The sequence below is a fragment of the Intrasporangium sp. genome, from assembly GCF_035688975.1.
Lineage (GTDB): Bacteria > Actinomycetota > Actinomycetes > Actinomycetales > Dermatophilaceae > CALMNV01.
Map to the genome: position 1 here is coordinate 1 of NZ_DASSMH010000090.1, position 56,526 is coordinate 56,526.

Genomic DNA, 56,526 nt, shown 5'->3' on the forward strand with positions numbered 1-56,526 from the left:
GGGTCGGGCGGGCCGACCTCGTGGGCGCCTGCCGGCCCCCGTAGCGTGAGCAGTCCCGCGCGCGTGGCCGAATCCACTGCGGGCCAGACGTCCTCGACGCCCGCGAGCCGCGCCGCCAGCGCGAGGGAGCGCTCGTCCTCCAGGACGCAGGCGGCCTCCACGAGACGACGGGCATCGGGGGGCAGGCCGGGCAGCCGCTCCGCGACCCGGGCCGCCACCACGGCGGGGGCGGGCAGCTCAGGGTGGGGGTCGGACCACGTGGCGCGCGGGAGCTCCTCAAAGAGGGCCATGGCGGCGCCCGGCAGCCCGCCGGTGTGCCGGTGCAGCGGCTCGACCACCCAGGGCGCCACGGCGATCCCGCGCGCCAAGGCGAGCCGGACCAGCGCGTCACCGTCGAGCGGCTCGAGCACCACCCGCCTGTCGGGCACCCCGGCGAGCAGCTCGAGCACCTCGGGGCTGCCGCCGTGACCCGGGCCCGAGGGCGCGGCGAGCAGCACGCAGACCGGCGCGTCGGAGTGGTGGCGTCGCAGGGTGGCCAGGACCTGGAGCGAGTGCAGGTCGGCGTGGTGGGCGTCGTCCACGACGAGCAGCGTGACCGCCTGGGGGTCGGCGACCCGGCTGCGCAGCTGTGCTGCGGCGTCCAGGGGGTCCGGCGGCAGGCTTGGGGCTCCGGCGAGCTGCGCGAGCACCGCGCCGGCGTGGTGCGTCTCCCACGGCGCGCCCACCGCACGGCATACGGGCCCGGTGTGCTGCTCGCCGACCGCGGTGAGCAGCGTGCTGCGTCCCACGCCCCGCGGACCCGTCACGAGCACGACGACCACGCCGGAGTCGCGCACCCGGTGCAGGGCCTGCACCAGGTGCGCGAGCTCTGTCTCACGACCGAGCGGCACCGTCGCGGTCACACCGCCACAGTAGAGGCGGCTTCCGCCGCGGGCACCGTCGCCGCGGCAGCGGCCTCCTCGTGACGCGACTGCGGCAGGAGCCAGGTCACGAGGGCGCCCAGCAGCGACACCACGGCGAAGACGTAGAAGGCCGTGGTGCCGCCGACGCCGGCACCGACGAGCGCGCCACCGATGACCGGGCCGACGATGCCGCCGAGGCGCCCGAAGCCGGCGCACCACGCCACCCCCGCCGCGCGGGCCCGGGTGGGGTAGTAGTTCGAGACGAGGCCGTAGATGAGCACCTGGGTGCCGATCGTGCCGACGCCCGCCACCGCCACGGCGAGCAGCAGCGCAGCCGCCGGGAGCCGGAATGGCAGGAGCGCCAGGGTGAGCGCCGCCAGCACGAAGGTCGAGGCCACGACCGACTTGGCGCCGACCCGGTCGGCGACGCGGGAGGCCAGCAGGCCACCGACGATGGCACCGAGGTTGAGCACGAGCAGGAACGTCATGGAGTAGCTCTTGCCAAAACCGTTGTCCTGCATGATCTTCGGCAGCCATGTGTTGAGGCCGTAGGTGAGCAGCAGGCCGCCGAAGCTCATCGTGCCGAGCAGCAGGGTGGGCCACGCCAGAGGCGAGCGCGCCAGGGCCCCGAACCCGACGTGCCGCGCGCCAGCCGGCGCCGTGGTCGACAGCGTGGTCGGCAGCGGGGCCGACAGCGTCGGCAGCGGTATGCCGGTCCGCCGCGACTGCGCCTGCGCCTGCTCGAACCGGCCCCGGGCCACCAGCCACTTGGGCGACTCCGGGAGGCGGACGAGCGCCACGGGCAGCAGCAGCACGATCGGCGCCGCCCCGATCCAGAAGAGGGGACGCCACCCGGCCGCGTCCGGCATCACGAGAGCCACGACAGCGGCCAGCACCCCTCCGGCGGGGACGCCGCTGTAGACGACCGCGTTGAGCACGTTGCGCCGTCCGGCCGGGGCGAACTCGGCGACGAGGGCGCCGACGGTCGCGACGAGGGCGCCGACGCCGATGCCCGTGAGCAGGCGGAAGAAGCCGAAGGTCTGGACCGAGGTCGTCAACGCGGTCGCGCCCATCCCGATCGAGAACCACGCGAGGCCGACGAGCATGACCCGCCTGCGCCCGATCCAGTCGCCGACCGCTCCCGCGGTGAGGGCGCCGATGAGCACGCCCACCAGGGCATAGCTGCCGAGCGCTCCCGCCTGGGAGGGGGACAGCCGGCCGAGCTGGTTCGGGTCGGCCAGGAGGGTCGGCACGACGGTGCCGTAGACGACGAGGTCGTAGCCGTCGAACACGAGCGCGAGAGTCGACAGGGCGACGACCCAGGTGATGCTGCGGCGACGTCGAGCGTCGTCGAGGCCGAGCCGGCTGGCGGCGAGGGTGTTTTCGGGCATGGGTGGGCTCCAGGTGAGATGGGTGAAAGGGGTCAGGTGACGGTGGGCTGCGGTGGCGACCGGGGCTCAGCCCAGGTCACCGCCGGCGACCGGCAGCACCGTGCCGGTGATGTAGGACGCCTCCGGAGAGGCGAGGAAGCAGATCGCCGCGGCCTGCTCGTCGAGGGTGCCGTAGCGCTTGAGGAAGGAGGAGTCGACGGTCTGGTCGACGATCGTCTGATACCACTCCTGCTCCTGCTCCGACTCCGGGGCGGGCCCGCGCGGGATCCTCCGCGGAGGCGCCTCGGTCCCTCCGGGGGCGGTGGCGACGACGCGCACCCCGTGGGGTGCCATCTCCATGGCCAGGGTGGTCGTGATGGCGTTCACGCCGCCCTTCGCCGCGGCATACGGCACCCGGTTGAGACCGCGGGTCGCGACGGAGGAGACGTTGACGATCGTGCCGCTCCCCCGCGAGACCATGTGCGGCACGACGGCCCGGCAGGACCAGAGGGTGGGATAGAGCGACCGGGTGATCTCGGCCTCCACCTGCTCCGGCGGATACTGCTCGAACGGCTTGGCCCAGATGGTCCCGCCGACGGTGTGGATGGACACGTCGACGCGCCCGAAGCGGGCCACCGCCGCCTCCACGACCGCGTGGGCGCCCGCCCAGGTCTCCAGGTCGGCCGTGACCGCGAGCACCTCACGGCCCGCGCCGGCGAGCTCGGCCGACACCTCGTGCACGAGCTCGGCACGGTCGGCGAGCACCACGGCGCCCCCTTCGGCACTGACCCGCCTGGCGGTCGCCCCGCCGATGCCCTGGGCGGCCCCCGTGACGAGCACGACCAGCCCGTCGAACCTGCCCGGGCTGATGTGGGGCGGGCGCAGCCTGGCCTGGGCGTCGGCCATCGCCCGCCGCATGGTGAGCTTGGACCGGTCCGCATGCTCGGCGACGAGCCGCCGCACCGTCCCACGCTCGCCGGCCTCGAACGCCTCGACGATCTCCACGTGGTCGCGGGCGCACCGAGGGTGGCACCACGTGGCGTGACGCAGGACCTCCTCCATGTGCCCCTTCACCCCGAGCGCGCGGTAGGCCTGCAGCAGGTGCTCGTTGCCGGTCAGCATGAAGAGGTAGTCGTGGAAGGCGGCGTTGGTCTCCGTGTATGCCGCGGCGTCGGTGAAGCGGTCGCCCTCGACATAGGGCAGCGTGGCCTCCGCCAGCAACCGGTAGCCCGCGAGCTGGGAGGAGGTGAGCCGGCCGAACGTCAGCTCGACCGCCCCGAGCTCCAACGCCTGGCGAGCCTCGAACAGCGCGTCCGACTCGTGCACCGAGGGGTGCTCCTCGCCGATCTCGTAGCCCTGACCCGCAGGCGTCGGGGAAGGCGCCGGCTGGGTCGCCGCGAGCACCTCGGGCGGCGAGGGCTGAAGCGGCGAGGGCGCGTGACGTGGCGCGGCTGCGTGCAGCGGGGTGAGCTCGCGGGGCGCGAAGACCTGCTGTCCCGCAAGGCCCCGGGCTCCACCGGCCGGCAAGAGGTCGGCGCTCTCGGGCAGTGCGGCGGGCGCCCCGTCACCCGGTGCGGCTGTCGCGAAGACGGCCTGGCCGGCGACCCGCCGCGTCGTGGTGTCCGCCGTCGGCTGCTGCGACGCCGCCGGGGGGACCGGCACCGGCTCGGCAGGAACGGCATACGGTGCGGTCTCGGTCGGGGTGCTCTCCGTCGCGGTGGCCACGGTCGGGGTGCTCTCCGTCGCGGTGGTCACGGCGGGGGCCGTCACGTCCGCGCTCTCGGGGGCCGGCGCGGACAGCGCGAACTTCTCGAAGTAGAAGCCGGTGGGGGCGACCCCGGCCTCGGCGAAGTGCCGCCGCACCGCCTCCACCATCGGCGGTGGGCCGCACAGGTAGACCGCGACGTCGCCGCCGTGCAGGTGCTCGGGACCGAGGAGCGACGTGACGTAGCCCTTGTGCGCGGCGGTGCTGGCCGGGTCGGCCACGCAGTGCTGCCAGGTGAACGACGGCAGCTGGTCGGCCAGCTCCTCGAGCGTGTCGAGCTCGACGAGGTCGTCGTCGGTGCTCACGCCGTAGACGAGGTGGACCGGGCGGGTGCTCCCGTCGGCTCGCAGCTTGCGCAGGATGGCCAGGATGGGCGCGAGGCCGGTGCCCCCGGCGAGGAGCAGCACCGGGCGCTCGGTCTCGCGGAGGAAGAAGCTGCCGAGCGGGCCGGTGAAGCTGACCTCGTCCCCGACCGAGGCACGCTCCGTGAGGTGGTCGGACATCAGGCCGCCCGGGGTCAGCTTGACGAGGAAGGTCAGCTCCTTGCCCTCCGGGGCGCTGCTGAAGGAGTAGGAGCGGGTCTGGTCGGTGCCCGGGACCGCGATGTTGACGTACTGGCCGGGCAGGAACGCCAGCTTGTCGCGGTCGCGGATCTCCACGGCGAGCGCCATCGTCGTCGGGGAGAGCCGCTCGAGACGGGTCAGCGTGCCGGTGTAGGTGGCCGCCTGGGTCTTCGCGACCGCGGACGTGCTGGCGATCTGCAGGACGAGGTCGGTGCGCGGCTTCATGCTGCACGGCAGCACGTAGCCGCGAGCGGCCTCGTCGGCGCTCAGCGCGTCGTCGATGTAGCTGCCGCCGTCGTACTCGCCGGACTCGCAGAAGGCCTTGCAGGTGCCGCAGGCACCGTCACGACAGTCGAGCGGGATGTTGATCCGCGCGCGGTACGACGCCTCGGCGACGGTCTGGTCCTCGGCGCACGTGATGAATCGGGTGACACCGTCCTCGAAGGACAAGGCGGCCTGGTGGCTCATGGCTACTCCGCAGATGTGGGCGTCCCCGAGGGACGGTCAGAAGTGGTGGACGTCAGAAGTGGTAGACGTCGACCACGTGGTGGATGTAGTCGTTCTTGAGCACCACGGTCTTGCGCCGGATGAGCGGTGACGGCCCGGAGAAGTCGATCGTGTAGAACGACGTCCCGTAGTAGGGGTCCACCGTCTTGTAGCGGAAGTACATCGTGTGCCAGTTGAAGCGCACGTCGACCAGGTCGCCGCGACGCTCGATCACCTCGACGTTGCTGATGTTGTGGCTCGTGCGCGGCTCGGGGATCGAGGTGGCGCTCGAGCGCTCCGTGCGGATGCGGAAGATCCGGTCCTCGAGGCCGCCCTTGTTCGGGTAGTAGACGAGGGAGATCTCCCGGTGCGGGTCCTCGGTGAGCCGGTCGTCGTCGTCCCACGACGGCATCCAGTACTCGCAGTCGTCCGCGTAGCAGTCCAGCCACCGCTCGAACTCGCGGTCGTCGAGGAAGCGGGCCTCGCGGTAGAGGAACTGCTCGATGTCGTTCTGCGTGAGGTGCCGGGGGCCGGGGGGTTCGGCGAGGGAAACGGCCTGGGGGCTGTTCGCGGTCTGGGTCGTCATGCTGTCCTCCTCAGGACGCGGCGGCGGTGGTCGTGGGCTCGCGGCCGGCCGCCTGCTCCTGGGCGAGCGCCTCCCGCATGACCATGAGCCAGTAGCCGTGCTGAACCGGGTAGAGCCCCTCGTCCTCGTTCTTGAGGCCGGCCGAGACGACGCCGCGCATCCCGAGCGACTCGGCGACCGGGTCCGGCCCGGGCAGCCAGTGCTTGGCACCGCGGCTCATGTCGTTCCACGGGGCGGCCGACGCCTGGAAGGTGAGCTGGCAGGAGCGGAACTCCTCCAGGTCGTCCGGCGTGGCCATGCCCGAGGCGTTGAAGAAGTCCTCGTACTGCCGGATCCGGTGCGCCCGGGCCTGCGCGCTCTCGCCCTTGGGGGCGATGCAGTAGATCGTCACCTCGGTCTTGTTGGGCGCGATCGGACGGAAGTGGCGGATCTGGGTGCTGAACTGGTCCATGAGGTAGACGTTCGGGTAGAGGCACAGGTTGCGGCTGCCCTTGACCATGAACTCGCCCTTGGCGTCGCCGAACTGCTCCTTGAGCTGCTCCATGCGGTCCCACAGCGGTCGGTCCTGGGGGTTGGCCGCCCACGTCCACAGGCACAGATGGCCGTTGGGGTAGGACCAGTACCCGCCCCCGGACTTGCCCCAGCCGCCGGCGTCGAGCGCCTTGGTGTCGTTCTTCGACTCGCCGGTCGAGCGGCGCGAGGTGGTGGCGGCATAGTTCCAGTGCGTGGCCGTGACGTGGTAGCCGTCGGCGCCGTTCTCGGCCTGCACCTTCCAGTTCCCGTCGAAGGTGTAGGTCGACGAGCCGCGAAGCACCTCCAGCCCGTCGGGCGACTGGTCGACGAGCATGTCGATGACCTTGGTCGTGTCACCGAGGTGCTCCTCCAGGGGAAGCACCTCGGGGTTGAGGCTGCCGAAGAGGAAGCCGCGGTAGCTGTCGAACCGCGCGACCTTGGTCAGGTTGTGCGAGCCGCCCGAGTCGAAGGAGTCCGGGTAGCCGGCACCGTCGGGGTCCTTGACCTTGAGCAGGGTGCCGTCGTTGCGGAACGTCCACCCGTGGAAGGGGCAGGTCAGGGTCATCCGGTTGTCGGTCTTGCGACGGCAGATCATCGCGCCGCGGTGGGCGCAGGCGTTGACGAGCAGGTGTAGCTCGCCATCCTTGTCCCGGGTGATGACGACCGGCTGGCGGCCCATGTAGGTGGTGAAGTAGTCGCCCGGCTCCGCCAGCTGGCTCTCGTGGGCGAGGTAGATCCAGTTCCCCTCGAAGATGTGCTTGATCTCGAGCTCGAAGATCTCCTCGTCGGTGAAGATCCGGCGGTTGGCGCGGTAGACGCCTGCCTCGGCGTCCTCCACCACCGCGGTGGCAAGCACGCGCTCCAGGTGCTCCAGCGACTCGCTCATGGTTCCTCCAGGTGCCTCGTTGCACGGGACGGCTGATCGCCCAACGGTGACACCCACGCGGCGCCGCTACACGAGGCAAGTGCCCAGTCCTGACTCAGGCGGCATTAATCGTCAGCAACGATCAATCCATCTGAACTGCGACCTTGTGCTGACTCAATATTCGTACGTACCGTGAATGAGCCGCCGCGGATCGTCCCGCGGCATCCACCCCACGACAGCGCGGACGAGGAGGACCGACATGGAGCTGCGCCATTTCCGGTACTTCGTCGCCGTCGCCGAGACGTGCCACTTCGGCCGCGCCGCCGAGCGCCTGCACATGGCACAGCCGGCGCTCTCCCAGGCGATCCGCCAGCTCGAGGCCGAGCTCGAGGCCCCGCTCTTCACGCGGACGACACGCCAGGTCTCGCTGACGCCGGCCGGGGAGTTCCTGCTCGAGGAGGCCCGGCGCATCCTGCACTCGGTCGACCTGAGCGCGACCGGCGTCCGCCGGGTCGCCGATGGCCGCAGGGGTCTGGCCCGAGTGGGCTTCACCGGCACGGCTTCCTTCAGCCAGCTGCCCTTCATCGCCCGCACGCTGCAGCAGGAGCTGCCCGAAGCGGCCCTCGAGGTCAACGCCGACCTGCTCACCCCGCAGCTCTGCGAGGGCCTGCGCGAAGGCAACCTCGACCTCGCCGTCCTGCGCCCACCCGTGACCGGTGACGGCATCGCCGTGCGCACCATCGAGGCCGAGCCTCTGGTGCTCGCGCTGCCGGCCGACCACCGGCTGGCCGCCGAGCCCGTCATCTCGATGTCCGACCTGCGCACCGAGTCCTTCGTGCTCTACGCCGCGAAGGACTCCGCGGTCAACGAGGCCGTGCTGCGCAGCTGCCACGACGCCGGCTTCTCACCTCGACGCGAGCACCTCGCACCTGGCACGGCGGTGCTGCTCGCCCTCGTGGCCGCGGGGCTGGGCCTCGCACTGGTGCCGGGCTCCGCGCGCGCCCTGCCGCTCGCCGGGGTGGTGTTCCGGGAGGTCGGGGATGCCGGCACCGTCGAGCTTGCCCTCGCCTGGCGTGAGCAACCGACACCACTTGTCCGCTCCATCCTCACCGTCCTGCAGGAGGCGGGTCTGTTCACCGATCACCAGGGCAGCCACGACCACCTGCCCGAGCCCGTCCTCGAGGGGAACCGATGAAGATCACCGCCGTCGAGGCCATCCCGTACACGATCCCCTACGCCAAGCCGCTTCGGTTCGCCAGCGGCGAGGTCTATGCCGCCGAGCACGTCCTCGTGCGCGTGCACACCGACGAGGGCGTCGTCGGCATCGCCGATGCGCCGCCCCGCCCCTTCACGTACGGCGAGACGCAGGCCAGCGTCATCGCTGCGGTGGAGGGCATCTTCGCGCCCCAGGTCGTGGGCGTCCGGCTCGTCGACCGTGAGCTCATCGCCTCCCGGCTGGCGCGCACCGTCGGCAACCCGGTCGCCAAGTCGGCCGTCGACATGGCTGTGTGGGACGCGCTCGGGCGCACCCTCGACCTCACGGTCACGGACCTGCTGGGCGGCTACACCGACCGCATGCGCGTCTCGCACATGCTCGGCTTCGACGAGCCGCAGGCCATGGTCGCCGAGGCCGAGCGCATGCGCGACACCTACGGCATCACGACCTTCAAGGTCAAGGTCGGCCGCACGCCCTACCGCCGGGACACGGCGGTGGTCCGTGCCCTGCGGGAGGGGCTCGGCGAGGACGTGGAGCTCTACGTCGACGGCAACCGCGGGTGGTCCCCCGCCGAGTCCGCGCGCGCGATGCACGAGATGGCCGACGTGGGGCTCCTCTTCGCCGAGGAGCTGTGCCCGGCCGACGACGTCCTCGGCCGGCGGTGGCTCGTGCGGCAGTGCGACGTGCCATTCATCGCCGATGAGTCCGCCGTGACACCCGCCGACGTCACCCGCGAGATCCTCGGGGGCTCGGCAACAGCGGTGAGCATCAAGACGGCCCGCACCGGTTTCACGTATTCCCAGCGCGTGCACCACCTCGCCGAGGGTCTCGGCGTCGAGGTCGTCATGGGCAACCAGATCGACAGCCAGCTCGGGTCGATGTGCACCGTGGCCTTCGGCGCGGCGTTCCGGCTCACCTCGCGGCGCGCGGGCGAGCTGTCGAACTTCCTCGACATGAGCGACGACCTGCTCACAGAGCCACTGCGGATCGTGGACGGCCACCTGGCCGTGCGGCCCGGCGCCGGGCTCGGTGTGGAGGTCGACCCCGACAAGCTGGCGCGCTACCGCACCGACCGCTGACCCACCCCCAGACCCATCCAACACCAACACAGACCCACCAGTAGTCAGGAGACAGACATGACCCAGACCGCCACCGCCGCCGCCTCCGGCGAGTCCGCCACCCAGCGCTTCCGCGCCGACAAGGCCGGGGCAGCCGCCACGACCAGCAAGGAGCGCGTCGACCTGCTGGCCCGCTCGGTGATCGAGGCCGTGCACGCCGCGATCCGCACGCACAAGGTGACCTATGACGAGTACAACGCGCTGAAGGCGTGGCTCATCAGCGTCGGGGAGAACGGCGAGTGGCCGCTCTTCCTCGACGTCTGGGTCGAGCACGTCGTCGAAGAGGTCGCAACGGAGCACCGGAAGGGCAACAAGGGCACCATCGAGGGGCCCTACTACGTGCCGGGGTCACCGGACCAGGGCGCCAAGGGCACCGTTCCCATGCGCGAGGGCGAGACGGGCACTCCGCTCGTCTGGACCGGCAAGGTCACCTCCACCGACGGCTCTGCCCTGCCCGGCGCGAAGGTCGAGGTGTGGCACGCGGACGCAGACGGCTTCTACTCGCAGTTCGCTCCGGGCCTGCCCGAGTGGAACCTGCGCGCCACCTTCACGACCGACGACGACGGCAGCTTCGAGATCACCACGATCAAGCCGGCGCCGTACCAGATCCCGACCGATGGCGCCTGCGGCAGACTCATCGCGGCCGCTGGCTGGCATGCCTGGCGTCCGGCCCACATCCACGTCAAGGTCTCCGCTCCCGGGCACGAGCTGCTCACCGCGCAGCTGTACTTCCCCGGCGACCAGCACAACGAGGACGACATCGCCTCGGCCGTCAAGCCGGAGCTCCTGCTCGACCCGAGGCCGGCCGGGCGGGGGGAGACCGTGGAGTACGGCTTCGTCCTCGACCCGGTCCGCGCCTGAGAGAGCGGAGGTACTCGCCCATGCTGTTCCACGTCCGGATGGACGTCCACCTGCCCCACGACCTGGACCCGGCAGCGCGGGCCGAGCTCGTGGCCCGCGAGAAGGCCTACTCCCAGGACCTTCAGCACGCGGGACGGTGGCTGCACCTGTGGCGCATCGTGGGCGAGTACGCCAACATCTCGGTCTTCGACGTCACCTCGACCGACGAGCTTCACGATCTGCTCTCAGGGCTGCCCCTCTACCCCTACATGCAGCTGAAGGTCACGCCGCTGGCCTCCCACCCCTCCGACATCCACGCCTGAACCCGCGACGCCACACGCTTCAGAGCCGGAGGACGACCAGGGCGATGTCGTCGCGCAGGGCGGAGTCGGGTGGCAGCTCGATGAGCAGCCGGTCGGCCAGCGCCTCGACGTCGAGCTCCCGGTGACGCACGAGCGCCTCCGCGAGCCGGGCAATGCCGCGGTCGAGGGCCTCCTCCCGGCGCTCGACCAGCCCGTCGGTGTAGAGGACCAACGTGTCGCCCTTGACCAGCGTTGCGGTGCCGAGCGGTCGCGTGCTGGCGCGCTCGGTCACCGCCAGCGGTGGTCCCAGAGCCTGGTCGAGGGCGGTGACGCGCCCGTCCGCGCCCAGGACGAGCGGGGGCAGGTGACCAGCGCTGCTGTAGATCGCCAGGTCGAGCTCCGGGTCGATGACCACCTTCACCGCCGTCGACGCCGTGGCGTCCGGGCTGTGCCGCGCCACGCGGTCGAGCGCTCGCATCGCGGCGGCCGGCCCGACGTCGCGACGGTCAGGGCACTCAACGCGCTGCGCAGCTGTCCCATCACCGCCGCAGCGCGCAGCCCGTGCCCGACGACGTCACCAACGGCGACGGCCACGCGGCCCCCGCCCAGGTCCGCGACGTCATACCAGTCCCCGCCGACGCGCAGGGCGTCCGAGGCGGGCCGGTACCGCACGGCCACCTGGACCGCCTCCGTCACGGTCGCGGGAACCTCCGCGGGCAGCATGACCTCCTGGACCGCGATGCCCAGCTGCCGCTCCGTCTCGAGGTCGAAGAGCCGGCTGCGCTCCGCCACTGCTGTCGCCCCGAGGAGCGCCTCCGTGGCCTGCAGTCGCCCCAGGTGGCGCGACCCGCCCAGCGCGGGGTCCAGGTGCGGCGCAAACGCCGTGACGTCGTGGACGTTGAGGAGCACTTCCGTCACGTGTCCGCCAGCGGTCGATACCGGCACCGCGGTGGTGAGCCAGGAGTGCGGCCCTGCCCCGCCCACCTGCGCTACCGGCACGTCGATGTCGTGCCGCTGCAGACCCACCATCACCGAGCGGCCGTTCTCCCACGCCGTCACGAGCGCGCGACGCAGCGTGTCGGCGACCGAGCCACCTCCCGGCATCGCGGGGAAGGCCGCGAACAGCCCACTGCCGACGAGCTCGGAGCGGGTGCGTCCCACGACCTCGAGGAAGGCGTCGTTGCAGTCGCGCACCACCAGGGCTTCGTCGAGGACCACGCACGGGGTGGGCACCGCGCGAAACAGCGACCGGTAGTCCGGTCCCGCCCCGGACGCTGCGCTGAGCGGGCACGGCGCCACCTGCGAGCGCGGCGGGCCTCCGGTGGGGGTGTCGCGGGTGGGCACGCGACCACGCTATGCGGGCGCGCCGCCCTCCGCCCGCCAGACGGCGAAACAGAAAGCGTGACCGCGCCCGCTGCCCTGCTTGTTGACCCGCCCACGGGAACGGGCGAACACTGAGGGCATGTCGACGGAGGCACGCGAACCGGGTCAGGAAGCGCTGCGCAAAGGACGCTGGACGTGTCGGCTGCATCTCTGGCACCGATGGCGGACGCACCGGTATCCCAACAGCACGGAGACGGGCGCCCGGTATCAAGAATGCGTCGACTGCGGCAAGCAGCGTGACGTGCCCATCGGTGTCGGGATGGCGTGACAGGCGAAGGTCGAGCCGGGGCCTCAGGCTGCGCACCGGAAGACCCGTCCACCCTCGCGCTGGGTCTCACCCCAGCTCCACGCTGAGCGCCCGGTGGTCGGAGATGGGAAGGGCATGCGCAGCGCCGTGAGCGGGCACCAGTGAGCCACTGATCAGGATGTGGTCGAGCTGCTCGTTGGGCGCGTCGACCGGAAAGGTCGGCTCAGCTGCCGCCGACCGCATGCCCGTCACGCGGGCTGCCCGCTCCGGACCCATGTTGAGGTCACCGAGCACGACGACGGGGCCTGGCGGCTCGACGAGGCTGCTGAGGATGTGGCGCAGCTGCCGACCGTTCCACGCCCGGATGAAGGACAGGTGCGTGTTGACGAACGTGACCATCCCGTGGGGGGTCTCGACCTTGGCGACGACGGCGACCCGCGGCTCGTCGCGCACGAGCACCGGCCAGCGACGGCCCTTGAACCACATGGGAATTGGCGTGGGCAGGGGGGCCAGACGGATGACCTCCCAGCCGTGCACCGGAAAGCGGGAGAGAAGCGCGATCCCGTATGCCGCCGAGTCGGGCTGCTCCTCGCCCGTCGCCGCGATCCACGTGGCACCCGGGCTGCCGGCCAGAGCCGCGACGAAGCGGTGCTCCGGGGCGTCCATCGCCTCCGCCGCGATGACGGTGAGATCCGCTCCTCCGGACCGGTGCTGGTTGCGGTCGACCTCCTGCAGCGCGAGCACGTCGGCGTCGAGCCGGCGCACCGACTCGGCCAGGCCGTCGAGCGACACGTGCTGGTCGGTCGGTACGCGTCCGTTGAGGATGTTGAAGGTCGCCACTCGCACACGGCCTTTCTACCGGAGTTGCCCGGATCGGGCCTGTTCCGGCGTCGGCGGCACCCCCACGGGGTACGGCCTTGGCATGCGAGACCAGGAGTCGCCGGATCTGCGCGAGGCCCTCAAGGCCGTGGCCGTCGCGCTCAAGCAGTCGGAGCTGCCGTTCGCCCTGATCGGGGGCTACGCGGTCTGGGCGAGGGGCGGGCCGGAGCCCGAGCACGACGTCGACTTCCTCGTGGCCGAGGCGGACGCCCCGGAGGCCGCTCGAGTGCTCAAGGAGAAGGGCTTCGAGGTGATGCAGCCCTCCGAGGACTGGCTCTTCAAGGTCTTCCTCGACGGCGCGATGGTCGACGTCATCTTCCGCCCTTCCGGCGTGGTCGCGGACCGATCGCTCGTCGAGCGGGCGACCACCGAGGAGGTGCTGTCGGTGCAGATGCCGGTGCTCCCGGCCACCGAGCTGCTGGCGCAGAAGCTCAACGCGCTCGACGAGCACTACTGCGACTTCACCAGGGTGATACCCGTGGCGAGAGCCCTGCGCGAGCAGGTCGACTGGGCCCGTGTCGCGCACGAGACGGCCGACAACGACTTCGCGGCAGCCGCGCTCTTCCTGCTCCGGAGGCTCCAGATCGTGTCGCCCGCGCCGCACACGTGAGCCCGGTGCCCCGCGAGGTGCCCTGCCTCGGTGGCGCGAAGCACGGACGAAGGTCCCTGCCCGCCCGGCGGCATACGGGCGGAGACTGGGGATCGGAGCGGGAAGGGAGCGCATCATGAACGACCCGGTTCGCGGAGTCGTCGTCGGGTGGGATGGGTCCAGGGGCGCGCAGCTCGCCCTCGACTGGGCCGCGGAGGCCGCCAAGCGGCAGGGCCTCACGCTCACCGTCATCCACTGCGTGGACCTGTCGATGAGCCCCGGGCTGTCGGCATACAGCCCGGGCGGTTCCTACGTGCCGAGCCTGGAGGACCTCGAGGCCGACGTGCTGGCGGCCGGTGTCGCGCGCGCCGAGAGGATCCTCGATCGGGCACAGATCGTCGGCTACCACACCGTCGGCACCCCGGCCGGCGAGCTCGTCTCCGCCTCGGAGGAGGCCCGGCTCGTCGTGACCGGCAGCCGGGGGCGGGGCCGCCTGCTCGCCGGGCTGCTCGGGTCCACGTCGTATGCCGTGACCGCCCACGCGCGCTGCCCCGCGGTGGTCGTCCCCGCTCGCTCGGGCGGCGAAGACCTTGTCACGCCGCCGCAGCCCGGCCCGGGGCGGCGGGTCGTCGTGGGGGTCGACGGCTCCGAGCCGGCCGGGCGGGCGCTGGAGGCGGCGGCTCAGGTGGCCCACGAGACCGGGGGCGCCCTGCACCTCGTCGGCGTCGGCCGGGTCGTGTCCATGGAGTCGGTGGCCTACGTCGAGGAGAGCACGGCCGGCACCGAGCACACGCATGCACTGCGCGAGGAGCAGGAGCACGTCATCGCCACAGCGGCCGAGCGGATCCGGGCGCAGCACCCGGACGTGACGATCGAGACCGACGTGCTCTTCGGCGAGCCCGGTCACGCGTTGGCTGACCTGGGCGCCAACGCAGGCCTGATCGTCCTCGGCTCCCGGGGCCACGGGGGCTTCACGGGCCTGCTCCTCGGGTCCGTGAGCCACACGGTGATCCACGAGGCCGCGTGTCCCGTCATGGTCGTGCCGTAACCCGTCCCCGCTGAGCCGGTGGCCGGACCGGTGTCCGCCAGGAGTTGAGCCATTCCCGCCCGCGCGCACCGCAGCGTTGGGATACTTGCGGAGGGGAACTGGAGGCGGGGGCCTTGGAATGAACCAGTCCAGCGATTCCACGATGCGCACGAACACCCTCCGGGTGCTCGTGGTGGACGACCACCGGACCGTGGCGGACGCGGTCGCCCTGGCCGTCAGCCGGGAGGCCGGCATGGAGTGCGTCGGCACGGCCGGCACCGCCGCTGAGGCACTGTCCCTGTCTGCCGCCCTGACCCCCGACGCCGTCGTCATGGACGTCCGGTTGGGCGACGAGGACGGCATCGACGTCACGGCCCGGCTCACGGCAGGGTCCGCCCGGGTCCGAGTCGTGATCCTCACGGCCTACGTCGACCACGAGCTGATGACGAGGGCCGCGGAGGCCGATGCGTGCGCGCTGATGCCCAAGGACGGTTCGCTGGCCCACCTGCTCGAGGCGCTGCGCGTCGCCGACCGTGGACGCTTCCTCGTCCACCCAGACCTGCTCGGTCGGCTCATGCGCCGCCCCAGCCACCCCTACGTCGTGCTGACCGCTCGCGAGCACAAGGTGCTCGAGCTGCTGTCGACGGGGCAGGACATCGGCTCGATCTCTACCTCCCTGGGGATCTCGCGACTCACCTGCCGGGGCTACGTCAAGACCCTGCTGAGCAAGCTGGATGCCCACAGCCAGCTCGAGGCTGTCGTCACGGCCATGCGCCTCGGCCTGGTTCACCTGCCCAAGGGCGCCTGACGTGCGCGCACGCCGACGCCTGGCCGCGGGCTCGGAGTCGGTGCTGCAGCGGGCTGTGGGACGGTTCCAGGCATGGAGCCTCGTGATGCTGCTCACGGTCGCCCTGGGCACCGTCCTGCTCGCCCGTCCCGTCGCGTCGGACATCGCCCTGCGCGAGGCCACCGTGCGAGGCGCGGGCTTCGCCAGATCGGTCGTCGCCCCCCTGGTCAACCGACGCGTGCGGGAAGGCGACCCGGAGCAGATCGCCGCGCTCGCCTACCTCATGCGCAGCCGGTTGCGGGACGGATCCATTGCCCACATGAAGATCTGGACCCAAGAAGGCAGGATCCTCTGGTCCGACGAGGCGGACCTCATCGGCCGCACCTTCCCGCTCGAGGCGGCGGAGCAGACGCTCTTCGGGACCGACCAGGTCAAGGCGGCGGTCTCGGACCTGACGAAGACGGAGAACGTCAACGAGCGCCAGGAAGGACAGCTGCTGGAGGTCTACGTCGGCGTGCGCGACGCCGACAACGTCCCGCTCCTCTTCGAGTCCTACTGGACCACGGACCGCATCCGCGACGACGAGACAGCCATCCTGCTGCGGTTCGCCCCCCTCGCCGTGGGCTCGCTGCTGCTCTTCATGCTCATGATGCGCCCACTGGCGGTGTCGCTGGCCCGCCGCGTCGACCGAGGGCGGGCGGAGCGCAGCACCATGCTGCGGCACGCCCTGTCCGCGTCCGACCTGGAGCGGCGACGCATCGCCTCGGACCTGCACGACGGGCTGATCCAGGACCTCGCCGGGCTCCGCTACGCCATTCCGTCGCTGGCGGCCGAGCTGCCCCGCGACGCGACAGACGCACGCGCCGTGCTCGATCGGGTGAGCGAGAGCCTCGAGCGGGACGTCCGCGGCCTGCGAGCCATGCTCACCGACATCTATCCGGCCGACCTGTCCGAGGGCGGCTTGCGCGCCGCCGTGGACGAGCTCGCCGCTCGCGCTCGGGCGGCCGGGGTGCAGGTGGAGCTGACGCTCAGCGACGCTGTGGCGGACGCGCCCGTCGAGGTGGCCCAGCTCACCTACCGCATCCTGCGTGAGGGCCTGCGCAACGTCGTCAAGCACGCCCAGGCGGAGCACGTGTGGGTGCGCGCTGAGGTCGTCGACGGCGAGGTCGTGCTCGAGATCACCGACGACGGGGTGGGGGTGCAGCCGGGCGTGAGCGTGGAGAGCAACCCGGCGTCGGGTCACCTCGGTCTGCGGCTCGTCCGGGACACGGTGCGTGACCTCGGCGGGCGCCTCACCCTCGACAACGGGGCCAACGGCGGAGCGTCCCTCCGGTCCCGCTTTCCGCTCACCTTCGCCACGTCGTGGGCCGGCTGACGGTCCTTTCCGCTGGCCAAGCATCGACCCAAGGTAAGCCCAAGGACCGAAGATTATGGTGTAAGGCAGTCGCACGCCGGCCGGGTGGCGCGCACGAGAATGCCTGGTGACGCATGATCACGGTCCTGATCGCGGACGACTCGCCCGTCATGCGAATCGGTTTGAAGCTCCTGCTCGACAGCCAGCCTGACCTGGAGGTGAGCGCCTGCGTCGCCGACGGCGAGGAGGCCGTCGCCATGTGCCGGTCCACGTCACCCAGGGTGGTCGTCATGGACCTCGCCATGCCGCGGCTCGACGGCCTGGCGGCCACTCGTGCCCTCGCCACCCACGGACAGCCACCGTGGGTCGTCGTCGTGACCGGAACCGCCGACCAGACCAAGTGCCGGGACGCGGCCGAGGCAGGCGCGGCCGGGTTCGTCCTCAAGAGCGAGCCACCCGAGGTGCTCCTCGAGGCCATCCGTGCAGTGACCCGCGGCGAGCGGCGGCTGGGACCGGTCTGCGGCTGACCTCGCCCCGAGCCTCACCCAGCTCGTCCCTGAGCGTCGTCCCTGAGCGTCGTCCCTGAGCGCAACCGCTAGCCGGCCACCGTCGCCACGGAGCGCAGCAGGCCGAGGTACTCCTCGACGGACTGGATCCCAGACAGCGAGGGCCCTCCGTCGGCGACGACGTGAGGGACGGTGGTCACGCCGAGCGAACGGGCGGCCTCCTCGTCGGCGCGCACCTCCGCGGCATACGAGTCGTCGGCGAGGACCGAGGCGACCCGGCGCTCGTCGAGCCCCGCCTCGGCCGAGATGCGCTGGAGGACCTCCGGGTCGTCGAGGGCGAGGCCCTCGCCGAAGTGGGCCGAGAAGAACCGTTCGACAGTCGCCGACTGCAGCGCCGGGCCGCCCATCTCAAGGGCGAGCGCGACGAGTCGGTGGGCGTTGAAGGTGTTGGCGCGCACCGCATGCTCCCAGTCGAAGCGGATCCGGTCGTCCACCGCCGCCTCGCTGACCCGGACGGTCATCATGTGGCCGACGTGCCGGTCACCCTGGCCGTGCTTGCGGCTGAGGTACTCGGTGACCCCCATCCGCTCGCCCACCGGGGCGTCGGGGTCCACCTCGTAGGCGCGGAAGCGCACGGTGACCTCGTGGGGCCGCTCGAAAGCATGGATGGCGGCCTCGATGCGCCGCTTGGCGATGTAGCCCCACGGCGACACGAGATCGCTCCAGACGTCGAGCCGGATCGGGTGGGCGGCGTCCGCGGCCGGTTGGTTCGTCACGGGGTCAGTCTCTTTCAGTGCCGCTCAGACAGCAACATGGCCCCCACCGAGGTGGGAGCCATGTTGGGACACATCAGGGCGGACCGATCAGAAGCGGCCGTATCCGGACGGTGTCGTCCAGATCGAGTGGTTGCCCACGGTGGTGCCCGGCCGCTGGGCGTCGAGCAGACGCCCGGGGCTGACGTAGATCCCCACGTGGTATGCCGGGTAGCCGAAGAAGACGAGGTCACCGGGCTGCGGGTTGGAGACCCGGCGCGCGGCCGCCTGCTGCGCCGACGCGGTGCGCGGGATCGAGATGCCGGCCCGGCGATAGACCCACGACGTGAAGCCGGAGCAGTCGAAGCCGCTCGGGGTCGTCCCGCCCCACACGTAGGGCACTCCGCTCATGGACTGGGCGATCCCGACGATGCCGGACGCCGAGGGAGCAGGCGCGGGGGCCGAGTAGGTGTTGCGCGTGGACTTCACGGCCGACGTCACGGGGACCGCGGTGCGGGTCGTCGAGCGGGACGTCGTGGTGCCCTGCTGGCGGCGGCTGGCGTTCGCCTGCTGCGCCGCGGCGCGCTCCTGGGCGGCGCGCTGCTCGGCGGCGCGGCGGGCCTCGGCCGCGGCCCTCGCCTTGGCCGCGGCCTCGGCGCGGCGCTTCGCCTCGGCGGCGCGCTGCTCCTTGAGGATCACGTCCTCGATGACCCGGGGGGCGAGGGGCTTGGCCGCGGGGGCCTCGGCGGCGGCCGTCTCGGCCACGACGCGGGAGCCCTCGGCTGCGCCGGCCGGCGCCGCGAGCCCGGCGACGAGGCCGCCGGATGCGGCGAGGAGCGCGGCGCCCTTGACGGCGGGCTGAGCGGTGGCCTTGGCGATGAGCGTCAGCTCGGCGAGGGGGTTGTACCGACCGGGGGCGCGGTGGCGACCGGGAGCGTTCTGGGGCACGGGTGACCTCTCCAACGCCTACGAGGTGAGCTGTCGGGTTCGGGCTGGAGATGCGTGCCCGGCCTTCGCTCGGACCCGAAGGTCCGTGGAGGGCTTCACCCCGAGGGCATCGTGCGATACCCGGAGAGAGTGGGTCCCCCGCTCCTGCCGTTGCGGTTCGTTCCCGGCCGCGAGTCGGTGGCAGGACTAGGCGATGTCCGACCCGTGGCACCTGCCCGATGGAGGCAAGCCCGCTCACCGTATCGAACCGCTCGCCCAATGTCACATTGGGGTCACGGCTAGACCAAGAAACCGTCAGTAAATCGGGACACGCACGACGTGCGCGGCCGCCTGGGCCGACGAGAAACCCCACCATTTCCGCCGAAACGGCACGACGCCTGCACGGCTGGCGCGCCGCCGTATGCCGTTCAGGTGTGGGACACCTCACAGAAGACGTGGACGGCGATGTCCCACGGCAACGACACGCCGGTCGCGCGGTCGGCCCCCTCCCGGACGGCGATCACCCGCCCGTCCTCGCGCACGACCTCGATCCGGGACCCGGGGACCACGCCGGCCGAGGTGAGCAGCGCGAGCGCCTCGGGCTCGACCTGGACCGGCTCGCCGATCCGGCGGACGGTGACCGGCGAGGGCTCCTCCCCCGCCACCTGGACCAGCGTGACCAGGCCCCCGCGGAAGTCCTCGCCACCTTCGGCGCCGAGCTCGTCGAGGCCGGGGATCGGGTTGCCGTAGGGCGACTCCTTGCTGTCCTTGAGCAGAGCGAGGATCTTGCGTTCGACCTGCTCGGACATGACGTGCTCCCACCGGCAGGCCTCGTCGTGCGCGTACTCCCACTCGAGACCGATGACGTCGACGAGCAGCCGCTCCGCGAGGCGGTGCTTGCGCATGACCCGGGTGGCCACGAGCCGGCCGTGGTCGGACAGCTCGAGGTGCCGGTCGCCACTGACGGCCACCAGGCCATCGCGCTCCATCCGCGCCACGGTCTGCGAGACGGTGGGCCCGGAGTGACCGAGCCGCTCGGCGATGCGCGCCCGCAGGGGCACGATGCCCTCCTCCTCGAGCTCGAAGATCGTGCGCAGGTACATCTCCGTGGTGTCGATCAGGTCCGTCACATGGTCAGCCTCTCATCCTCGCGCCATCCCTACCCCCACCCAACCCCAACCCCCTCGAGTGGCCACTTGTGCACACCCCCGGCCCGCACCGAACTGGCCACTCGAAGCAAACCCCGGGTCCGGCACCCCACCACCCCACCCCCATCCCGTCGAGTGGCCACTTCCGCACACCCGGCCCGCACCGAACTGGCCACTCGACTTTGCGTTCCCGGCGGCGGCGGAAACCTCTTGCCTCCGGCGTGGGTGGCGACGTATTTTCGGGTGACTAGACACGGAAGGAGGTGGTCCGAGAAGTGATTTCTTCCGGAACGTGTGAGGTGGCCGCGCGATAGTCGCGCCTCCCTCCTCCACACCAGGAACGAAACGGGGCAGTCCGGCATCGGCCGGGCTGCCCTGTTCCCGTCCTCAGGGCTGTCGTCGGCTGCGGATCCACGCCTGCGCGGTGCCGAGGTCGCCCTCCCCCGACCTCGTGAACACGATGCGGTCATGCAGCCGGTTGGCCCGGCCGGCCCAGAACTCGACCTCGTCGCACACGATCCGCCAGCCGCCCCAGAAGTCCGGCACCGGCACGTCGTGGGCGAGGCCCCGGTCCGGGAAGCGGGCGAGGGCCTCCTGCCACCTGGCCTCTATCTCGGCCCGGTCCCGGGCCGGACGCGACTGCTCCGACGCCCAGGCCGAGAGCCGCGAGCCGTAGGGCCGGGTGCTGAAGTAGGCCTCCACCTCGTCCCGGCCCAGCAGCTCGGCGACGCCCCGGAAGCGGACCGCACGGTAGAGCGCCGGCCAGCCGAGGCTGGCGGCGACCCGGGGATTGCCCCGCAGCTCCAGGCTCTTGGCCGACTCGAGGTTGGTGACGAACCCGGGGCCGCGCTCGTCGAAGAACCGCATCAGCACCGTGCGCACGTTCGGAGCACCGTGGGCGTCGACGGTCGCGACGCTGAGGGCGGTCGGCTCCGGCACGTCACTGCCCGTCGCCGCGCAGGCGAGGGCGTCGTCGAGCCAAGCGCGCGCCTGGAGGAAGGGCGAGGGCAGGACGTCGGCCTCGAGCAGCCCGTCGCCCACGTAGTCGGTCCTGGAGATGCGGTTCACGAGCCCAGCCTAGGTTCGTGGGCGCCGCCGCCCCGGATGGCGTCGGGCTAGGGTGGGTGCGACGTCGACGCTGGCCGCCGTGGCGCCCGGCCAGCACCGTGGAACCGAGGAGCGCACATGGCAGGCAGGGCGAAGGCCATCGGCACGGTCATCAAGCTCGGCACGAAGTACGGCCCGCAGGTGTGGGTGGCGACCAAGGCGCTGCGGGAGCCGGCGAAGGAGGCCGCGCGCAAGGTCATGGCGAGCGAACGGGCGCGCAAGCAGGCGCACGACCACGCCTCGTCCCTCTCGGACGGCAGCATCCTCAAGGTCTACTCAGGCGACCAGTCCCTCTGGCTGGTCTTCAGCGGCGACACCGCCGTGACGGTCTATCCCGCGATCGACGTCCCCTTGTCGACGTTGCTGCGGGGAGCCGACCTGACCAAGCGCATCCGTCCCGGCCAGCCCATCGCCGCCAAGGACCGGGTCCGCGATGCCGCCACCTCCGCCCTGCGCCGCGGCGGCCCCGGCTCGATCAACTGAGCTGCGGGGCGTGCGCCGGGCCGCGTGGCCGGCACGGCCGACGGAAGACGGCGACCGAGCCGGCTCAGTCGGCGACGGAGATGCCGAGCTCGAGGGCCAGCTCCTCGGCCAGGCCGAGCAGCTGCCCCCGGCCCAGCGTCGCCCCCCGGAGCGCCGCCAGGCCCTGGGGGGCGCACAGCTCGGCGCCCGATAGGTCGACACCGGCATACCGGCCCCGGCCGAACTCCGGCGCCACGAGCCGGCAGCCCTCGAAGGTCACCCGCTCCAGGGTGGCCTCCTGGGCGTCCAGCTCGGTGATGACGCAGTCGAGGAAGCTGACGTCGCGAAGCGTGGCACCGCGAAGGTTGAGCCAGTCAACCTTGCCTCCTCGCACCGTCACCCCCCGCCAGCTGGACCCCCACGCGCTCACCGCTGCCAGACGGCTGTCCTCGATGCGCGTCTCGACGAGCGTGGCCTGCGCCAGCGAGACCCCGACGCCGTGGACGCGGTCCCAGCCGCATTCGGACCAGCGTGACCCGTCGAGCGCTGCCCCGTCGAGGGCGCAGCCGACCAGGCTGCACTCGAGGAAGGCCAGCCCCTCGGCGTGGGCGCCCGTGAAGTCCGTGCCCTCGAAGTGGTAGCCGTCGAGGTCCAGGTCTCGCCCCTCGAACGCACCCGCGGGAAAGGGGCGCTGGTCTGCAGGCGACGGCATACGGTGAGTCTTGCAGCCAGCCGGACACGCAGGTGCGACCCCGCCGCCCGCTGGCCCAGACCGCGGTGGACGCCACCGCCGAGACGGAGGACGCCCATGACCACGACCTCGCCTGACCCTGACTTCAAGCCCGGCCTCGAGGGCGTCATCGCCTTCGAGTCGACGATCGCCGAGCCCGACAAGGAGGGTGGTGCGCTGCGCTACCGCGGCGTCGACATCGAGGACCTCGTCGGCCACGTCTCGTTCGGGCACGTCTGGGGCCTGCTCGTCGACAACCGGTTCGCCCCCGGCCTGCCGCCGGCCGAGCCCTACCCGCTGCCGGTCCACTCCGGTGACGTGCGGGTCGACGTCCAGTCCGCGCTCGCCATGCTCGCCCCGGCGTGGGGGCTCAAGCCCACCCTTGACATCGAGCCGGCGGAAGTGCGCGACAACCTCGCCCGGGCCGCAGTCATGGCGCTGTCCTTCGTCGGGCAGTCGGCGCGCGGCCTCGACAAGCCGATGGTGCCGCAGGCGGAGGTCGACAAGGCCAGGACGATCACCGAGCGCTTCATGATCCGGTGGCGCGGGGAGCCCGACCCACGGCACGTCGAGGCCGTCGACGCCTACTGGGTCTCGGCCGCCGAGCACGGCATGAACGCCTCGACCTTCACCGCCCGGGTCATCACCTCGACCGGGGCGGACGTGGCCGCGGCGCTCTCCGGGGCGGTCGGGGCGATGTCGGGGCCGCTCCACGGCGGCGCCCCCTCGCGGGTGCTGCACATGCTCGACGGGGTGGAGCAGACGGGGGACGCGACGGCATACGTCCGTCGGGTGCTCGACGAAGGCGGCCGGCTCATGGGCTTCGGGCACCGCGTCTACCGCGCGGAGGACCCGCGCGCGAGGGTCCTGCGCGCGGCCTGCCAGCGGCTCGGCGCGCCGCGCTTCGAGGCCGCCGCGGCGCTGGAGAAGGCCGCCCTCGAGGAGCTGCACGCCCGGCGCCCCGACCGCGTGCTCGCCACCAACGTCGAGTTCTGGGCGGCGGTCATCCTCGACTTCGCCGAGGTGCCCCCCTCGATGTTCACCCCGATGTTCACGTGCGCGCGCACCGCCGGCTGGTCGGCGCACATCCTCGAGCAGAAGCTCACCGGGCGGCTCATCCGCCCGTCGTCGCGCTACGTCGGCCCGGGGCCGCGCCGTCCGGAGGACGTCGACGGCTGGAGCCCCGAGATCGCGTCCTGACACCGACGGGCGCGCGGGCGCGGCACGCGACGGGCGCGCGGGCGCGGCACGCGCGCACCGTATCGGCACCGGCTCATCCTGCGGGATAGCGGCGTGCCGACAAGGTGCGCGCGTGTGCGGTTGTCCACAGGGGCCAGGCGGGCGGGAGGCCGTTCCGGCGACGATGGGTCATGGACATCCGCAGCTGGGCGCGCGGTGACGTCTTCTCCACGGCCGAGGCGCGGGCCGCGGGCATCGACCCCGGGCTGTTGCGCCGCATGGTCGCGCGCCGAGAGCTGCACCCCCTCGACCGCGGCTGGTATGCCGTGCGCCCACCGGTCGACGACCGTGACCACCACCTGCTGCGCACCGAGGCCCTGCGGCGCCAGTTCGCAGGACGGGCCGTGCCGAGCCACCACTCGGCGCTCGCTCTGCTGGGCTCCGCGCTCCTGCGGCCGGACCTGGCGACGGTCCACCTCACTCGGTTGGGCGATCGGCTCTCGCGGCGTCGGCCCGGCCTGGCGCTGCACCAGGCAGTGCCCGGCCTTCCGATCGGTCCGACCGTGCCCCTCGCCGAAGCCATCGTCCAGAGCGGAATGGCCAACTCGCCGCTCGATGCGCTCGTCGCCGCCGACGACGCCCTACACCGGGGACTGCTCCAGCCCCACGACCTCACCCGCGCGACCGCCCGCTTCGCGACCCACGAGTCGATCGGGCCGGTGCGCCAGATCCTCACGGAGGCAGACGCCCGGATCGAGTCGCCGGGCGAGTCGCTCCTCGGCCACGCGCTGCGGCGTCTGGGATACCGGCTGGTGCCGCAGTTCACGGTGACCGTGGACGGGACGGCCTACCGGGCCGACTTCGGCATCGTGGGGACCCGCGTGCTCGCTGAGTTCGACGGCGAGGTGAAGTACGCGGACAGGCGGGCGCTGTTCGCGGAGAAGCGGCGCGAGGACGCCATCAGGGGCCGCGGCTGGGGCTTCGCCCGGTTCGTGTGGGCCGAGCTGCACCGGCTGGACCTCATCGACCGGCGGGTCAAGGAGGCGATCCGACTGACCCGGTGCACCTGAGGGCGGCCTGGGCGGCATACGGGAGCATCTCGGCCGCACGCGAGCACCTGCCGGGCACGGGAGCACGCTGCAGTATGCCGTCGTGCGACGAAGATGCGCGCGTGGGCGGCGGCCAGCGCCGTCCACCACCCGAGCCCTCGTGTCCGGGACGTGGACGGTGGGGTTCAATGGGTCGCGGTGACCAACGTCGCCACCTCTCCGACCGCCCGCCACGCGCACCCCGAGGTGAACCACTCGTGACCGATGCCCCCGCCGTCACCCAGCCCATCACCATCCCGGACGACCTGCTGCCCTCGGACGGCAGGTTCGGCTCGGGGCCCTCGAAGGTCCGCGGTGAGCAGGTGGACTACCTCGCGTCCATCGCGCGCACCGTGCTCGGCACGAGCCACCGCCAGGCTCCGGTGAAGCAGCTCGTCCGCGAGGTCCGCGAGGGGCTGGCGCAGCTGTTCAGCCTGCCCGAGGGCTACGAGATCGTGCTCGGCAACGGCGGCTCGACGGCCTTCTGGGACATCGCCGCCTTCGGGCTCGTGCGTGATCGTGCCCAGCACCTGTCCTTCGGCGAGTTCTCCAGCAAGTTCGCCAGCGTCACCGACAAGGCGCCCTTCCTCGGCGCGTCCTCGATCGTCAAGGCCGACCCGGGCACTCTCGCCACGCCCCACGCGGAGGCCGGCGTCGACGTCTACGCCTGGCCGCACAACGAGACCTCCACGGGCGTCATGGCCCCGGTCCAGCGCGTCGACGGCGCCGACGAGGACGCGCTCGTGCTCATCGACGCCACCTCCGGCGCCGGCGGGCTGCCCGTCGACATCACGCAGACCGACGTCTACTACTTCGCGCCGCAGAAGTGCTTCGCCTCCGACGGCGGCCTGTGGCTCGCGGCCTTCTCGCCCGCAGCCCTCGCCCGCGTCGACGAGGTCGCCGCGACCGGCCGCTGGGTCCCCGACTTCTTCAGCCTGCCGACGGCGATCGACAACAGCCGCAAGGACCAGACCTACAACACGCCGGCGGTTGCCACGCTCGCCCTCCTCGCGGCCCAGCTGCGCTGGCTGAACGGTCAGGGTGGTCTCGACTGGGCCACGGCCCGCACCAAGGACTCGAGCGACCGGCTCTACGCGTGGGCCGAGCAGACGGCATACACCACGCCCTATGTCACCGACCCGGCCGCCCGCTCGCGGGTCGTCGGCACCATCGACCTCGACGACGCCATCGACGCGGCCGCCGTCGCCAAGGTGCTGCGCGCCAACGGGGTCGTCGACGTCGAGCCCTACCGCAAGCTCGGCCGCAACCAGCTGCGGGTGGCGATGTTCCCGGCCGTCGAGCCCGACGACGTCTCGCGGCTGACCGCCTGCGTCGACCACGTGGTGTCCGCTCTCGGCTGAGCCAAGGCGCGAGGATCGACCGAGCGCCAGCGAGGGAGGACCGGAGCGCCGATTCGGCTCAGACGAGAACAGGCGCGGCTGAGCCAAGGCGCGAGGATCGACCGAGCGCCAGCGAAGGAGGACCGGAGCGCCGATTCGGCTCAGACGAGAACAGGCTCGGCTGACCGGGCCGTATGCCGTGCCGCGACGGCCGCCTCCGACGGGCGACGGGCGGCCCCGGCGTGGGCGGCGGCCCGGGCCCGCCGGGCCGGCTCAGCGCCGGACGACCGAGGCGACCACGGCGATGAGGAGCAGCAGGCCGAGCGCCGCGAGCGTCAGGCGGTGGCGGAAGTTGAAGTTCACGTGCTCGCCTCGCGCTCGAGGCGCACGTCCGAGAACAGCGCACGCTCCTCGCCCGCCAGGCTCAGGCGCACTCGCGGGCGGCGGCGCAGGGTGAGGCTCACCCGCACATTGTCGTGCCGGGCGAACCACAGGGCCACCAGCCCCAGGCTGAGGCCCACCATGATGGTGCCGATCGCGATCGTCCACCGGGCGCCGAACGCGTCGCCCACCCACCCGATGAGCGGCGACCCGAGTGGAGCGCCACCCATGAAGATCGCCATGTAGAGCGCCATCACCCGGCCCCGCATGACCGGCTCGACCGACACCTGGACCATGGCGTTGGCGGTCGTCAGGGCGGTCAGGGCCGCGAGCCCGGTGGGGACGAGGAGGACCGCGAAGAGCACGTAGCTGGGCGCCAGCGACAGGACCGCGGTCGAGACCGTGAAGCCGGCCAGGGCGAGGAGCAGCACCCGCAGCCGGGGCCGGGCCCGCCTGGCCGACAAAAGCGCCGCGGTGAGCGAGCCGACCGCCATGATCGAGCCGAGGGCGCCGTACTCCCCCGGGCCCTTGTCGAAGACCGTGGTCGCCATGAGCGCCATCGTCAGCTGGAAGTTCATGCCGAAGGTGCCGAGCACGAAGACGAGGAAGAGGATGAGGACGATGTCGGGGCGGCCCTTGACGTAGCGCAGCCCCTGCCGGATCTGGCCCTTCCCGCGGGCGCGCGGCGCGGGCGTCAGCCTCGTGGCGTCCATCCGGGCGAGCGCGGCGAGCACGAAGAGGAAGCTGGCCGCGTTGACGAACAGGGCCGGCGCCAGCCCGAGCCGCGCGATGACGAGGCCCGCGACCGCCGGGCCGATGACCCGCCCGAGGTTGAAGGACGCGCTGTTCAGGGCGACCGCGTTGGGCAGGTGGTCGCGGTCGACCATCTCGGAGACGAAGGTCTGGCGCGCCGGGTTGTCGAGTGCTGTCGCGACGCCCTGGAGCAGGGCGAGTGCGTAGACGTGCCAGAGCTGCACGGCGCCGTATGCCGTGAGCAGCGCGAGCGCGAGGGCGGTGAGGAGCAGCGCGGTCTGGGTGCCGACGAGGAGGCGACGCTTCGAGTAGCGGTCGACGAGCATGCCGGCCCACGGCGCGAGGAGGAGGAAGGGCAGGAACTGCAGCCCGGTCACCGTGCCCAGGGCGGTCGCGGAGTGGTCGGTGAGGACCGTGAGGACGAGCCAGTCCTGGGCGACGCGGCCCATCCACGTGCCGATGTTGGAGACGAGGCCGCCGGAGGCGTAGATGCGGTAGTTGCGGATGCCGAGGGAGTGGAAGGTCGGGCTCATTCGCTGGCGACCTTCGCGAGCACCTCGCGGGCCCGGGAGAGCACGGCGAGCTCGTCCTCGCTGAGGTGCTCGAAGCGGGTGAGCATCCACTCGTCGCGGTGCCGGCGGATGCGCCCCAGGGCCCGGCGGCCCTCGGGGGTCAGCGACAGGATCACCTGCCGGCGGTCCTTCGGGTCGTCGGACCGCGCGACGTAGCCGTCGGTGACGAGGCCACTGGTGGTGCGGATCATGCTCGGCGCGGAGACGCGCTCGATGTCGGCGAGCTCGCGGTTGGTGAGCGGCGCCTGCTCGAGCCGGGCGAGGACCGAGAACTGGCTCGGGGTGAGCTCGCGGTCGGACTCGAAGCGCACCCGGCGCGAGATCCGCATGCAGGCCAGCCGGAGGTCGCTGGAGAGCCGGACGAGCTCGGTGCGGGTGAGCGGCGTGGTGTCCATGTCGGTCCTCGGAAGAGCGGGGCTGGGACGATTAGCATAACTCATTACCTTGGGTAACGATCGTCAGGCGGCTGGCTGTTCCCCCCAGGCGGCGGCCCCGGCGGCAGCCCGGGCGGCCCCGGCGGCCCCGGCGGCAGCCCGGGGGGCCCTGGACGACGGCCGGCCCGCCCCCTGACGGGAGCGGGCCGGCATACGGCAATGACGACGAACGCGTCAGGTGCGGGACATCAGCGGGTGAGCAGCTGCTCCAGTGGCGCCTTGACGAAGTAGACGACGAAGAGCCCCGAGACCGCCCAGAGCAGCGGGTGGATCCGCGCCGCGTGGCCCTTCGCGATCCGCACGAGGACCCAGGCGATGAAGCCGGCGCCGATGCCGACGGTGATGTTGTACGTGAACGGCATGAGGATGATCGTGAGGAAGGCCGGGATGCCGACCTCGAGGTCGCTCCAGTCGACGTTCGTCACCTGCTGCATCATCAGGAATCCGACGATGACGAGGGCGGGGGCGGCGGCCTCCGACGGCACGATCGCGAAGAGGGGCGCGAGGAAGGTGGCCAGCAGGAAGAGGACACCGGTGACGATCGACGCCAGGCCGGTCCGCGCGCCCTCGCCGACACCCGAGGCCGACTCGATGTAGGACGTGTTGCTGCTCACGCCGCCGGCGCCGCCGGCAACCGCCGCGAGGGAGTCGACGATGAGGATGCGCTCGGTGTTGGGCGGGTTGCCCTCCTGGTCGAGCAGCCCCGCCTCGCCGCCGATCGCCACGATCGTGCCCATCGTGTCGAAGAAGTCGGCGAGCAGGAGCGAGAAGACGAACATGACCGCGGTGACGAGGCCGAGCTTGCCGAAGGAGCCCAGCAGGCTGAACTGGCCGAGGATCCCGAGGTCGGGGGTGTTCGTGATGGAGTCGGGCAGCTTGGGCACGGTGAGGCTCCACGCCTCGGGGTTCTGCAGCCCCTTGTCCGTGTAGACCCGCGGCCCGATCTGGAAGACCGCCTCGAGCACCATCGCGAGGGCCGTCGCGGCGGCGATACCGATGAGGATGGCGCCCTTGACCCGACGGATGAGCAGCACCGCGATGAGGAAGACGCCGACGACGAAGACCAGCGTCGGCCATCCGTTGAGGTTGCCGCCGATCCCGAGCTCGCTCGGCACCGATCCGGGCGAGGACGGGCGCCGGGCGAAGCCGGCGTCGATGACGCCGATGAAGGCGATGAACAGGCCGATGCCCACCGAGATGGCGACCTTGAGCGGCGGCGGGATGGCCCGGAAGACCGCCTTGCGGAAGCCGGTCATGACGAGCACGGTGATGATCAGGCCCTCGATGACGACGAGGCCCATGAGGTCGGCGAAGGTGATCCTCTCCGCCGTCGCGTGCGTGAGCACCATGCTCGCGATGAGGCCGTTGATCCCGAGGCCCGCCGCGAGCGCGATGGGGAAGTTGGCCACGACGCCCATGAGGATCGACATGACGCCGGCGATGACGGCCGTCCCCACGGCGACGAGCAGCTTGCTCTCGTTGAGGTCGGTCACCCCGCCGATGAAGGTGCCGGAGCCGTCCTTGATGCCGGACAGGATGATGGGGTTGAGCACGACGATGTAGACCATCGTGAAGAACGTGACGACGCCACCCCGGACCTCGCGGGCCACCGTGGAGCCACGCTCGGAGATCCTGAAGAAGCGGTCGAGCCCGGTTGACGCCGGTCGCGTGGTGGTGGAGCTGGGGGTGGACATGCGCACGAGGGTAGTGGGCGCCGGGGTCCCCTGGCGCCCGGCCGCCGCGCTGCGGGCAGCTAGGGTGGAGCCGTGGCCCACGAGCAGACGCCTGCGCCGCCGGAGCTGCCGGACGACGTCACGCCCGTGCACGTGCCGATGCTGCGCATCGTCGAGATCGGCATGCTGGCCTGGGCCGCCGCGCTCGTCGTCACGCTGGTCGTCCCACCGCTGCACGAGGGCCCCCGAGACTGGTGGCCGTGGTGCTGCGTGGCCGGCGTCGTCCTCGGCGGCATCGGCTGGCTCTACCTGCGGCGCGGTCGCGGAAACGCCGCAGACGCCTGAGGCCGCCGACCCGGCAGTATGCCGCCGGGCTCAGTCCGCGTCGACGGGCCCGCCGGTGCCGGGCTCGTCGGTGCCGGGCTCGTCGGTGCCAGGCTCGCCGGTGCCGGCCCGGGACTGCTCGTCCTCGGCCGTGCTGCTGGTCGCCGCGGCCACGTCGGGCTCGGCCACCGCCTCCCCGGGGTCCTCGGCGGCCTCGGCATCCCCGGACGGTCCCGGGCCTTCGGCGCTGGCGCTGAGGGCGGGCTCGAGGTCGACGGCGAGCTCGTCCATGACCGGCTGCGGTCCGCCTTGACCGGGAGGCGGGGACACGTCGGTCTCCGAGTGGGCACCGCAGCCATGGTCGAGCGAGACGACGCGGCTGTCGGAGGGCGACCACTCGTTGGCGCACACACCGAAGACGGCGCGCAGCGCGCCGGGCAACGGCAGGAAGTAGCCGCACGTCGAGCACTGCGCGCTCGCCTTGACGGCCACGTCCGAGAGGGGACCGCTCTCACCGGCATACCACCGCGTCGCGGCCGCCTCCCGCCCGAGCGCGGACAGCACGCGGGGCCGGCCGAGCCCCAGCTCGAAGATCGCGAGCTGGTCCACCTCCTCGTCGCCCGTGGCCTCGAAGCCCGCCTCGAGGTAGGGGTCGTCCGCCTTGTAGGGCAGCACGTCGCCGGGGCCGAGGTCCCCCGGAGCCAGCCGCTCGGCATACGGCAGCCACTCGGGCGCCAGCACCGCGTCGGGACCGGGGAGCAGGTTGGTCTCGCAGACCGTCGCGACCTTGCCGCGCGGCACGCGGGCGACGCTTGCGCCCCACCGCCAGCCGACGTAGCCGGGCGAGGTGCACTCGAACCAGTGCATGGCGAGGCGCTCGCCGAGCATGTCCATCCCGAGATGGGCGCCCACGGTGCCGGGCTCCGCGATGCCCGTGAGGACCTCGCGGGCGAGGTCGGCGGCCGCGAGGAGGACGGCGTCGTCCTTGACGGCGGTGGCGGCGGACACGGCTCAGGCCTCCAGGTCGGCGGCTACGGCGCGCAGCACGGTGGCGACCCGGGTCGCGACCTTCTTGTCCGGGTAGTGCCCCTTGCGCAGACCGGAGCTGACCTGGTCGAGCAGCTGCATCACGTCCTCGATGATGACGACCATGTCCTCGGCCGGCTTGCGGTCGCGCTCGCGCCGGTTGGCGGACACGGACGGCGCCGGCTCGAGGAGCTTGACCGACAGGGCCTGGGCGCCGCGGCGTCCCTCGACGATGCCGAACTCGACGCGTGCGCCGTTCTTCAGCGTCTTGACCCCCGCGGGGAGCGCGTTGGCGTGGACGAAGACGTCGCCGCCGTCGTCGTCGGAGAGGAAGCCGAAGCCCTTCTCCTCGTCGTACCACTTGACCTTGCCAGTGGGCACTGTCCACCTCTTGCTCGTTGCCGGGGGGCGGCTCCCCCACCCCGCACGGCCGAGTCCCGACCGCGTCCGCCCAGCCTATCCGGCGGTCGCCAGCCGGTCGTGCGGAGCCGTGCCCGCGCTGACCCCCCACGTGCCGGTCCACTCCTCGCCCGGCTCGAGGATCAGCAGCGAGTCGCCCGAGTTGAACGCGTCGGCGGGACAGGTCATGGGCTCGACGGCCACACCGCCCGTGTCCTTGCCGAGGTGGGCCGCGCCGGTGAACACCTGCAGCCATGGAAACGCCGCGTCGGCCCACAGCGTCGCCCAGTCGCCCCCCGGCAGCACCAGCGTCGTGCGCCACATCCCGTCCTGGTCGCGAAGCACGCCGGTGTATGCCGTGTCGACCACCTGCGCGCCGATGGCGCGCGGGGACCGGAAGTCGTAGGCCGTCCCGTCCACCGGGTGGGTCGCCACCGGGAGGCTGCGCTCGTCGACCTCGACCCACGCGGTGGCCGGGACGGTGAGCTCGGCGTCGTCGACCCGGTGGGCGCCGGTCGAGAGGTAGGGGTGCGCGCCGTAGCCGAAGGGCGCGGTCGTCGCGCCGACGTTGCGGGCAGCCGACGTGACGACGAGGCCGGAGCCGTCGAGGACGTACGTCGTGCGCAGGTCGAGGTGGTGGTCCCAGCCCGGCTGCGGGTGGAGCCGGTAGCCCACCGTGACGGAGGACTCCTCGTGCTCGACGAGCTCCCACAGGGCCCACCGGACGAGCCCGTGGCTCGCGTTGTGCTTGGGGACCTCGGTCACCGGCAGCTGGTGGTCGGCGCCGCCGAAGGTGTAGCGGCCATCCCGGATCCGGTTCGGCCACGGCATGAGCTGCTGCCCGCGCCCGGAGCGGCAGGCGTCGAGGGCCCCGTAGCCGGCCACGACGTCCCGCCCGCCGACGGTGAACGTGCGCAGGCCGCCGCCGACCTCGACGACGGTGGCCTCGGAGTCACCGAGGCCGATCGTCCACTGGGAGCCGGTGGGCGGGATCGGGCCCGGTGGGGGAAGGGACGTCATGGGGCGACGCTATCGCCTCGGCCGCGACCCCCTCGTGGGGCCAACTACGGTGGACGGGTGCGCACCCCGAGCCGCAGCCTGGCCGACGACATCCGCGGCCGCAGCGACGAGGAGCTCGGCCGGCTCGTCCTCGCCCGACCGGACCTCGCGCGCCCGGCGCCGGCCGACCTGACCAGCCTCGCGGCCCGCGCCAGCACCCGGTCGAGCGTGCAGCGCGCGGTCGAGTCGCTGGACCGCGGCCACCTCGAGGTGCTGGAGGCGCTCGTCGTCGCGGGCGAGCAGCCCGACCCGGGCCGGGTGGTCGAGCTGCTCGGCGCGGCCGACGAGGAGGACGTCGTCACGGCATACGTCGAGGACCTGTGGCGCGTGGGGCTGCTCTGGCGCGGCCCCGAGGGTCACCACGTCGTGCGCACGGTCCCCGAGGTGCTCGGCCCGCACGTCGCCGGTCTCGGGCCACCGGCGCGGGAGCTGCGCGGCTCGACCGGTGCGGCGCACGAGGACGCGGCCGCGCTCGGCGACATCATCGAGGCCGCGCCCGAGGCGTCCCGCGCCCTGCTCGCGAAGATGGCCTGGGGGCCTCCGGTGGGCGTGCTGCCCGGCGGCGGCCCGGGGTCGACGACGGCGCGGTGGCTGCTCGACCATCACCTCCTCGTCCCCGTGTCCACCGACCGGGTGGCGCTCCCGCGGGAGGTCGGCCTCGTCCTGCGCGGCGGTCGGGTGCACCGCGAGACCCACCTGCGGCCGCGGGACCTGGCCACCCGCCAGGTCCCGCGCGAGGTGGTCGACGCCGCTGCCGGCGGCCAGGCGAGCGACCTGCTGGGCCGGGTCGACGAGCTGGCCGCCGCGTGGGGGACGGACCCGCCGCGCGTGCTGCGCGCGGGCGGCCTGGCCGTCCGGGACCTGGGGCGCCTCGCGCACCAGCTCGGGCTCGACGGCGACCACGCCGCCTTCGTCGCCGAGGTGGCGTATGCCGCCGGGCTCGTCGGCGACGACGGCGAGGTCGTGCCGGTCTGGGCGCCGACGTCCGAGGTCGACGAGTGGTCGACGTCGGAGGCGGGGCACCGCTGGGCCACGCTCGCCACCGCATGGCTGACGACGACCCGCGCCCCCCACCTCGTGGGCCGGCGCGCGTCAGGGTCCGCAGCCGCCAACGCGCTCGGGCCGGACGTGCAATGGCCCGCGATCCGGGCGATCCGCGGGGAGGTGCTGACCGAGCTCGCCAGCCTGCCCGAGGGGACGGCGGTGGCGGCCGCCGAGCTGGCCGAGCGGCTGCTCTGGCGCCGGCCGCTGCGGTCGGGCTCGGTCCTCGCGACCGCAGCGGAGGCGGTGCTGCGGGAGGCCGAGTGGCTCGGCGTCACGGGGCGGGGGGCGCTGTCCGCCGCGGGGCGGGTGCTCGTCGCGGCGGGGCGAGGGGCGGACCGCGACGCGCTCGCCGCCGCGATGTCGGCCCACCTTCCGACGCCGGTCGACCACATCCTGGTCCAGGCCGACCTCACCGCGGTGGCGCCGGGGCCGCTCGAGGGCAGCCTGTCCTCCTTTCTGCGGCTGGCCGCCGACGTCGAGTCGCGGGGCGGCGCGACGGTCTACCGGTTCACGCCCGAGTCGGTGCGCCGGGCGCTCGACGCCGGCTGGAGCGCGGCGGAGCTCATCGAGACCGTGCGCCGCTCAAGTCGCACGCCGTTGCCGCAGCCGCTGGACTACCTCGTGCGCGACGTCGCGCGGCGACACGGCCAGACCCGGGTCGGCGCGGTCGCGGCATACGTCCGGTCCGACGACGAGGCGGTCCTCGACACGATGCTGGCCTCGCGTGACCTCGCCATGCTCCAACTGCGTCGCATCGCGCCGACCGTGCTCGTGTCGCCGACCGAGCCGGCGGTGCTCGTCGACGTCCTGCGCGAGGGCGGGTTCGCGCCGGTGCACGAGGGTCGGGACGGGTCGGTCGTCGTCGCCGGGCCGCCCCGGCGACGTGCCGGCGGCCGGCGCAGGGTGGCCCCGCCCACCGTGTCGCCGGTGGACGAGACGGTCACCGCGCAGCTCGTCGCCGGGCTGCGCGCGGCCGAGGCGAGCGCCGCCGAACGTCGCGCCGAGGAGGACGCCCGGCCTGGGCCACGCATCCCGGCCAGCGACCCCGTCGTGACGCTCGCCCTGCTCCGCGAGGCCGCGGCGGACCGGCACGGCGTGTGGATCGGGGTGACCGACCACCTGGGCGCGACGACCCGGCACCTCATCCACCCGCGCCGCGTCGAGGCTGGAAGGGTGTGGGCCACCGACGCCGCGGGCCACGAGCGGTCCTACTCGGTCCACCGCATCACCGGCGCCACCCTGGACACGCCCTGACCGCACCGAACTGGCCACTCGACCCGGCGGGCCCCCCTCCCCTCCCGTCGAGTGGCCACGTGTGCGCACCCCCTCCCGTCGAGTGGCCACTTGTGCACACCCGGCCCAACGCTCCCCCACGTCGAGTGGCCACGTGTGCACACCCGGCCCGACGCAGGACGTCAGGCGCCGGTGAGCGCCCGGACGACCCGGGAGGGCGAGGGCCGACCCAGCTGACCGGCCATCCACGCACTCACCGCGACGAGGGCCTCGAGGTCGACGCCGGTCCGGACGCCGGCGCCGTGCAGCGCCCAGAGCAGGTCCTCGGTCGCGAGGTTGCCCGTCGCCGACTTCGCGTAGGGACAGCCGCCCAGGCCCCCGGCCGCCGCGTCGACGACGGTGACGCCGTCGCGCAGCGCCGCCATCGTGTTCGCCAGCGCCTGCCCGTAGGTGTCGTGGAAATGCACGGCCACCCGCTCGGGGCCGATCCCCCGCCTGCCGAGGGTCTCGAGGAGCGCGTGGACGTGGCCGGTCGTCCCGACGCCGATCGTGTCGCCGAGGCTGAGCTCGTCGCAGCCGAGGTCCATCATCCGCTCGGCCACGTCGGCCACCTGCGCGATCGGCACGGGCCCCTCCCAAGGGTCGCCGAAGCACATCGAGACATAGGCCCGCACCCACATCCCCTCCGTCCGCGCCCGCTCGACGACCGGGGCGAACATGTCGAGCGACTCGGCCACGGTGCGGTTGAGGTTGCGCTGCGCGAAGCTCTCGGTGGCCGAGCCGAAGACGGCGATCGCCTGCACGCCCAGGGCGGCGGCCCGGTCGAGCCCCCGCAGGTTCGGCACGAGGACGGGCCGACGTCGGCCGACGCCCGCCGGGCCCAGCGCCCCCAGCACCTCCTCCGCGTCCCCCATCTGGGGCACCCAGGCGGCCGGGACGAAGGACGTCGTCTCGATCGAGCCGAGTCCCGCCGCCTCGAGCCGCCGGATGAACTCCACCTTGGTGGCCGCCGGCACGACCGTCTTCTCGTTCTGCAGGCCGTCACGCGGGCCCACCTCGTAGACCGTCACCTCGCGCGGCAGCCCCCCCGCTGCCTCCACCTGTGGGCTCCGCATCACCCCATCCTGTCAGGTGGGGGCGCGCCTGCCGGGCCGGGCCATTCGATGCCGCGGTTCGAGGTATTCCGCGACGCCATCCGGTCGCGGAATACCTCGACCCAGGCTGGGAGTTGTCATCAGACGATGAACGACGGACCCCTGATCGTCCAGAGCGACAAGACCCTCCTGCTCGAGGTGGACCACGAGCGCGCCGAGGCAGCGCGCCGCGCCATCGCGCCCTTCGCCGAGCTCGAGCGCGCCCCCGAGCACGTGCACACCTACCGGGTCACCCCCCTGGGGCTGTGGAACGCCCGCGCCGCCGGACACGACGCCGAGGCAGTCGTCGACGCCCTCCTCACCTACAGCCGGTATGCCGTGCCGCACGCCCTGCTGGTGGACGTAGCGGACACCATGGACCGCTACGGGCGGCTCACGCTCGAGAAGGAGGGCTTCGCCGACGACCCGACCGGCACGCGGCTCGTGCTGCGCACCACCGACCGGCCGGTGCTCGAGGAGGTGCTGCGCCACAAGAAGGTCAAGCCGCTCACGGGCGAGCGGATCGACGACCTGGCCGTCGTGGTGCACCCCAGCGAGCGCGGCACCCTCAAGCAGGAGCTGCTCAAGCTGGGCTGGCCGGCCGAGGACCTCGCCGGCTACGTCGACGGGGAGGCGCACCCCATCGAGCTCGACCAGCGCGACTGGCACCTGCGCCCCTACCAGCAGCAGGCCGTCGACGGCTTCTGGCACGGCGGATCGGGCGTCGTCGTCCTGCCGTGCGGCGCCGGCAAGACGCTGGTCGGCGCCGCCGCGATGGCCGCGGCCAAGGCCACCACCCTGGTGCTCGTGACCAATACCGTGAGCGCCCGCCAGTGGAAGGACGAGCTGCTGCGCCGCACGTCGCTGACCGAGGACGAGATCGGCGAGTACTCCGGCGCCCGCAAGGAGATCCGGCCGGTCACCATCGCCACCTACCAGGTGCTCACGACGAAGCGAAAGGGCGCCTACGCCCACTTGGACCTGCTCGACGCCCGCGACTGGGGGCTCATCGTCTACGACGAGGTGCACCTGCTGCCCGCGCCCATCTTCCGGATGACGGCCGACCTGCAGGCCCGGCGCCGCCTCGGCCTCACCGCCACGCTCGTGCGCGAGGACGGCCGCGAGGCCGACGTCTTCTCGCTCATCGGGCCGAAGCGCTTCGACGCGCCGTGGAAGGACATCGAGGCCCAGGGCTACATCGCGCCCGCCGACTGTGTCGAGGTCCGGGTCGGCCTGCCCGACGACCAGCGGATGGCGTATGCCGTGAGCGAGCCCGACGAGCGCTACCGGCTCGCCTCGTGCTCCGACGCCAAGCTGTCGGTCATCGACCGGCTCGCGGCCCGGCATACGGGCGAGCCCACCCTCGTCATCGGGCAGTACCTCGACCAGCTCGCCGAGGTCGCCCAGCGGCTCGGGTCCGACGTCATCACGGGTGAGACGCCGGTCCGGGAGCGCCAGCGGCTCTACGACGCCTTCCGGGCCGGGGAGATCAGCACCCTCGTCGTGAGCAAGGTCGCGAACTTCTCGATCGACCTGCCGGAGGCGAGCGTGGCGATCCAGATCTCCGGCACCTTCGGCTCTCGCCAGGAGGAGGCGCAGCGGCTCGGCCGGGTGCTGCGGCCCAAGGGCGACGGGCGCACCGCGCACTTCTACACCATCGTCGCGCGGGACACCCTGGACGCCGACTTCGCGGCCCACCGCCAGCGCTTCCTCGCCGAGCAGGGCTATGCCTACCGCATTATGGACGCCGACGACCTGCCGACCAGCGACCACCGCTGAACGGAACTGGCCACTCGACGGGGATGTGCGCAAGTGGCCACTCGACGGGGATGTGCGCAAGTGGCCACTCGACGGGGGATGTGCGCAAGTGGCCACTCGACGGGGATGGGCGCAAGTGGCCACTCGACGAGGGGCGGGACACACGGGCGGCATACAGCGAACTCCCAGCAAACACCCCGACACTGGGCAGGGTGGACAGCCAGACCGCCGCGCCGGAGGCGCGCCTGCTCATCGTCGAGGACGAGCCCAACATCCGCGAGCTGCTCGCGACGTCCCTGCGCTTCGCCGGCTTCGACGTCACGACCGCGGCCGACGGGGCCACCGCCCTCACCGCCGCCGAGACGGCCTCCCCCGACCTCATCGTGCTCGACGTCATGCTGCCCGACGTCGACGGGTTCGAGGTGACCCGGCGGCTTCGCGGCTCCGGCCGGCAGCAGCCGATCGTCTTCGTCACCGCGCGCGACTCCGTCGGCGACAAGATCCAGGGCCTCACCGTGGGCGGCGACGACTACGTCACCAAACCCTTCAGCCTGGACGAGGTCATCGCCCGGATCCGCGCGGTGCTCCGGCGCACGCGCGGCCCGGCCGACGACGCCGCGATCCTCACCTTCGCCGACCTCGAGCTCAACGAGGACTCCCACGAGGTGCGCCGGGGCGGGCGGGTCATCGACCTGTCCCCCACCGAGTTCAAGCTGCTGCGCTACCTGCTGCTCAACCCCAACCGGGTGCTGTCCAAGGTGCAGATCCTGGACCACGTGTGGGACTACGACTTCCGCGGCGAGTCGGGGATCGTCGAGTCCTACATCTCCTACCTGCGGCGCAAGGTCGACGTGGACTCCCCGCCGCTCATCCACACCAAGCGAGGGGTGGGCTACGTGCTGCGCATGCCGCCCACCCCGTCCGCGTGACGGCGTGCCCGTGTCCCGGGTCAGGGTGCGCTCGCTGCCGCGCCGGCTACGGGCCCTGCCGCTGCGCTGGCGGCTGCTCGCGGTGGCCCTCGCCCTCATCCTCGTCGCGCTGGCCCTCTCGATGGTCGCCACGAGCGCGCTGCTCAACCGCTACCTGCTGGGGCAGGCGGAGCAGGAGCTGCGGCTCTACGGCGCGAGCGTCGCCCGGCTGCAGGTGTCCGAGTTCGAGGAGGGACGGGCGCTGCTGCCGACGGGCTTCACCCTGCGCGTCAACGTCGCCCGCACCGAGCAGCAACTCTCCCTCGGCGAGGCCGTCACCGAGCGCGACCGGGCTGCCATCCCCGTCCTCGCGCCGGGAGACGAGGTCGTCGCCCAGCAGCGGGTCTTCACCGTCGGCTCGGTCGGCGGCGGGACCGACTGGCTGGCGCTCGCCATTGCCAACACCGACCGCTCGGCCACCTTCGTGGTCGCGCTCCCGCTGCGCCAGCTCGACGACACCGTGGACCGCTTCCTCTGGTATGCCGCCGGGATCGGCGCGATCGTCCTGCTCGCCTGCGCCGCGCTCGGCTGGTACCTCGTCCGGCGCGCCTTCCGGCCGCTGACGGAGATAGAGGACACGGCACGCGCGATCGCCGCCGGCGACCTGACGCGGCGCGTCCAGGAGCCTGGCACCGATGACGAGGTCGCCTCCCTGTCCCGCTCCCTCAACGCCATGCTCGCGCGCGTGGAGCAGTCCTTCGCGGTGCGGCAGGCCAACGAGGCGCGGATGCGCCGTTTCATCGCCGACGCCTCGCACGAGCTGCGCACCCCCCTCGCCGCCGTGTCCGGCTATGCCGAGCTCTACCGGCAGGGCGCCCTGCCGTCCCGAGACGCGGTCGGCGGCGCCATGGGCCGCATCGAGGCCGAGAGCCACCGGATGAGCGGACTGGTCGAGGACCTGCTCACCCTGGCCCGCCTCGACGGCGAGCGGCCGGTCGAGCTGCAGCCGGTGGACCTCGCGGTGCTCGCGGCAGACGCCGCCCAGGACGCGCGCACCATCGACCCGTCGCGGGTCTTCACCGTCTCCGGCATCGACGGCCCGATCCAGCCCACCGAGCTCTACGCCGACGAGCGGGGGCTGCGCCAGGTCGTCACCAACCTCGTCACCAACGCCCGCGTGCACACCCCGCCGGGCACGCCCGTCGAGGTCCTCGTCGGGACGGTCGAGCCGGGCATCGTGGCCCTGCATGTCCGTGACCACGGGCCCGGCATACCCGAGCGCGCGAAGCGCGTCGTCTTCGAGCGCTTCTACCGCGCGGACAGCTCCCGCAGCCGCGGGCACGGGGGCGGGAACGGTCTCGGCCTCGCGATCGTCGCCGCCATCGTCGAGGCTCACGACGGCACGGTGGAGGTGGACGAGACGCCCGGCGGCGGGGCGACCTTCGTCGTTCGGCTGCCGACGACGCCGGGGCACCCACCCACAGCGCATTCCTAGACATCCCACAAGATCGGGACAACCGCCCGCCATGAGATGGTCGGGACAGACGGACCGAGGAGGAGCCATGACCCTGGCACCGGACAGCCAGTACCCCGCGACGCAGCCCACCGAGGGCCCATCCGCACCGCCGCCCAGCCACCCGGCCGGGCCGCCCGGGCGGGCGCCTCGCGAGCGTCGTCGCCTCGCGGAGACGACGGGGGTGGCGCTCCTCGCCGCCGTGCTGGCCAGCGGAGGGACGTATGCCGTGACGCAGGGCCAGGGCCGCGGCACGGCCGCGCCGGCGGGCACGACCACCCCGGTGGCGGCCACAACGAGCGCCCCGGGCAACAGCTCACCCGTGGTCGTCCAGGCGACCGGCTCGGCACCCGACTGGTCGGCCGTGGCCAAGGCGGTCACGCCCAGCGTCGTCTCGATCGACATGGAGACAGCGTCGGGCTCCGGCGCCGGATCCGGCGTGATCTTCGACGCCCAGGGGCACGTGCTGACCAACAACCACGTCGTCGCCGGGGCCACCTCCGGCTCGCTCACCGTGACGCTCGCCGACGGCCGGTCGTATGCCGCGTCGATCGTCGGCACGGACCCCTCGACGGACCTGGCGGTGATCAAGCTCAAGGGCGCTCCGGCCGACCTGACGCCCATCACGCTCGGCAGCTCCGACGCCCTCACCGTCGGCGCACCGGTCATGGCGGTGGGCAACCCCCTCGGCCTCTCGGGCACCGTCACGACGGGCATCGTCAGTGCCCTCGACCGGCCGGTGAGCACCAGCACGAGCGAGGAGCGGCAGTCGCCCTTCGGGGGCCAGGCCACCTCCGACACCGTCGTCACCAACGCGATCCAGACCTCGGCCGCGATCAACCCGGGCAACTCCGGTGGGGCCCTCGTCAACGCCAAGGGCGAGCTCATCGGCATCAACAGCTCCATCGCGCAGCTCGGCGGCGGACTGGGCGGCCAGAGCGGCAACATCGGCATCGGCTTCGCCATCCCCGTCACGGAGGCGAAGGCCATCGCGACGCAGCTCATTAGCAAGGGCCACGCCGACCACGCCTTCCTCGGGGTGAGCACGCGGGACGCGACCGTGACCGACGGCAGCGCGAAGCGGGCGGGGGCCCAGGTCAGCGCCGTCTCGTCCGGCACGCCGGCGGCATCCGCGGGGATCAAGGAGGGCGACGTCATCATCGCCGTCGACGGCCAGCGCGTCGACTCCGCGACCGCCCTCGTCGCCCAGGTCCGCGAGCGGACGGCCGGCAGCAAGGTCAAGATCACGCTCGTCCGTGGCGGCACCCGCCAGGACGTCGAGGTGACCCTGGCCGTCAAGCCCACGACGACCGCCACGCCGTGACCGGGGGCCGCGAGTCGGGAGCGGCGGCGTAGCCACCCGCTGCCGCTGCCGACACGACCGCGCCGCGAGGCCTCGGCGGCCGAGGCTTCCCGAGCACGATCGGCCTGATTGGTCGCACGTCGAGCGTCGGTGCGCCAGACTCAGGGCGTGGACGAGAACCGGAACAAGCAGAACACGCTCGCTGCCATCGAGGCGTTCAACGCCGGCGACCTCGAGCGGTATCTCGCGAGCTACGCACCCGACGCCGTCATCCACGGCCTACCGGAGCACCTCGAGCCGACGGTCTCCGGTCACCACGAGTTCCTCGCGTCGATGCGCGAGGCCCTGCCCGACTTCTCCGCCGACGTGCACGCGATCGTCGTGGAGGGCGACACCCTGGCCGCCCGGCTCACCTACACCGGCACGCACCGCGGAATGCTGCACGGCGTGCGGCCGACGGGCAAGGTGCTGCGCTGGGACGCCATGAACTTCCGCCGCTTCAACGACGAGGGGCTCACCGTGGAACGCTGGATCCTGGGGGACAACCTGTCGCTGCTGCGCCAGCTCGGGCTCGTCTGACCCAAGGCGGGAGGATCTACCGAGCCCCAACGGCCCGAGGCCGGTCACGACACCGGGTGGAACCGATGGCGGGACTGCAGCGCTTCCTGCAGCTCCCAGTCGGCGTCGACGAGCGAGCGCCGCACGGCCGGTGTCAGGTCGCTGCGCGCCAGCGCCTCGCGGCTGCGGCGCGCCGTGTCCTCGGTGAAGACCTGCGGGAAGGCAAGCGCGACGACGCGCGACAGGGCGTCCTCCCCGACCCAGCCCGCCATGGCCGGCACGTCGGTGAAGAACCGCTCCACCCACGGCTGCATGAGCTCGTCGTACGGGGCGGCCCAGAAGCCTCGCGCCAGGTGGTTCATCTCGTAGTTCGAGCGCCCGTGCCGCCCCGTCAGCTGCTCCCAGGCCCACTCCTTGGCCTCGGGCCGCGGGATGCCGGCCCGGCAGAGCAGCGCGTTGAGCGAGCCCTGCAGCGTGTCGTCCTGGTCCCGGTAGCCCTCGATGCCCTCCGCGTCGATCAGGCCCCGGGTGGCCAGGTTGCGCACGACGATCCAGCGGAAGTCGCCGTCGTCCTCGAGCCCCGCGGGCAGCCCGCGTCCGGCCGCCCAGTCGCGCAGCAACGCCTCGTCGTCGCTTGTGCCGGCGAGGAGCCGGGCGGCGGCGAGCGACTCCGTGCTGCCCGCGGCGGCGCTCTCGAGCAGTGACCTGGCCGTGGTCGCCAGCCGCCCGCGCACCGCCGGCTGCTCGGCACGGGGCACGAAGAAGGGGATGACGCGGTGCTCCGCGTAGGCGGCCACCCGGGTCAGGATCGAGGAGTTTGTCTCCCGCGGCCACGCTGCGGTGACGACGCCCACGAAGGCGTCCGGCGAGACCTCGGCTGTCGACACGCCGTCGAGCAGGGCGGCCCACACCACCGCCCGGGCCTGCGGGTCGGGCACAAGGGGAAGCTGCTCCGGCAGCAGCGCCACCGTCTCCGCCGAGAGCCGCACCCGGGCCCACGTCAGGTCGGAGGCGTTGGGCAGGACCAGCGCCGGCACGGGGACGCCGGCGAGCGCCGGCAGCGGGGTGGCCGGGCCCGTCACCGTCACCCGCGCGCGGGCCCGCTCCACGCCACCGGTCCAGGCGGCCACGTCCACGGCGTGCGGCCGGTCCGCCGGGAAGTCCCGCGGCGCCTCCCGGACGACTGTGGCTGACCGGACGACCGCGGGCGGCCGGGTGGCCGCACCCGGCGCGTCCCCGCCCGGTCCCCAGTCGTCCCGTCCCGGGTCCGTGTCGAGGTCGACCGACAGCGTGTCCCGGCCGGCGGTGAGGAGCCAGGCCTGGGACCACGCCTCCAGGTCCGTGCCGCTCGCCTTCTCGATGGCGGCGAGGAATTCGGCCAACGTGCCGTTGCCGTATGCCGTGTCGGCGAGATAGGCGCGCACGCCCGCGACGAACGCCGCGTCCCCGACGTAGGCGATGAGCTGACGCAGGGCGGCCGACCCCTTGGCGTAGGAGATGCCGTCGAAGTTCTGCAGGGCGCTCTGCGCGTCGAGGGCGGCCACCCCGGCGACGGGATGCGTCGACGGGCTCCGCTCGGCGGCATACCCCCACACCTTGCGCGCGATGGTCCCGTCGACCCACGCGTCGGTGTAGCCGGTCGCGTCAACGAGGCAGCGGTGGGACATGTACTCCGCGAACGACTCGTTAAGCCACAGGTCGTCCCACCACCGCATGGTGACGAGGTCGCCGAACCACATGTGCGAGAGCTCGTGTGAGACGGTGTTGGCGCGGCCGAGCAGCTCGTCCCGGGTGGCGGCGCCGCGGAAGAGGTACTGGTCGCGCACCGTGACGCAGCCCGGGTTCTCCATGGCGCCGGCGTTGAACTCCGGCACGAAGACCTGGTGGTACTCCCCGAACGGGTAGCGAATGCCGAACAAGTCGTGGAAGTAGTCGAACGACCGTCGGGTGGTGTCGAGGATCTCGGGGGCGTGCCGCTCGAGAGGACCGCGGAGCGACGCCCGCGCATGCACCCCGAGCGGTATGCCGTCGTGCTCGGCGCGCACGGAGACGTAGGGCCCCGCGCACACCGTGACGAAGTACGTCGCGAGGGGACGGGTCGTGGCGAGCGACCACTGCCCCGGCCCGTCCTGGGTGGCGGCCCCATTGCCGATGACGCTCCAGCTCTCCGGCACGCGGACGGTGACGTCGTAGGGCGCCTTGAGGTCCGGCTGGTCGAAGCACGCGTAGACGCTCGGGGCCGCATCGAGGAAGAGGTGCCCGTAGACGTAGTCCTCACCGTCGGCAGGGTCGGTTGCCCGGTGCAGCCCCTGCCCGTCGCGGCTGTAGGCCATCGTCGCCTCGACCACGAGCTCGTTGTCCTCGCGGAGCCCCGGGAGCGCGAGCCGACCGTCGACTGGCGTCCCGACCTCCAGCGGCTCGCCGCCCAGCACGGCGGACGTGACGTCGCGCGCCTTGAGGTCGATCCAGCTGTCGGCGCCGGGCTGCCGGCACGTGAAGCGGACGGTCGTGCGCGACCCGAAGACCTCCGGTCCCCGGTCGAGGTCGAGCTCCACGGCATACGACGTGACGGTGATGAGCCCGGAGCGCTCCCGGGCCTCGCTCAGGGTGAGGCTGCGCATGGCACCCGAGCCTGCCAGACCCGCCCGGGCGCCGCCGGGGGAAGCACGCGGGAGGGGTCAGCGGTGGATCGGGCCGCCGGCCATGTTCTCGAGGCGGGCGATACGCCGGTCCATCGGCGGGTGCGTGGCGAAGAAGCGGGAGACGTCCTTGGCGCGGAAGGGGTTGGCGATCATCATGTGGCTGGCGTTGACGATGTCCTGCTGGGGCGCCAGCGGGGCGCGGGCGACGCCGAGCTCGAGCTTGCGCAGGGCGGAGGCCAGGGCGAGCGGGTCACCGGTGAGGCGGGCGCCGTCCTCGTCCGCGTCGTACTCGCGGGTGCGGCTGATCGCCAGCTGGATGAGCATGGCCGCCAGCGGGGCGAGGAACGACATGGCGAGCAGGGCGATCGGGTTAGGCCGGTCGTCGTCGGAGCTGCCGCCGCCGAACAGGCCTGCGAACATGAGCATCTGGCCGATGGACGTGATGACTCCGGCGATGGCAGCCGCGACCGAGCCGGTGAGGATGTCGCGGTTGTAGACGTGCATCAGCTCGTGGCCGAGGACGCCGCGCAGCTCGCGCTCGTCGAGGAGCTGGAGGATGCCCTCGGTGCAGCAGACGGCGGCGTGCTGCGGATTGCGCCCGGTGGCAAAGGCATTGGGCGCCTGGGTCGGGGAGATGTAGAGGCGCGGCATGGGCTTGCCTGCGGCCGTGGACAGTTCGCGGACGATGCGGTACATCCCAGGCGCCTGCGCCTCCGAGACGGGGTAGGCGTGCATCGCCCGGATCGCGAGCTTGTCGGAGTTCCAGTAGCCGTAGAAGGTCGTGGCGACGCCGATGAGGGCGAAGAGCCAGATGTAGCGGCCACCGCCGATGAGGCTGCCCAGCGCCAGGAGCAGCGCCCAGATGGCCCCGAAGAGGGCAGCCGTCTTCAGCCCGTTGAAGTGGTTGTGCATGCCGGCTGAACGCGTGGCGGCGCGTCTGTGTTCCCGCTGGGAGGCCGCTGGGCGCGGCGGCATACTGCGGTGGCCTTGGTCACAGCTCGGTGGTTGAGCGCGAAACTACTACAGGTAGTACTACTTGCTGTAGTAGTCTTTTCCCTGCAAGCACCGAAGCCCCGGGAGACCCCGCGGAACCACAAGGAGAGAACGATGCGCAAGACCCTCGACCAGCTGATCTCCTGGACCGGCCTCATCCTCGCCGCCGTCCTGCTCGTGGCGGGCGGCCTGCTGACCTGGGCGAGCAGCTTCGTCACCAGCAACGTCAGCGAGCAGCTCACCGCCCAGCACATCACCATGCCGGGCGGAGCGGCCCTCACGACCCAGGACATGAAGGACAACCTGGCCCAGTACTCCGGGCAGCCGATGACGACCGGCGACCAGGCCAAGGCCTACGCCGACCACTACATCCTCGCCCACATGAACCAGGCGAGCGGCGGCAAGTCCTACTCCGAGGTCTCCGGCCAGTTCACCGCCCTGTCCAAGGACGCGAGCGCCGACCCGGCCCAGGTGACCAAGCTCGGCGAGCTGCGCCAGACGCTCTTCATGGGCAACACGCTGCGCGGTCTGCTGCTCTACGGCTACGCCTTCGGGACCATGGGCAAGATCGCCGGACTCGCGGCCATCGGCGCCTTCGCCGGCGCAGCGATCTTCCTCGTCCTCGGCCTCCTCGGCCTCCGGCACGCCACGACGGCTCGTGACGAGGCGGTCGGCCGGGAGCCGCGTCGGGAGCCGGTCCTGCAGTCCTGACCCGCCGGCCGGCCAGCGCCGGGGGAGCCACCGTAGGGGTGTGGCTTCCCCGGCCGCCGTTCGAGGTGTGGGCGGCCGAGCGGTCAGCGGCCGAGCGGTCAGCGGCCGAGCGGTCCGAGGAGCAGGTCCGGCTGGACGCTGACGGCGACGAGGACGGCGGTGGTGGCCAGCAGGGCAACCGTGACGGCGACCGGCCGCTCCCGCGGCGGCGCCTCCGGGTCGGGCGTCCCGGGGTCTCCCCCCGTCCGCGGGCCGTCCGCTCCGGCCGAGGTGAGCACCGGGCGCAGCCAGCGCAGGTAGACGGCCACCCCGAGCACGGCGTTGGCGGCGGCGAGCACCGCGAGCCAGAGCCAGTCCTGGGCCACGACGGGCCGCAGCGCCACGACCTTGCCGACGAGGCCGACCACGCCCGGCGGCAGCCCGGCGAGCGAGGTGAGCGCCAGGGCCAGCGCCGCGGCCTGCCACGGCCGCCGCTGCCACAGCGCGGCATACGCGCCCAGCCGGCGGCCCTGCGGGCCCACCTCGCGCACGGTGCCGGCGACCACCGCGAAGGCCACCAGCGTGGCGACGACGTAGGTGAGCAGGTAGCCGGCTGACGCCCGCACGCCGAGCCCGGACACGCTGACGAGCGGGAGCACGACCCAGCCGGCCTGGGCGACCGTGGACCAGGCGAGCAGCCGCACGACGTCGTCCTGCCGCAGGGCTACGACGTTGCCCAGGGTCATGCTGAGCACCGCGAGCACGCCGACCGCGAGCAGCCCCGGGGTGCCGAGGACCGCGACCGCACGCAGCACGACGAGGAGGCCGGCGAGAGCGGCGACCTTGGACACCGTGGCGAGGAAGGTGGCCACGGCCGTGCGGGATCCGGCGTATGCCGTGGGCGTCCACGCGTGGAACGGCGCCAGGGAGAGCTTGAAGCCGAGGCCGGCGAGGATGATGACGACCGCGAGCGACAGGAGCGGCCTCGCGGTGTCCCCCGGCCCCGCCCCGGCGACGGCACCGGCGGCGTCGGCGGTGAGGAAGGGGCTGCCCGTCGCGAGGAACCACAGCGCCACGCCGAGGGTGAGCAGGGCGAAGGACACGAGCGAGGTGACGAGCAGCTGGACGGCGCCCGCGACGGCGGCGCGGCTGCCTCCCAGGGCGACGAGCACGACGATGGGCAGCGTCGCGAGCTCGAGCGCGACGAGCCACGTCCCCACGTCACGGCTGGCCGCCACGACGACGGTGCCCGAGAGCGCGGTGAGCAGGAGCGTGGCCTCCACCGGCTCCCGGGCGTGACCGGGCGGCGCGCCCGGGGCGCTGGCGCGCGGCCACGCGAGCGCGATGCACACGACGGCGGCGAGGCAGGCGGCGAGCTGCAGCGTGCTCGTCAGCGAGTCGGCGGTCCAGAAGCACCGCGGCGTCGACACCCGCTCGAGGGTCGTGGCCAGGCCGTCGTCCATGCACAGCGTGGACCGCGCGGAGCCGGCTGGCATCCGGGTGCCCGGGGCCGCCGCCACGGCGGCGCCGAGGGCGGCGGCCGCGGCGACGGCATACGGCCCGCGCCGCAGGGTCGGCGTGACGAGGTCCGCGAGGAGCACGCCGACCACGCCGAGGATCGGGAGCAGCGCTGGGAGCAGCGGCACGACGTCGAAGGTGAGGCCGGTCACCGGGCCACCAGCGCCACGAGCGCCTCCACGTCCGGGGCGGAGAGGCGCAGGAGCAGGTGCGGCACGAGGCCGAGGACGACCATGGCCGCGAGCATCGCGGCGACGAGGCCCCACCGGACCGAGTGCAGGTCCCGCACCGGGTCGGCGGCGGGGTCACCACCCTCGCCGGCCCAGACGATCCGGGCCACCCGCAGCGCGTAGGCGGCCGCGAGGGCGAGCCCGACGGCGCCGAGGACGACGCAGGCCCGCAGCAGGCCGACGGGGCGGCCGGGCCCGGGCGACCACGCGGCATACAGGGCGAGGAACTCCCCCCAGAAGCTGACGAGCCCGGGCAGCCCGAGCGCCGCGGCGAGACCCATGACGAGCGCGAGACCGAATCGCGGGGACCGGTCGCGCAACGCGGCGCGGGCCACCGTGAGGTCGGCCGACCCCCACTGCTCCTTGAGGTCGCCGACGACGAGGAACAGGAGCGCGGAGACGATCCCGTGGGCGACGTTTCCGAAGAGGGCCGCCTGCACACCGGTCGGGCTGCCGGACGCGATGGCGAGCACGACGAAGCCCATGTGGGCGACCGAGCTGTAGGCGATGAGCCGCTTGAGGTCGCGCTCGACGAGGCACGCGAGGCCTCCCCAGAGGATGCCGACGACGCCGAGGACCGCGAGCCCGGGGGCGAGCAGCGCCATGCCGTCCGGCAGCGGCAGTGCGGCGAGGCGCACGATGCCGTAGCTGCCCATCTTGAGCAGGACGGCCGCGAGGAGCACCGACCCGGCGGTGGGCGCGACGGTGTGCGCCGGCGGCAGCCAGGTGTGCACCGGCCACAGCGGCACCTTGATGGCGAGGCCGCCGACGAGGAGGGCGGCGATGGTGGCCTGGACCGCCGTCGACAGGCCCGCGCCGCGGGCTGCGGTGAGCGCGGCGAGATCGGACGTGCCGGTGGAGTGCGTGAGCAGCAGGATGCCGAGCAGCATGAGGGTCGAGCCGAGGACGGTGAAGAAGACGAACCGCCCGGCCGCGTCCGCGCGGACCGCGTCTGCCGCGTGCGGGTCGCCGAACCGGCGGATGAGCACCCACATGGGCACCAGGACCACCTCGAAGGCGAGGAAGAAGAGGACCGCGTCCCGGGCGAGGAAGGTCGCCAGGGCGCCGGCCTCGACGAGCAGGACGCAGCCGAGCAGGGTCGAGCGGCTCCCCCCGACGGGAGGTGGCCCGACGATGGTGTGCAGCACGACGACGACCCCGAGCAGCGCGGTGAGCAGGACGAGTGCCACCGACACCCCGTCGACGGCGAAGTGCCAGCGGACCCCGAGAGACCGGATCCACGGCGCGTCGACCACGGGGCGGGCGATCGCGACCGCCACGGCGAGCAGGGCGGCGAGCCCGGCGGTGGCGAGGGCGATCGGTGCGTCACGGTGGCCCGGCCGCGCCGGCGTCGGTGGCGGTGCGGCGAGCAGGACGACGGCGCCGACGAGGGGCACGAGCAGCAGGAGCGTCAGCGCCACCCGGCCACCCCCAGGACAGCCACGACCACGACGCCGGCCAGGAGCGCGAGGAGCGCCGCCGACGGGACGCCGCGGTGGACGCGGTCCCCCACCCGCCCGACGGCCCGGGTGGCGACGACGGCCGCGCGCGGGTAGGCGTCGACGACGTCGCGGTCGAGCATGACGACGAGCCGGGCGAGCCTGGTCACCGCCCCACCGACGGCGACGTAGGCCGTGTCGGCGCCGAAGCCGCGCTCGGCGCCCGAGCGGACGCGCCCGGGCAGGAGCTCGGCGGCGTCGCGGTCGCCGGTCTCGCTGACGACGAAGACGGCCGTCGCGCTCGCGGCGACGACGACGACCGAGACCGCCGCGGTCGCGACCCCCACCGACACGGTCCCGGGGACACTGAGGAGCAGCACCGTCCCGAGCGCCGTGAGGCCCGCGAGGAGCGCGACGACCAGCGCGGCGGCCAGGGTGATCGGCGGGTGGACGATGGCGTGCGGCTCACCGCCCGCCTCGAGGGCCACCGCCTCGGCGACGGCGCCCGGCTCGGGAGCAGGTGCAGCGGCCGTGAGCACCAGCCACACGCGCATGCAGTAGGCGGCGGTGAGGGCGATGGTGGCGTACAGCGCGACGACGACGAGGCCGGCCCGCACGCCGCCCCCCTCGTGCAGCCCCTCGAGCGCGGCGTCGACGACGGTGTCCTTGGTGACGAAGCCGATGAGCGGCGGCACGCCCGCGAGCGCGGCGAGCCCGATCCCGACCGCCCAGCGTAGGGCCCCGGTCCCGCGGAGCCGGCCCCGCAGCCGCGGGAGCGCCGTCGCACCGGCCAGGACCGCGAGCCAGCCGGCAGCGAGGAAGAGCAGGGCCTTGAAGAAGGCGTGTCCCACGAGGTGCCCCATGGCCGGGGCCGCGCCGGCCGCGACCGGCGCCGCCGCGAGCCCGCCGAGCAGGATGGCGATCTGGCTGAGCGTCGAGTAGGCGAGCAGCCGCTTGAGGTCGGACTGCGCGAAGGCGAGCAGCGCCGCCCAGACCATGGTGGCCGCCGCCAGGACGGCGAGGAGCGTGCGGGCGCCGTCGCTCACGGCATACAGCGGGAAGAGCCGCCCGACGACGTAGCTGCCGGCCGCCACCATCGTCGCGGCGTGGATGAGGGCTGACGCGGGCGTGGGGCCCTCCATCGCGTCGGGCAGCCAGTCGTGGAAGGGCACCAGCCCCGACTTGCCCGCCACCCCGAGGGCCACGCACACCAGCCCGGCCGTCAGGGTCGCGTCGGCGCCCGGAGCGGTGAGGACGTCCTGCAGGTCGGTGCTGCGGGCGCGGACGGCGAGCGCCACGAGCCCGACGACCATGCCGATGTCGGCGGCGCGGGTGACGAGGAAGGCCTTGTATGCCGCCCGCCGCGCGGCCGCCCGCTCGCTGTCATGCCCGATGAGCAGCCACGAGCACCAACCCATGACCTCCCAGCCGACAAGGGTGAGGGCGAGGTCGGCCGACTGGACGACGAGGAGCATCCCGGCCGCGAAGAGCGACACCGTCGCGGCGAACTGCGGGTAGCGCGGGTCGGTCGTGAGATACCACGTGGTGAAGAGCTGGATGCCGAGCACGACGAGCGCGACGACGAGGGCGAGCAGGCCCGACAGGGGGTCGGACAGCAGGTGCAGCGGCACGCTGAGGTCTCCGAGGGGCAGCCCGCCCAGGCTGTCGAGGTCGGCCGCCGCCGCCGGGGCGAGCCACTGCAGCAGCGCGAGGGCGGCGGTGACGGCCGCGCCGGCGACCGCCACGACGCGCGCCGCCGGCCCCGAGCGGGAGCCGAGGAGGCGCACGAGCAGCCCGGCCAGCGCCGCGAGGGCCGGGACGGCGACGAGCAGCGGGACGACCGCCCTCACGGCGCCAGCCCCCCTCCTCCTCCCCCGGTTCGAGGTATTCCGCTACCGGATGCGGTCGCGGAATACCTCGAATGGGCGGGAGGGGCTGGGGCGGGAGGGGCTGCGTCGGGGGCCGCAGTGAGGTCGACGGATGCGGCCCGGCGGAAGAGCAGCAGGATGACCGCGAGGGCGACGACGACCTCGGCCGCGGCGATGGTGATGACGAAGAGGGTGAGGACCGGCCCTGCGGCATACGGCGACCGGGGGCGTGAGCCGGCGGTGATGAGCAGCAGGCTCGCGCCGGCGAGGACGAGCTCGACCCCCACGAGGACGAGCACGGCGTTGCGCCGTGCGAGCACGCCGTAGACGCCGAGGCCGACGAGCAGGGCCGCGAGGCCGGCCGGCAGGAAGAGGTGGATCACTGGCGCCGCCCGCCGTCGGGCACGACGAGTCGGGACACCGCGAAGGCGCCTACGAGGGCGACGAGGAGCAGCACCGAGAGCAGCTCGAAGGGCCACACCCACGTGCCGAAGATCGCCGCGCCCACCTGCGGGGTCGTCGTCGGCGGCCCGTCCAGGTCGACCGTGCCCGCCCCGAGGACGGGCAGGGCGAGCGCCGCGACGAGCGCCGTCGTCGCGGCGCCGAGCACGCCACCGGCGACCCGCTGCCACAGCCTGGTCCCGATGTGCGCGTGCGGCCCGATCGGGGCGCGGGTGAGCATGAGGGCGAAGAGGACGAGCACCACGATCGCGCCCACGTAGACGAGCAGCTGGACCAGCCCCACCAGCTCCTGGCCCAGCACGAGGTAGCACCCGGCGAGGGAGCCGAGGCAGACGAGCAGCCAGAGGGCGGCGTGCACGACGTGCCGCGTCGTCACCGCGAGCGCGCCGCAGACGGCGGTGACCAGCCCGACCGCGGCGAAGACGATGTCGCGAGTCGTCACTCCTGCTCTCCCGTCGCGTGCTCCGGCGGCATCGGCGGCCCACCGGCGGCGGGCGGCTGCGTGCCCGGCGCCTCCGCAGCGACCCGCGGGCGGGCCGGGCCCCTGCCGGCCGGGCGGGGCGGCTTCGCGGCGGCCGTGACCTCTGCGGGGACCGCCGAGGCCGGGTCGAGCGGCGGCGGGGGCGGCACGGTCTCCATCCACGCGCGCAGCCGGTCCTTCTCGTGGAGCAGGTCGCGGATGTCGAGCTCGGCGTACTCGAACTCGGGGCTCCAGTGCAGCGCGTCGAAGGGGCACACCTCGACGCAGATGCCGCAGTACATGCACAGCGAGAAGTCGATGGCGAAGCGGTCGAGCACGTTGCGCTGCCGCGCCCGGCCGCCCGGCGTCGTGGCGGGGATCTCCTCCTTGTGCGAGTCGATGTAGATGCACCAGTCGGGGCACTCGCGCGCGCAGAGCATGCAGGACGTGCAGTTCTCCTCCGTGAGCGCGATGACCCCCCTGCTGCGCGGCGGCAGTGCCGGCCGCACGTCGGGATACTCCGCGGTGTGCGCGTGCCGGGTCAGGGAGCGGGCCGTCGTCGCGAGCCCCTTGGCCAGCCCGGGCAGCAGGCCCCCGAGCCGGCCCTCCGGCGGCTGCCCGGTCACCGGGTCACCACCACGACGACAGACGTGACGGCAAGCTGGAGCAGGGCGACCGGCACGAGCCACACCCACGCGAGGCGCTGCAGCTGGTCCTCGCGCAGCCGCGGCCACGACACCCGCAGCCAGATGACCACGACGGCGACGGCGAAGCCCTTGAGCAGCGTCCAGAGCCAGCCGAGCGTGTCCGGCAGCGGGCCGGCCCAGCCGCCGAGGAACAGCACGGCGAAGAGGAGGGAGAGGACGACGATGCCGGCGTACTCGGCGAGGAGGAAGAAGGCGAAGCGCAGCCCGGTGTACTCCGTGAAGACGCCGAAGACGATCTCGGAGTCGGCCACGGGCATGTCGAAGGGCGGCCGCTGCAGCTCGGCGAGCGCGCACACGAGGAAGACGACGGCCCCGGGAAGCTGCCACACGAGCCACCAGGGGCTCCAGGCGGCCGCGATGCCGGTCAGCGACAGGGTGCCGGCCGCGAGCGCCACCGAGGCGACCGCCAGCACCATCGGCAGCTCGTAGGACAGCAGCTGGGCAGCCGCCCGCATCGCGCCGAGCAGGGAGTACTTGTTGGCCGAGGCCCAGCCCGCCATGAGCGTGCCGACGATGCCCACCCCGATGACGGCGAGGACGAGCAGCACGCTGGCGTCGACCTGCGCACCGACGACGGACGGGGACAGGGGGACGACCGCGAGCGCGACGAGGTAGGGGATGAGCCCCACCGCCGGGGCGAGCCGGAAGACCCACCGGTCCGCCCGGGCGGGGGTGACGTCCTCCTTCTGGACGAACTTCACCCCGTCGGCGACGAGCTGGGCCCACCCGTGGAAGCCCCCGGCATACATCGGCCCGAGCCGGCCCTGCATGTGGGCCATGACCTTGTGCTCGGCCTGGCCGACGAGGAGCGGCAGGACGAGGAAGGCCGCGAGCACGGCGCCCGCGCGCAGCACGACCTCGAGCACCGACGTGGCCACGGTCACCGCACGCTCACCGCGCTCACCGGGGCCCCCACTCGGGCCCCGGCACGCCGGGCGCCTGGACGCGGCGCCGGGAGGGCGCGCGCCCGGCGTCGCCGTGGCCCTCCCCCGGCTCCTTGCCGCCGGGCCACGTCTTCGCGGCGCGGGCGGCGAGGACGAAGGACTTGCGCAGCGGCGTGCCCTCGAAGCCGTCGGGGAGCAGGAGCGGGCGCAGCCCGAGACCGGTGCCGTCGTCGTAACCGGCGAAGTCGATGCCGAACATCTCGTGCGTCTCCCGCTCGGGCCAGGCGGCGCCCGGGAACAGGCCGGTGAGCGACGGCGCCGCCGCCCCCTCCGGGAGTCGGGTGCGCAGCAGGACCGAGCGCAGCTGCCGGGGGGCGCCGATGGCGAGCAGGTGGCAGACGAGGTCGAAGCCGGCGTCGGCGTCGGCGTCGGTCTGGTCGACCGCCGTGAACCAGTCGAAGTAGCGAAACCCGTCGTCGCGCAGCCGGCCGACCGTCGCCACCCAGTCGGCGAGCGGCACGTCACGCACGTCGGTGACCCTCATCCGTCGCTCCCGTCCGGGTGCGCGGCGCCCGCGACGCCGCTGTGGCCGGTCGGCGCCAGCAGCAGCGGGCGGGTGACGTCGCCGGCCGTGCCGGTGCGCGTGCCGGCATACCGCCGCCGCAGCGTCTCGGTCGAGAGCCGCTCGGCCGCGATCTTCTCCTGCAGGCGGATGATGCCGTGCAGCAGCGCCTCCGGCCGGGGCGGGCACCCGGGCACGTAGACGTCGACCGGGACGACCTGGTCGACGCCCTTGGTGACGCTGTAGGAGTCCCAGTAGGGGCCGCCGGTGTTGGAGCAGGCGCCGAAGGAGATGACGTACTTCGGCTCGGGCATCTGGTCGTAGAGACGCCGGATCGCCGGCGCCATCTTGTCGGTGACCGTGCCGGACACGACCATGAGGTCGGCCTGCCGTGGCCCCGGCGCGAAGGGGATGACCCCGAGCCGGATGAAGTCGTGCCGGCCCATCGAGGCGGCGATGAACTCGATGGCGCAGCAGGCGAGGCCGAAGTTGAAGACCCACAGCGAGTAGCGCCGGCCCCAGTTGAGCACGACCTTGATCGGCCTCGGGGCGTGCTCGCCGACGGCCCCCATCCGGACGGAGTCGAGCGCGACGGGCCGGACCGTGGGAAGCGGCAGGTCCACCTCGCGCCCGGTCGCCATCACACCCACCTCAGCAGACCGCGCCGGGCGGCGTGGCCGAGGCCGAGGACGAGCACGGCGAGGAAGATGCCCATCTCGACGAGGCTGGCCGCGCCGAGCCGGGCGTCGCGCAGCACGGTCGCCCAGGGGAAGAGGTAGACGGCGTCGACGGCGAAGACGACGTAGAGGAACGAGTAGACGAAGTAGCGCACCTTGGTCTGCGCCCAGCCCACGCCCACCGGGTCGACACCCGACTCGTAGGTCGTGAGCTTGGCCGCGACCGAGGCCGTCGGCGCGAGCAGGCGGCGCGCGACCATGGCCGCCGTGACGAGGAGCACCCCTGCTCCCACGACGGCGGCGACGGCGACATACCCGACCATGGGAAGCAGCCTAGTTGGCGGGGGCGCCGCACGGTGGGGCGGCTGGCCGGTGTGAGGCCGGCATCAGGACACCGTCAGCGTGCCCCCGTCACGAGCCCGTCAGCGGGCCCACGTCACGAACGTGACGACGAGGTCGCCCCGGCCGAGGTCGCGCACGTGGGTCGAGTGGCCCGCTGCGCGCGAGCCCTCGACGACCCGTCCCCAGCCCGAGGCGTCGTTGCTCGCCGGCGCGCCTGCCGCACCGGGCCGCGCGGCGGCGCCGACCGTCGTCGTGCTGTCGAGGTGGCTGTAGATCAGGGCCAGCTCGTCGTAGTCGTGCTTGTTGGGGTGCTGGTTCGTGCCCGGGCTGTTGGTGTAGTCCATGCACGTGCCGAGGTTGGCGTTGGTGAAGTTCTCGTCCTGGTGGTCGAGGCCGAGGGTGTGGCCGATCTCCTGGCAGGTGACGAGGTTGCGCCAGGCGGGCGTGTTGTACGTGCTCGTCGAGAAGTACGTGTCGTTGAGCTTCACCGTGCCCTGGGTGATGTGGACGCCGCCGGTGACCGAGATCGACGCGACGCCGAGCCAGCCCGTGTTGCCGTAGCGGGCGTTGCAGACCTCGACCCGTCCCGCGGTCGGGCGACAGTTCTTGGGGGCCGTCGAGCCGGTCACGACGCTCGTGTCGAGGACGGCCGACTTGGTCCAGTCGGCCGAGGCTCCCTGCAGGCTCGTGTCCCACTGGGAGGAGACGTTGTCACCGAGCCGGACCGTGAACGGGTTGCTCGTGCGCGCCCAGTGGTAGCCGCCCCACGAGTGGGTGGCGGACGCGGCGCTCGGGACGAGGAGGGTGACACTTGCCGCCGCGGCCACCGCGGCGAGGACTCGTGGACGCATGGGGCCTTCTCCCTGGTATGCCGCACGGCTGGGCCGGGTCGCCAGCCTCGCCTCCCACTGTGGACCCCCGCGCCCTCCGCCGCCACCCGGGACGGCGGC

General features: G+C 73.0%; 52 protein-coding genes, 1 pseudogene and 1 riboswitch. Of the genes and pseudogenes, 21 read left to right on the forward strand and 32 right to left on the reverse strand.

All coding sequences use genetic code 11. The features are described from left to right. The 5 genes from VFJ94_RS09575 to benA form a co-directional block, all read right to left on the reverse strand. Positions 1-902: ATP-binding protein (locus VFJ94_RS09575; protein ID WP_325003975.1), on the reverse strand; the 902-nt coding region annotated here is incomplete at its 3' end. Further along, positions 899-2,293: an aromatic acid/H+ symport family MFS transporter gene (locus VFJ94_RS09580; RefSeq protein WP_325003976.1), complete on the reverse strand. Its 1,395-nt coding sequence runs from the start codon at positions 2,291-2,293 to the stop codon at positions 899-901. The genes VFJ94_RS09580 and VFJ94_RS09575, both read right to left, overlap by 4 nt. 66 nt (positions 2,294-2,359) lie before the next feature. Beyond that, on the reverse strand, positions 2,360-5,068 hold the full coding sequence (benC, locus tag VFJ94_RS09585) for a benzoate 1,2-dioxygenase electron transfer component BenC (RefSeq protein WP_325003977.1): 2,709 nt from the start codon (positions 5,066-5,068) through the stop codon (positions 2,360-2,362). A gap of 52 nt (positions 5,069-5,120) precedes the next feature. Next, the gene (gene benB, locus VFJ94_RS09590; protein ID WP_325003978.1) at positions 5,121-5,672 is read right to left on the reverse strand and encodes a benzoate 1,2-dioxygenase small subunit; all 552 of its coding nucleotides are present in this window, start codon (positions 5,670-5,672) and stop codon (positions 5,121-5,123) included. A 10-nt stretch (positions 5,673-5,682) separates the two neighbouring features. After that, positions 5,683-7,071: a benzoate 1,2-dioxygenase large subunit gene (gene benA / locus VFJ94_RS09595; protein ID WP_325003979.1), complete on the reverse strand. Its 1,389-nt coding sequence runs from the start codon at positions 7,069-7,071 to the stop codon at positions 5,683-5,685. Between the two features lie 238 nt (positions 7,072-7,309). Between benA and VFJ94_RS09600 the strand changes: the two genes are divergently transcribed. The 4 genes from VFJ94_RS09600 to catC are packed head-to-tail and all read left to right on the forward strand — an operon-like array spanning position 7,310 to position 10,547. Next, positions 7,310-8,245 (forward strand): LysR substrate-binding domain-containing protein, encoded by a 936-nt coding sequence (locus tag VFJ94_RS09600; protein WP_325003980.1) that lies wholly within the window; start codon positions 7,310-7,312, stop codon positions 8,243-8,245. Further along, positions 8,242-9,345 (forward strand): mandelate racemase/muconate lactonizing enzyme family protein, encoded by a 1,104-nt coding sequence (locus VFJ94_RS09605; RefSeq protein ID WP_325003981.1) that lies wholly within the window; start codon positions 8,242-8,244, stop codon positions 9,343-9,345. Before VFJ94_RS09600 ends, VFJ94_RS09605 begins: the two co-directional genes overlap by 4 nt. Positions 9,346-9,402: 57 nt before the next feature. Further along, entirely contained in the window at positions 9,403-10,245 is an 843-nt protein-coding gene (catA, locus tag VFJ94_RS09610) for a catechol 1,2-dioxygenase (protein ID WP_325003982.1), read from the forward strand. A gap of 20 nt (positions 10,246-10,265) precedes the next feature. Continuing rightward, positions 10,266-10,547: a muconolactone Delta-isomerase gene (gene catC / locus VFJ94_RS09615; protein ID WP_325003983.1), complete on the forward strand. Its 282-nt coding sequence runs from the start codon at positions 10,266-10,268 to the stop codon at positions 10,545-10,547. A gap of 19 nt (positions 10,548-10,566) precedes the next feature. Here the strand turns inward: catC and VFJ94_RS09620 are convergent. Next, positions 10,567-11,870: pseudogene (locus VFJ94_RS09620) on the reverse strand (PP2C family protein-serine/threonine phosphatase). Between the two features lie 373 nt (positions 11,871-12,243). Then, complete coding sequence (locus tag VFJ94_RS09625; protein WP_325003984.1) at positions 12,244-13,002, reverse strand: endonuclease/exonuclease/phosphatase family protein; 759 nt, start codon at positions 13,000-13,002, stop codon at positions 12,244-12,246. Positions 13,003-13,078: 76 nt separating this feature from the next. On the opposite strand from VFJ94_RS09625, the gene VFJ94_RS09630 reads away from it, so the two are divergent. From VFJ94_RS09630 to VFJ94_RS09650, 5 genes are all read left to right on the forward strand, one after another. Next, a complete protein-coding gene (locus VFJ94_RS09630) occupies positions 13,079-13,645 on the forward strand; it encodes a nucleotidyltransferase family protein (protein WP_325003985.1) in 567 nt (188 codons plus the stop codon). Between the two features lie 115 nt (positions 13,646-13,760). Then, positions 13,761-14,672 carry a universal stress protein gene (locus VFJ94_RS09635; RefSeq protein ID WP_325003986.1) on the forward strand — a complete coding sequence of 304 codons (912 nt, stop codon included), beginning with the start codon at positions 13,761-13,763 and terminating at the stop codon, positions 14,670-14,672. A 142-nt stretch (positions 14,673-14,814) separates the two neighbouring features. After that, a complete protein-coding gene (locus tag VFJ94_RS09640) occupies positions 14,815-15,459 on the forward strand; it encodes a response regulator transcription factor (RefSeq protein WP_325003987.1) in 645 nt (214 codons plus the stop codon). A gap of 1 nt (position 15,460) precedes the next feature. After that, the gene (locus VFJ94_RS09645; protein ID WP_325003988.1) at positions 15,461-16,813 is read left to right on the forward strand and encodes a sensor histidine kinase; all 1,353 of its coding nucleotides are present in this window, start codon (positions 15,461-15,463) and stop codon (positions 16,811-16,813) included. A gap of 113 nt (positions 16,814-16,926) precedes the next feature. Then, the gene (locus VFJ94_RS09650; protein ID WP_325003989.1) at positions 16,927-17,319 is read left to right on the forward strand and encodes a response regulator transcription factor; all 393 of its coding nucleotides are present in this window, start codon (positions 16,927-16,929) and stop codon (positions 17,317-17,319) included. Between the two features lie 68 nt (positions 17,320-17,387). Here VFJ94_RS09650 and VFJ94_RS09655 read toward each other — a convergent pair whose 3' ends face one another. The 4 genes from VFJ94_RS09655 to pdxH all read right to left on the reverse strand — a co-directional run bounded on the left by VFJ94_RS09655 (position 17,388) and on the right by pdxH (position 21,193). Beyond that, positions 17,388-18,074, reverse strand: coding sequence for a DsbA family oxidoreductase (locus VFJ94_RS09655; RefSeq protein ID WP_325003990.1), 687 nt, complete (start codon positions 18,072-18,074; stop codon positions 17,388-17,390). 87 nt (positions 18,075-18,161) lie between these two features. Next, positions 18,162-18,998: a C40 family peptidase gene (locus tag VFJ94_RS09660; RefSeq protein ID WP_325003991.1), complete on the reverse strand. Its 837-nt coding sequence runs from the start codon at positions 18,996-18,998 to the stop codon at positions 18,162-18,164. Between the two features lie 2 nt (positions 18,999-19,000). Then, positions 19,001-19,188: riboswitch (cyclic di-AMP (ydaO/yuaA leader) on the reverse strand. A gap of 217 nt (positions 19,189-19,405) precedes the next feature. Continuing rightward, positions 19,406-20,107 (reverse strand): metal-dependent transcriptional regulator, encoded by a 702-nt coding sequence (locus tag VFJ94_RS09665; protein WP_325003992.1) that lies wholly within the window; start codon positions 20,105-20,107, stop codon positions 19,406-19,408. A 405-nt stretch (positions 20,108-20,512) separates the two neighbouring features. Then, on the reverse strand, positions 20,513-21,193 hold the full coding sequence (gene pdxH, locus VFJ94_RS09670; protein WP_325003993.1) for a pyridoxamine 5'-phosphate oxidase: 681 nt from the start codon (positions 21,191-21,193) through the stop codon (positions 20,513-20,515). Positions 21,194-21,310: 117 nt separating this feature from the next. Here pdxH and VFJ94_RS09675 point away from each other — a divergent pair, with 117 nt between their 5' ends. After that, the gene (locus tag VFJ94_RS09675; RefSeq protein WP_325003994.1) at positions 21,311-21,715 is read left to right on the forward strand and encodes a hypothetical protein; all 405 of its coding nucleotides are present in this window, start codon (positions 21,311-21,313) and stop codon (positions 21,713-21,715) included. Positions 21,716-21,779: 64 nt separating this feature from the next. On the opposite strand, the gene VFJ94_RS09680 is transcribed toward VFJ94_RS09675, so the two are convergent. Continuing rightward, positions 21,780-22,406, reverse strand: a complete 627-nt coding sequence (locus VFJ94_RS09680) for a pentapeptide repeat-containing protein (protein WP_325003995.1) — start codon at positions 22,404-22,406, stop codon at positions 21,780-21,782. Between the two features lie 96 nt (positions 22,407-22,502). Here VFJ94_RS09680 and VFJ94_RS09685 point away from each other — a divergent pair, with 96 nt between their 5' ends. The 3 genes from VFJ94_RS09685 to serC all read left to right on the forward strand — a co-directional run bounded on the left by VFJ94_RS09685 (position 22,503) and on the right by serC (position 26,052). Then, positions 22,503-23,624: a citrate synthase 2 gene (locus VFJ94_RS09685; protein WP_325003996.1), complete on the forward strand. Its 1,122-nt coding sequence runs from the start codon at positions 22,503-22,505 to the stop codon at positions 23,622-23,624. 170 nt (positions 23,625-23,794) lie between these two features. Then, complete coding sequence (locus VFJ94_RS09690) at positions 23,795-24,673, forward strand: type IV toxin-antitoxin system AbiEi family antitoxin domain-containing protein (RefSeq protein ID WP_325003997.1); 879 nt, start codon at positions 23,795-23,797, stop codon at positions 24,671-24,673. Between the two features lie 236 nt (positions 24,674-24,909). Next, positions 24,910-26,052, forward strand: a complete 1,143-nt coding sequence (gene serC / locus VFJ94_RS09695; RefSeq protein WP_325003998.1) for a phosphoserine transaminase — start codon at positions 24,910-24,912, stop codon at positions 26,050-26,052. Positions 26,053-26,390: 338 nt separating this feature from the next. Here serC and VFJ94_RS09700 read toward each other — a convergent pair whose 3' ends face one another. From VFJ94_RS09700 to VFJ94_RS09710, 3 genes are all read right to left on the reverse strand, one after another. Further along, the gene (locus tag VFJ94_RS09700; protein WP_325003999.1) at positions 26,391-27,698 is read right to left on the reverse strand and encodes an MFS transporter; all 1,308 of its coding nucleotides are present in this window, start codon (positions 27,696-27,698) and stop codon (positions 26,391-26,393) included. Further along, positions 27,695-28,132, reverse strand: coding sequence for a MarR family transcriptional regulator (locus tag VFJ94_RS09705; protein WP_325004000.1), 438 nt, complete (start codon positions 28,130-28,132; stop codon positions 27,695-27,697). The genes VFJ94_RS09700 and VFJ94_RS09705 overlap by 4 nt, the downstream gene beginning before the upstream one ends. A 227-nt stretch (positions 28,133-28,359) precedes the next feature. Then, positions 28,360-29,865, reverse strand: coding sequence for an NCS2 family permease (locus tag VFJ94_RS09710; RefSeq protein ID WP_325004001.1), 1,506 nt, complete (start codon positions 29,863-29,865; stop codon positions 28,360-28,362). Positions 29,866-29,937: 72 nt separating this feature from the next. Here VFJ94_RS09710 and VFJ94_RS09715 point away from each other — a divergent pair, with 72 nt between their 5' ends. Next, positions 29,938-30,189: a DUF2530 domain-containing protein gene (locus tag VFJ94_RS09715; RefSeq protein WP_325004002.1), complete on the forward strand. Its 252-nt coding sequence runs from the start codon at positions 29,938-29,940 to the stop codon at positions 30,187-30,189. A gap of 30 nt (positions 30,190-30,219) precedes the next feature. Here VFJ94_RS09715 and VFJ94_RS09720 read toward each other — a convergent pair whose 3' ends face one another. The 3 genes from VFJ94_RS09720 to VFJ94_RS09730 form a co-directional block, all read right to left on the reverse strand. Beyond that, a complete protein-coding gene (locus tag VFJ94_RS09720; RefSeq protein WP_325004003.1) occupies positions 30,220-31,176 on the reverse strand; it encodes a DUF3027 domain-containing protein in 957 nt (318 codons plus the stop codon). A 3-nt stretch (positions 31,177-31,179) separates the two neighbouring features. After that, a complete protein-coding gene (locus tag VFJ94_RS09725) occupies positions 31,180-31,575 on the reverse strand; it encodes a cold-shock protein (RefSeq protein ID WP_325004004.1) in 396 nt (131 codons plus the stop codon). Positions 31,576-31,650: 75 nt separating this feature from the next. After that, a complete protein-coding gene (locus VFJ94_RS09730) occupies positions 31,651-32,613 on the reverse strand; it encodes an aldose 1-epimerase family protein (protein WP_325004005.1) in 963 nt (320 codons plus the stop codon). Positions 32,614-32,670: 57 nt separating this feature from the next. Between VFJ94_RS09730 and VFJ94_RS09735 the strand changes: the two genes are divergently transcribed. Then, positions 32,671-34,950 carry a helicase-associated domain-containing protein gene (locus tag VFJ94_RS09735; protein WP_325004006.1) on the forward strand — a complete coding sequence of 760 codons (2,280 nt, stop codon included), beginning with the start codon at positions 32,671-32,673 and terminating at the stop codon, positions 34,948-34,950. Between the two features lie 161 nt (positions 34,951-35,111). Here VFJ94_RS09735 and VFJ94_RS09740 read toward each other — a convergent pair whose 3' ends face one another. Beyond that, complete coding sequence (locus VFJ94_RS09740) at positions 35,112-36,044, reverse strand: hydroxymethylglutaryl-CoA lyase (RefSeq protein WP_325004007.1); 933 nt, start codon at positions 36,042-36,044, stop codon at positions 35,112-35,114. A gap of 126 nt (positions 36,045-36,170) precedes the next feature. Between VFJ94_RS09740 and VFJ94_RS09745 the strand changes: the two genes are divergently transcribed. The 5 genes from VFJ94_RS09745 to VFJ94_RS09765 all read left to right on the forward strand — a co-directional run bounded on the left by VFJ94_RS09745 (position 36,171) and on the right by VFJ94_RS09765 (position 42,123). Further along, positions 36,171-37,841: a DNA repair helicase XPB gene (locus VFJ94_RS09745; RefSeq protein ID WP_325004008.1), complete on the forward strand. Its 1,671-nt coding sequence runs from the start codon at positions 36,171-36,173 to the stop codon at positions 37,839-37,841. A gap of 191 nt (positions 37,842-38,032) precedes the next feature. After that, positions 38,033-38,749, forward strand: a complete 717-nt coding sequence (locus VFJ94_RS09750; RefSeq protein WP_325004009.1) for a response regulator transcription factor — start codon at positions 38,033-38,035, stop codon at positions 38,747-38,749. Positions 38,750-38,759: 10 nt separating this feature from the next. Further along, a complete protein-coding gene (locus tag VFJ94_RS09755) occupies positions 38,760-40,223 on the forward strand; it encodes a HAMP domain-containing sensor histidine kinase (RefSeq protein WP_325004010.1) in 1,464 nt (487 codons plus the stop codon). A gap of 67 nt (positions 40,224-40,290) precedes the next feature. Continuing rightward, positions 40,291-41,565, forward strand: a complete 1,275-nt coding sequence (locus VFJ94_RS09760) for a S1C family serine protease (protein ID WP_325004011.1) — start codon at positions 40,291-40,293, stop codon at positions 41,563-41,565. A gap of 147 nt (positions 41,566-41,712) precedes the next feature. After that, the gene (locus tag VFJ94_RS09765) at positions 41,713-42,123 is read left to right on the forward strand and encodes an ester cyclase (RefSeq protein ID WP_325004012.1); all 411 of its coding nucleotides are present in this window, start codon (positions 41,713-41,715) and stop codon (positions 42,121-42,123) included. Positions 42,124-42,167: 44 nt separating this feature from the next. On the opposite strand, the gene pepN is transcribed toward VFJ94_RS09765, so the two are convergent. Further along, the gene (gene pepN, locus VFJ94_RS09770; RefSeq protein ID WP_325004013.1) at positions 42,168-44,723 is read right to left on the reverse strand and encodes an aminopeptidase N; all 2,556 of its coding nucleotides are present in this window, start codon (positions 44,721-44,723) and stop codon (positions 42,168-42,170) included. Between the two features lie 57 nt (positions 44,724-44,780). Next, positions 44,781-45,656, reverse strand: a complete 876-nt coding sequence (gene htpX / locus VFJ94_RS09775; protein ID WP_325004014.1) for a zinc metalloprotease HtpX — start codon at positions 45,654-45,656, stop codon at positions 44,781-44,783. A gap of 195 nt (positions 45,657-45,851) precedes the next feature. Here htpX and VFJ94_RS09780 point away from each other — a divergent pair, with 195 nt between their 5' ends. Further along, the gene (locus VFJ94_RS09780) at positions 45,852-46,448 is read left to right on the forward strand and encodes a hypothetical protein (RefSeq protein ID WP_325004015.1); all 597 of its coding nucleotides are present in this window, start codon (positions 45,852-45,854) and stop codon (positions 46,446-46,448) included. A gap of 98 nt (positions 46,449-46,546) precedes the next feature. On the opposite strand, the gene VFJ94_RS09785 is transcribed toward VFJ94_RS09780, so the two are convergent. The 11 genes from VFJ94_RS09785 to VFJ94_RS09835 form a co-directional block, all read right to left on the reverse strand. Then, entirely contained in the window at positions 46,547-48,097 is a 1,551-nt protein-coding gene (locus VFJ94_RS09785) for an NADH-quinone oxidoreductase subunit N (RefSeq protein WP_325004016.1), read from the reverse strand. Next, positions 48,094-49,596, reverse strand: coding sequence for an NADH-quinone oxidoreductase subunit M (locus tag VFJ94_RS09790; protein ID WP_325004017.1), 1,503 nt, complete (start codon positions 49,594-49,596; stop codon positions 48,094-48,096). Before VFJ94_RS09790 ends, VFJ94_RS09785 begins: the two co-directional genes overlap by 4 nt. Further along, positions 49,587-51,464, reverse strand: a complete 1,878-nt coding sequence (locus tag VFJ94_RS09795; protein ID WP_325004018.1) for an NADH-quinone oxidoreductase subunit L — start codon at positions 51,462-51,464, stop codon at positions 49,587-49,589. Before VFJ94_RS09795 ends, VFJ94_RS09790 begins: the two co-directional genes overlap by 10 nt. Beyond that, positions 51,461-51,865 carry an NADH-quinone oxidoreductase subunit NuoK gene (nuoK, locus tag VFJ94_RS09800; RefSeq protein ID WP_325004019.1) on the reverse strand — a complete coding sequence of 135 codons (405 nt, stop codon included), beginning with the start codon at positions 51,863-51,865 and terminating at the stop codon, positions 51,461-51,463. Before nuoK ends, VFJ94_RS09795 begins: the two co-directional genes overlap by 4 nt. Further along, positions 51,862-52,386 carry an NADH-quinone oxidoreductase subunit J gene (locus VFJ94_RS09805; RefSeq protein WP_325004020.1) on the reverse strand — a complete coding sequence of 175 codons (525 nt, stop codon included), beginning with the start codon at positions 52,384-52,386 and terminating at the stop codon, positions 51,862-51,864. The genes nuoK and VFJ94_RS09805 overlap by 4 nt, the downstream gene beginning before the upstream one ends. Then, a complete protein-coding gene (locus VFJ94_RS09810) occupies positions 52,383-53,030 on the reverse strand; it encodes a 4Fe-4S binding protein (protein ID WP_325004021.1) in 648 nt (215 codons plus the stop codon). Before VFJ94_RS09810 ends, VFJ94_RS09805 begins: the two co-directional genes overlap by 4 nt. Beyond that, positions 53,027-53,995, reverse strand: a complete 969-nt coding sequence (locus VFJ94_RS09815; RefSeq protein ID WP_325004022.1) for a complex I subunit 1 family protein — start codon at positions 53,993-53,995, stop codon at positions 53,027-53,029. Before VFJ94_RS09815 ends, VFJ94_RS09810 begins: the two co-directional genes overlap by 4 nt. A gap of 16 nt (positions 53,996-54,011) precedes the next feature. Continuing rightward, positions 54,012-54,539, reverse strand: coding sequence for an NADH-quinone oxidoreductase subunit C (locus VFJ94_RS09820; protein WP_325004023.1), 528 nt, complete (start codon positions 54,537-54,539; stop codon positions 54,012-54,014). Continuing rightward, entirely contained in the window at positions 54,536-55,129 is a 594-nt protein-coding gene (locus tag VFJ94_RS09825; protein ID WP_349256085.1) for an NADH-quinone oxidoreductase subunit B family protein, read from the reverse strand. Before VFJ94_RS09825 ends, VFJ94_RS09820 begins: the two co-directional genes overlap by 4 nt. 68 nt (positions 55,130-55,197) lie before the next feature. Next, positions 55,198-55,557 (reverse strand): NADH-quinone oxidoreductase subunit A, encoded by a 360-nt coding sequence (locus VFJ94_RS09830; RefSeq protein WP_325004025.1) that lies wholly within the window; start codon positions 55,555-55,557, stop codon positions 55,198-55,200. A 99-nt stretch (positions 55,558-55,656) separates the two neighbouring features. Then, the gene (locus tag VFJ94_RS09835) at positions 55,657-56,427 is read right to left on the reverse strand and encodes a hypothetical protein (protein ID WP_325004026.1); all 771 of its coding nucleotides are present in this window, start codon (positions 56,425-56,427) and stop codon (positions 55,657-55,659) included. Positions 56,428-56,526: the final 99 nt, after the last annotated feature.

What these genes read in the sequence shown, in the direction of transcription:
- VFJ94_RS09685 (WP_325003996.1), top strand. Translation starts at nt 22,503, where the DNA reads ATGACCACGACCTCGCCTGACCCTGACTTCAAGCCCGGCCTCGAGGGC.
- VFJ94_RS09710 (WP_325004001.1), bottom strand. Translation starts at nt 29,865, where the DNA reads ATGTCCACCCCCAGCTCCACCACCACGCGACCGGCGTCAACCGGGCTC.
- htpX (WP_325004014.1), bottom strand. Translation starts at nt 45,656, where the DNA reads ATGCACAACCACTTCAACGGGCTGAAGACGGCTGCCCTCTTCGGGGCC.
- VFJ94_RS09745 (WP_325004008.1), top strand. Translation starts at nt 36,171, where the DNA reads ATGAACGACGGACCCCTGATCGTCCAGAGCGACAAGACCCTCCTGCTC.
- VFJ94_RS09690 (WP_325003997.1), top strand. Translation starts at nt 23,795, where the DNA reads ATGGACATCCGCAGCTGGGCGCGCGGTGACGTCTTCTCCACGGCCGAG.
- benB (WP_325003978.1), bottom strand. Translation starts at nt 5,672, where the DNA reads ATGACGACCCAGACCGCGAACAGCCCCCAGGCCGTTTCCCTCGCCGAA.
- VFJ94_RS09835 (WP_325004026.1), bottom strand. Translation starts at nt 56,427, where the DNA reads ATGCGTCCACGAGTCCTCGCCGCGGTGGCCGCGGCGGCAAGTGTCACC.
- catA (WP_325003982.1), top strand. Translation starts at nt 9,403, where the DNA reads ATGACCCAGACCGCCACCGCCGCCGCCTCCGGCGAGTCCGCCACCCAG.
- VFJ94_RS09780 (WP_325004015.1), top strand. Translation starts at nt 45,852, where the DNA reads ATGCGCAAGACCCTCGACCAGCTGATCTCCTGGACCGGCCTCATCCTC.
- VFJ94_RS09820 (WP_325004023.1), bottom strand. Translation starts at nt 54,539, where the DNA reads ATGAGGGTCACCGACGTGCGTGACGTGCCGCTCGCCGACTGGGTGGCG.
- VFJ94_RS09640 (WP_325003987.1), top strand. Translation starts at nt 14,815, where the DNA reads ATGCGCACGAACACCCTCCGGGTGCTCGTGGTGGACGACCACCGGACC.
- VFJ94_RS09740 (WP_325004007.1), bottom strand. Translation starts at nt 36,044, where the DNA reads ATGCGGAGCCCACAGGTGGAGGCAGCGGGGGGGCTGCCGCGCGAGGTG.
- VFJ94_RS09680 (WP_325003995.1), bottom strand. Translation starts at nt 22,406, where the DNA reads ATGCCGTCGCCTGCAGACCAGCGCCCCTTTCCCGCGGGTGCGTTCGAG.
- pepN (WP_325004013.1), bottom strand. Translation starts at nt 44,723, where the DNA reads ATGCGCAGCCTCACCCTGAGCGAGGCCCGGGAGCGCTCCGGGCTCATC.
- VFJ94_RS09600 (WP_325003980.1), top strand. Translation starts at nt 7,310, where the DNA reads ATGGAGCTGCGCCATTTCCGGTACTTCGTCGCCGTCGCCGAGACGTGC.
- VFJ94_RS09675 (WP_325003994.1), top strand. Translation starts at nt 21,311, where the DNA reads ATGGCAGGCAGGGCGAAGGCCATCGGCACGGTCATCAAGCTCGGCACG.
- VFJ94_RS09730 (WP_325004005.1), bottom strand. Translation starts at nt 32,613, where the DNA reads ATGACGTCCCTTCCCCCACCGGGCCCGATCCCGCCCACCGGCTCCCAG.
- VFJ94_RS09700 (WP_325003999.1), bottom strand. Translation starts at nt 27,698, where the DNA reads ATGAGCCCGACCTTCCACTCCCTCGGCATCCGCAACTACCGCATCTAC.
- catC (WP_325003983.1), top strand. Translation starts at nt 10,266, where the DNA reads ATGCTGTTCCACGTCCGGATGGACGTCCACCTGCCCCACGACCTGGAC.
- VFJ94_RS09580 (WP_325003976.1), bottom strand. Translation starts at nt 2,293, where the DNA reads ATGCCCGAAAACACCCTCGCCGCCAGCCGGCTCGGCCTCGACGACGCT.
- VFJ94_RS09830 (WP_325004025.1), bottom strand. Translation starts at nt 55,557, where the DNA reads ATGGTCGGGTATGTCGCCGTCGCCGCCGTCGTGGGAGCAGGGGTGCTC.
- VFJ94_RS09650 (WP_325003989.1), top strand. Translation starts at nt 16,927, where the DNA reads ATGATCACGGTCCTGATCGCGGACGACTCGCCCGTCATGCGAATCGGT.
- benC (WP_325003977.1), bottom strand. Translation starts at nt 5,068, where the DNA reads ATGAGCCACCAGGCCGCCTTGTCCTTCGAGGACGGTGTCACCCGATTC.
- VFJ94_RS09605 (WP_325003981.1), top strand. Translation starts at nt 8,242, where the DNA reads ATGAAGATCACCGCCGTCGAGGCCATCCCGTACACGATCCCCTACGCC.
- benA (WP_325003979.1), bottom strand. Translation starts at nt 7,071, where the DNA reads ATGAGCGAGTCGCTGGAGCACCTGGAGCGCGTGCTTGCCACCGCGGTG.
- VFJ94_RS09635 (WP_325003986.1), top strand. Translation starts at nt 13,761, where the DNA reads ATGAACGACCCGGTTCGCGGAGTCGTCGTCGGGTGGGATGGGTCCAGG.
- VFJ94_RS09825 (WP_349256085.1), bottom strand. Translation starts at nt 55,129, where the DNA reads ATGGGGGCCGTCGGCGAGCACGCCCCGAGGCCGATCAAGGTCGTGCTC.
- VFJ94_RS09705 (WP_325004000.1), bottom strand. Translation starts at nt 28,132, where the DNA reads ATGGACACCACGCCGCTCACCCGCACCGAGCTCGTCCGGCTCTCCAGC.
- VFJ94_RS09630 (WP_325003985.1), top strand. Translation starts at nt 13,079, where the DNA reads ATGCGAGACCAGGAGTCGCCGGATCTGCGCGAGGCCCTCAAGGCCGTG.
- VFJ94_RS09760 (WP_325004011.1), top strand. Translation starts at nt 40,291, where the DNA reads ATGACCCTGGCACCGGACAGCCAGTACCCCGCGACGCAGCCCACCGAG.